46 protein-coding genes, 1 tRNA gene and 1 pseudogene (1 of these 48 cut by a window edge) are annotated in these 57,671 nt (G+C 70.5%); 27 read left to right on the top strand and 21 right to left on the bottom strand.

Features of this window, described 5'->3' with window-relative positions; genetic code table 11:
• The 3 genes in view from rsgA to BQ9890_RS01555 are tightly spaced (each overlapping or abutting the next) and all read right to left on the bottom strand, a layout consistent with a single transcriptional unit that may run on beyond the window.
• Positions 1-531, bottom strand: partial view of a ribosome small subunit-dependent GTPase A gene (rsgA, locus tag BQ9890_RS01565; RefSeq protein ID WP_075888814.1) — the 5' portion only. Its footprint begins 528 nt before the window's first position; only the first 531 of its 1,059 coding nucleotides appear in the window; its start codon is at positions 529-531; the stop codon falls past the left edge of the window.
• Complete coding sequence (gene aroA / locus BQ9890_RS01560) at positions 528-1,964, bottom strand: 3-phosphoshikimate 1-carboxyvinyltransferase (protein WP_075888812.1); 1,437 nt, start codon at positions 1,962-1,964, stop codon at positions 528-530. Before aroA ends, rsgA begins: the two co-directional genes overlap by 4 nt.
• Positions 1,961-2,467, bottom strand: a complete 507-nt coding sequence (locus BQ9890_RS01555; protein WP_075888810.1) for a DoxX family membrane protein — start codon at positions 2,465-2,467, stop codon at positions 1,961-1,963. The genes aroA and BQ9890_RS01555 overlap by 4 nt, the downstream gene beginning before the upstream one ends.
• 286 nt (positions 2,468-2,753) lie before the next feature.
• Between BQ9890_RS01555 and BQ9890_RS01550 the strand changes: the two genes are divergently transcribed.
• From BQ9890_RS01550 to BQ9890_RS16770, 3 genes are all read left to right on the top strand, one after another.
• A complete protein-coding gene (locus BQ9890_RS01550; RefSeq protein ID WP_075888808.1) occupies positions 2,754-3,338 on the top strand; it encodes a sigma-70 family RNA polymerase sigma factor in 585 nt (194 codons plus the stop codon).
• A complete protein-coding gene (locus tag BQ9890_RS01545) occupies positions 3,335-3,601 on the top strand; it encodes a mycothiol system anti-sigma-R factor (RefSeq protein ID WP_075888806.1) in 267 nt (88 codons plus the stop codon). Before BQ9890_RS01550 ends, BQ9890_RS01545 begins: the two co-directional genes overlap by 4 nt.
• A 111-nt stretch (positions 3,602-3,712) precedes the next feature.
• Positions 3,713-3,787: a 50S ribosomal protein bL37 gene (locus BQ9890_RS16770; protein WP_380976188.1), complete on the top strand. Its 75-nt coding sequence runs from the start codon at positions 3,713-3,715 to the stop codon at positions 3,785-3,787.
• Between the two features lie 85 nt (positions 3,788-3,872).
• On the opposite strand, the gene BQ9890_RS01540 is transcribed toward BQ9890_RS16770, so the two are convergent.
• From BQ9890_RS01540 to BQ9890_RS01530, 3 genes are all read right to left on the bottom strand, one after another.
• Positions 3,873-6,689, bottom strand: coding sequence for a cation-translocating P-type ATPase (locus BQ9890_RS01540; protein WP_075888804.1), 2,817 nt, complete (start codon positions 6,687-6,689; stop codon positions 3,873-3,875).
• Positions 6,690-6,791: 102 nt separating this feature from the next.
• Entirely contained in the window at positions 6,792-7,391 is a 600-nt protein-coding gene (locus tag BQ9890_RS01535) for a GDSL-type esterase/lipase family protein (protein ID WP_075888802.1), read from the bottom strand.
• 156 nt (positions 7,392-7,547) lie between these two features.
• On the bottom strand, positions 7,548-11,498 hold the full coding sequence (locus BQ9890_RS01530; RefSeq protein WP_268258637.1) for a multifunctional oxoglutarate decarboxylase/oxoglutarate dehydrogenase thiamine pyrophosphate-binding subunit/dihydrolipoyllysine-residue succinyltransferase subunit: 3,951 nt from the start codon (positions 11,496-11,498) through the stop codon (positions 7,548-7,550).
• Positions 11,499-11,788: 290 nt separating this feature from the next.
• Between BQ9890_RS01530 and BQ9890_RS01525 the strand changes: the two genes are divergently transcribed.
• The 4 genes from BQ9890_RS01525 (at position 11,789) to BQ9890_RS01510 (ending at position 16,084) form a co-directional block, all read left to right on the top strand.
• A complete protein-coding gene (locus tag BQ9890_RS01525; RefSeq protein WP_143226379.1) occupies positions 11,789-13,117 on the top strand; it encodes a hemolysin family protein in 1,329 nt (442 codons plus the stop codon).
• Positions 13,114-14,160, top strand: coding sequence for a hemolysin family protein (locus BQ9890_RS01520; RefSeq protein WP_075888800.1), 1,047 nt, complete (start codon positions 13,114-13,116; stop codon positions 14,158-14,160). The genes BQ9890_RS01525 and BQ9890_RS01520 overlap by 4 nt, the downstream gene beginning before the upstream one ends.
• A gap of 137 nt (positions 14,161-14,297) precedes the next feature.
• Complete coding sequence (locus BQ9890_RS01515; RefSeq protein ID WP_143226196.1) at positions 14,298-15,275, top strand: M23 family metallopeptidase; 978 nt, start codon at positions 14,298-14,300, stop codon at positions 15,273-15,275.
• Positions 15,272-16,084 carry a glycerophosphodiester phosphodiesterase family protein gene (locus BQ9890_RS01510; protein ID WP_075888798.1) on the top strand — a complete coding sequence of 271 codons (813 nt, stop codon included), beginning with the start codon at positions 15,272-15,274 and terminating at the stop codon, positions 16,082-16,084. The genes BQ9890_RS01515 and BQ9890_RS01510 overlap by 4 nt, the downstream gene beginning before the upstream one ends.
• Before the next feature lie 76 nt (positions 16,085-16,160).
• Here the strand turns inward: BQ9890_RS01510 and BQ9890_RS01505 are convergent, their stop codons facing one another.
• The 3 genes from BQ9890_RS01505 to BQ9890_RS01495 form a co-directional block, all read right to left on the bottom strand.
• Entirely contained in the window at positions 16,161-17,198 is a 1,038-nt protein-coding gene (locus tag BQ9890_RS01505) for a hemolysin family protein (protein ID WP_075888796.1), read from the bottom strand.
• Positions 17,195-18,592, bottom strand: a complete 1,398-nt coding sequence (locus BQ9890_RS01500) for a hemolysin family protein (protein WP_075888794.1) — start codon at positions 18,590-18,592, stop codon at positions 17,195-17,197. The genes BQ9890_RS01505 and BQ9890_RS01500 overlap by 4 nt, the downstream gene beginning before the upstream one ends.
• A gap of 282 nt (positions 18,593-18,874) precedes the next feature.
• Positions 18,875-18,947, bottom strand: a tRNA-Arg gene (locus BQ9890_RS01495).
• A 98-nt stretch (positions 18,948-19,045) separates the two neighbouring features.
• On the opposite strand from BQ9890_RS01495, the gene BQ9890_RS01490 reads away from it, so the two are divergent.
• The 9 genes from BQ9890_RS01490 (at position 19,046) to BQ9890_RS01450 (ending at position 28,921) form a co-directional block, all read left to right on the top strand.
• Entirely contained in the window at positions 19,046-19,510 is a 465-nt protein-coding gene (locus BQ9890_RS01490) for a ribose-5-phosphate isomerase (RefSeq protein WP_075888792.1), read from the top strand.
• 130 nt (positions 19,511-19,640) lie between these two features.
• Positions 19,641-21,320, top strand: a complete 1,680-nt coding sequence (argS, locus tag BQ9890_RS01485; protein ID WP_075892547.1) for an arginine--tRNA ligase — start codon at positions 19,641-19,643, stop codon at positions 21,318-21,320.
• 108 nt (positions 21,321-21,428) lie between these two features.
• Positions 21,429-22,871, top strand: coding sequence for a diaminopimelate decarboxylase (gene lysA, locus BQ9890_RS01480; RefSeq protein WP_075892545.1), 1,443 nt, complete (start codon positions 21,429-21,431; stop codon positions 22,869-22,871).
• Between the two features lie 190 nt (positions 22,872-23,061).
• A complete protein-coding gene (locus tag BQ9890_RS01475; RefSeq protein ID WP_195907603.1) occupies positions 23,062-23,829 on the top strand; it encodes an amino acid ABC transporter ATP-binding protein in 768 nt (255 codons plus the stop codon).
• A gap of 90 nt (positions 23,830-23,919) precedes the next feature.
• Positions 23,920-24,813, top strand: a complete 894-nt coding sequence (locus tag BQ9890_RS01470) for a glutamate ABC transporter substrate-binding protein (protein WP_075888788.1) — start codon at positions 23,920-23,922, stop codon at positions 24,811-24,813.
• A 111-nt stretch (positions 24,814-24,924) separates the two neighbouring features.
• Positions 24,925-25,587, top strand: coding sequence for an amino acid ABC transporter permease (locus BQ9890_RS01465; RefSeq protein WP_075888786.1), 663 nt, complete (start codon positions 24,925-24,927; stop codon positions 25,585-25,587).
• Entirely contained in the window at positions 25,584-26,639 is a 1,056-nt protein-coding gene (locus BQ9890_RS01460) for an amino acid ABC transporter permease (protein ID WP_075888784.1), read from the top strand. The genes BQ9890_RS01465 and BQ9890_RS01460 overlap by 4 nt, the downstream gene beginning before the upstream one ends.
• A gap of 100 nt (positions 26,640-26,739) precedes the next feature.
• Positions 26,740-27,648: an aldo/keto reductase gene (locus BQ9890_RS01455; protein WP_075888782.1), complete on the top strand. Its 909-nt coding sequence runs from the start codon at positions 26,740-26,742 to the stop codon at positions 27,646-27,648.
• 10 nt (positions 27,649-27,658) lie between these two features.
• Positions 27,659-28,921, top strand: a complete 1,263-nt coding sequence (locus BQ9890_RS01450) for a glycoside hydrolase family 3 N-terminal domain-containing protein (RefSeq protein WP_230297766.1) — start codon at positions 27,659-27,661, stop codon at positions 28,919-28,921.
• A 108-nt stretch (positions 28,922-29,029) separates the two neighbouring features.
• On the opposite strand, the gene gap is transcribed toward BQ9890_RS01450, so the two are convergent.
• Both gap and BQ9890_RS01440 read right to left on the bottom strand, forming a co-directional pair.
• Positions 29,030-30,034 carry a type I glyceraldehyde-3-phosphate dehydrogenase gene (gap, locus tag BQ9890_RS01445; protein WP_075888780.1) on the bottom strand — a complete coding sequence of 335 codons (1,005 nt, stop codon included), beginning with the start codon at positions 30,032-30,034 and terminating at the stop codon, positions 29,030-29,032.
• Positions 30,031-30,663, bottom strand: coding sequence for a TetR/AcrR family transcriptional regulator (locus tag BQ9890_RS01440; RefSeq protein ID WP_075888778.1), 633 nt, complete (start codon positions 30,661-30,663; stop codon positions 30,031-30,033). The genes gap and BQ9890_RS01440 overlap by 4 nt, the downstream gene beginning before the upstream one ends.
• 541 nt (positions 30,664-31,204) lie before the next feature.
• On the opposite strand from BQ9890_RS01440, the gene BQ9890_RS01430 reads away from it, so the two are divergent.
• The 3 genes from BQ9890_RS01430 to BQ9890_RS01420 all read left to right on the top strand — a co-directional run bounded on the left by BQ9890_RS01430 (position 31,205) and on the right by BQ9890_RS01420 (position 34,501).
• Positions 31,205-32,146, top strand: coding sequence for a carbohydrate ABC transporter permease (locus tag BQ9890_RS01430; protein WP_075888774.1), 942 nt, complete (start codon positions 31,205-31,207; stop codon positions 32,144-32,146).
• Complete coding sequence (locus tag BQ9890_RS01425; protein WP_230297765.1) at positions 32,143-33,108, top strand: carbohydrate ABC transporter permease; 966 nt, start codon at positions 32,143-32,145, stop codon at positions 33,106-33,108. Before BQ9890_RS01430 ends, BQ9890_RS01425 begins: the two co-directional genes overlap by 4 nt.
• 70 nt (positions 33,109-33,178) lie before the next feature.
• Entirely contained in the window at positions 33,179-34,501 is a 1,323-nt protein-coding gene (locus BQ9890_RS01420; RefSeq protein ID WP_195907602.1) for an ABC transporter substrate-binding protein, read from the top strand.
• 160 nt (positions 34,502-34,661) lie between these two features.
• On the opposite strand, the gene hrpB is transcribed toward BQ9890_RS01420, so the two are convergent.
• Together hrpB and BQ9890_RS01410 are read right to left on the bottom strand one after the other, a co-directional pair.
• Positions 34,662-37,301 (bottom strand): ATP-dependent helicase HrpB, encoded by a 2,640-nt coding sequence (hrpB, locus tag BQ9890_RS01415; protein ID WP_075888770.1) that lies wholly within the window; start codon positions 37,299-37,301, stop codon positions 34,662-34,664.
• 135 nt (positions 37,302-37,436) lie between these two features.
• A complete protein-coding gene (locus tag BQ9890_RS01410; RefSeq protein WP_075888768.1) occupies positions 37,437-39,143 on the bottom strand; it encodes an HNH endonuclease signature motif containing protein in 1,707 nt (568 codons plus the stop codon).
• 147 nt (positions 39,144-39,290) lie between these two features.
• On the opposite strand from BQ9890_RS01410, the gene BQ9890_RS01405 reads away from it, so the two are divergent.
• The 3 genes from BQ9890_RS01405 to BQ9890_RS01395 all read left to right on the top strand — a co-directional run bounded on the left by BQ9890_RS01405 (position 39,291) and on the right by BQ9890_RS01395 (position 41,393).
• On the top strand, positions 39,291-39,788 hold the full coding sequence (locus BQ9890_RS01405) for a GNAT family N-acetyltransferase (RefSeq protein WP_078062149.1): 498 nt from the start codon (positions 39,291-39,293) through the stop codon (positions 39,786-39,788).
• A 174-nt stretch (positions 39,789-39,962) separates the two neighbouring features.
• The gene (locus BQ9890_RS01400) at positions 39,963-40,139 is read left to right on the top strand and encodes a hypothetical protein (protein WP_195907601.1); all 177 of its coding nucleotides are present in this window, start codon (positions 39,963-39,965) and stop codon (positions 40,137-40,139) included.
• A gap of 87 nt (positions 40,140-40,226) precedes the next feature.
• Complete coding sequence (locus BQ9890_RS01395; RefSeq protein ID WP_143226195.1) at positions 40,227-41,393, top strand: hypothetical protein; 1,167 nt, start codon at positions 40,227-40,229, stop codon at positions 41,391-41,393.
• 205 nt (positions 41,394-41,598) lie between these two features.
• Here BQ9890_RS01395 and BQ9890_RS01390 read toward each other — a convergent pair whose 3' ends face one another.
• The 5 genes from BQ9890_RS01390 to BQ9890_RS01370 form a co-directional block, all read right to left on the bottom strand.
• The gene (locus BQ9890_RS01390) at positions 41,599-43,326 is read right to left on the bottom strand and encodes an ABC transporter ATP-binding protein (protein ID WP_078062147.1); all 1,728 of its coding nucleotides are present in this window, start codon (positions 43,324-43,326) and stop codon (positions 41,599-41,601) included.
• Positions 43,319-44,506 carry an ABC transporter permease gene (locus BQ9890_RS01385; RefSeq protein ID WP_230297764.1) on the bottom strand — a complete coding sequence of 396 codons (1,188 nt, stop codon included), beginning with the start codon at positions 44,504-44,506 and terminating at the stop codon, positions 43,319-43,321. Before BQ9890_RS01385 ends, BQ9890_RS01390 begins: the two co-directional genes overlap by 8 nt.
• Positions 44,506-45,660: an ABC transporter permease gene (locus tag BQ9890_RS01380; protein ID WP_230297763.1), complete on the bottom strand. Its 1,155-nt coding sequence runs from the start codon at positions 45,658-45,660 to the stop codon at positions 44,506-44,508. The genes BQ9890_RS01385 and BQ9890_RS01380 overlap by 1 nt, the downstream gene beginning before the upstream one ends.
• 80 nt (positions 45,661-45,740) lie before the next feature.
• On the bottom strand, positions 45,741-47,384 hold the full coding sequence (locus tag BQ9890_RS01375; protein ID WP_075888762.1) for an ABC transporter substrate-binding protein: 1,644 nt from the start codon (positions 47,382-47,384) through the stop codon (positions 45,741-45,743).
• 453 nt (positions 47,385-47,837) lie between these two features.
• Positions 47,838-48,746 carry an aldose-1-epimerase gene (locus BQ9890_RS01370; RefSeq protein ID WP_075888760.1) on the bottom strand — a complete coding sequence of 303 codons (909 nt, stop codon included), beginning with the start codon at positions 48,744-48,746 and terminating at the stop codon, positions 47,838-47,840.
• A 164-nt stretch (positions 48,747-48,910) separates the two neighbouring features.
• On the opposite strand from BQ9890_RS01370, the gene BQ9890_RS01365 reads away from it, so the two are divergent.
• The 4 genes from BQ9890_RS01365 to BQ9890_RS01350 all read left to right on the top strand — a co-directional run bounded on the left by BQ9890_RS01365 (position 48,911) and on the right by BQ9890_RS01350 (position 53,579).
• Positions 48,911-49,675, top strand: a complete 765-nt coding sequence (locus tag BQ9890_RS01365; RefSeq protein ID WP_075888758.1) for a gamma-glutamyl-gamma-aminobutyrate hydrolase family protein — start codon at positions 48,911-48,913, stop codon at positions 49,673-49,675.
• 136 nt (positions 49,676-49,811) lie between these two features.
• Entirely contained in the window at positions 49,812-51,170 is a 1,359-nt protein-coding gene (locus BQ9890_RS01360; protein ID WP_075888756.1) for a C1 family peptidase, read from the top strand.
• Positions 51,171-51,176: 6 nt separating this feature from the next.
• The gene (locus tag BQ9890_RS01355; RefSeq protein WP_078062145.1) at positions 51,177-51,806 is read left to right on the top strand and encodes a rhomboid family intramembrane serine protease; all 630 of its coding nucleotides are present in this window, start codon (positions 51,177-51,179) and stop codon (positions 51,804-51,806) included.
• Between the two features lie 150 nt (positions 51,807-51,956).
• Positions 51,957-53,579 carry an MFS transporter gene (locus tag BQ9890_RS01350; RefSeq protein ID WP_230297762.1) on the top strand — a complete coding sequence of 541 codons (1,623 nt, stop codon included), beginning with the start codon at positions 51,957-51,959 and terminating at the stop codon, positions 53,577-53,579.
• Positions 53,580-53,692: 113 nt separating this feature from the next.
• Here BQ9890_RS01350 and BQ9890_RS01345 read toward each other — a convergent pair whose 3' ends face one another.
• The gene (locus BQ9890_RS01345) at positions 53,693-55,465 is read right to left on the bottom strand and encodes a pyruvate dehydrogenase (RefSeq protein ID WP_075888754.1); all 1,773 of its coding nucleotides are present in this window, start codon (positions 55,463-55,465) and stop codon (positions 53,693-53,695) included.
• A gap of 246 nt (positions 55,466-55,711) precedes the next feature.
• On the opposite strand from BQ9890_RS01345, the gene BQ9890_RS01340 reads away from it, so the two are divergent.
• Positions 55,712-56,344 carry a peptide deformylase gene (locus tag BQ9890_RS01340; protein ID WP_075888752.1) on the top strand — a complete coding sequence of 211 codons (633 nt, stop codon included), beginning with the start codon at positions 55,712-55,714 and terminating at the stop codon, positions 56,342-56,344.
• Between the two features lie 223 nt (positions 56,345-56,567).
• On the opposite strand, the gene pflA is transcribed toward BQ9890_RS01340, so the two are convergent.
• Together pflA and BQ9890_RS01330 are read right to left on the bottom strand one after the other, a co-directional pair.
• Complete coding sequence (gene pflA, locus BQ9890_RS01335; RefSeq protein WP_075888750.1) at positions 56,568-57,443, bottom strand: pyruvate formate-lyase-activating protein; 876 nt, start codon at positions 57,441-57,443, stop codon at positions 56,568-56,570.
• Positions 57,444-57,588: 145 nt separating this feature from the next.
• Positions 57,589-57,671 (bottom strand): annotated as a pseudogene (locus tag BQ9890_RS01330) (autonomous glycyl radical cofactor GrcA2); the annotation flags it as partial.

Genomic DNA, 57,671 nt, shown 5'->3' with positions numbered 1-57,671 from the left:
GTCGAAGTCGCGGTACTGCGCGGTGAAGGGGGTGGGATCCGCCAGGTCGGCCTTGGTGAGGCACAGGACCGGCTCCAGGCCCGCCTCGTAGGCGGCCACCAGGCAGCGGTCCACCATGCCGGTGCGCGGGGGCGGGTCGGCCAGTGCGACGACGATGACCATGACCTCGGCGTTGGCGACGATCACCTTCTCCCCGCGTTCCCCCGGTGCGTCCTCCAGGGAGCGGCGCAGGACCGTGGTGCGTTCCTCGACGCGCACGATGCGGGCCAGGGTGTCGGGGCGGCCCGAGAGGTCCCCGGTGAGTCGCACCCGGTCGCCCATGACGACCGATCCGCGTCCGAGCTCCCGGGAGCGCACGGCCTGCAGGCGCACGTCGCCCCCGGTGACGACGCCGTAGCGCCCCCGGTCGATGGACACGACGCGGCCCAGGGGGCGTTCCGACCAGTCGGGACGGACCTTCGTCCGGGGACGGGACCCACGCCCGGGTCGGACCCTCACGCGCGGGTCGTCGGTGCCCGTGTCGCGGCTCACGGCCGCTTCCCCGTGCGGCCGGCGCCCCGAGTGCCTCCGGGGTCCCCGGTGCCGCCACGACCCCGGTCACCGCCGGAGAGCATCGAGGTCCACAGGCGGGGGGAGCCGGGCAGGGTCTTCGACGTCGTGGCCACGTCCTGCACCTCCACGCCCGGCACCGCCAGTCCGACGACGGCGGCGAAGGTGGCCATGCGGTGGTCGCCGTAGGTGCGCAGGCGCGCGGCGTGCAGCGGGACGGGGTGGATCTCGAGTCCGTCGGGCAGCTCGCGCACCTGACCGCCCAGTCGGGTGATCTCGGTGGCGAGGGCGGCCAGACGGTCCGTCTCGTGCCCGCGCAGGTGGGCGATGCCGGTGATCCTGCTCGGTGTGGTGGCCAGGACGGCGAGTGCAGCCACTGTGGGCGTGAGCTCGCCGACGTCGGAGAGGTCGGCGTCGATGCCGAGCAGTCCCTCGCGTCCGGGTCCGTCCACCCGCAGGCCGCCCTCGTCGAGGACCACGTCGGCACCCATGCGGGGGAGCAGGTGGCGCCAGGCGTCGCCCGCCTGGGTGGTGTGGGTCGGCCAGTGCGCCACCCGCACGGTCCCTCCGCACACGAGGGCGGCGGCGAGGAAGGGACCGGCATTGGACAGGTCGGGGTCGATGGTGACCTCCCCACCTCGGGGGCGCCCCGGGGAGACGGTCCAGGAGTGGGAGGCCCCGCCCTCGTCGAGGAGGGTGTCCACGCGCACGCCGCGGGCGCGCAGGGCCGCCACCGTCATGGCGACGTGGGGCAGGGAGACCACCCGGCCCCGGGCGCGCACCGTCACCGGACCATCCATGAGGGGCGCCGAGAGCAGGAGCGCGGAGACGAACTGGGAGGAGGCGGAGGCATCGACCTCGACCTCGCGGGGAGCTCCGGGCAGGGGCAGGGCACCCGCACCCGAGACCTGGAAGGGAAGGAAGCCGGGTTCACCCAGGGAGGTGACACGCGCCCCCCAGGTCTCCAGCGCCGCCAGCACCGGGCGGACGGGACGCACCTGGGCGGCCTCGTCCCCGATGAAGGTCGTGGTCCCCTCGGCCAGTGCCGCCAGGGGAGGGAGGAAACGCAGGACGGTGCCCGCCAGGCCGCAGTTGAGGGTCGCCCCGCCGCGGGGTCGTCCGAGCGGGGTGACGAGGAGGTCACCGGTGGGGGCCTCCCGGGAGAAGTCGGCTCCCAGGGCCTCCAGGGCCTCCGTCATCAGGCGGGTGTCGCGGGAGTCGAGGGCCCCGCGGACCCGGCCCGGTGTGTCAGCCGTCGCCGCCAGAAGCAGGGCGCGATTGGTCTCCGACTTGGACCCGGGGACCTGGACGTGGGCCGAGAGCGGACCGCGTGATGTGGGCGCCGGCCACCACTGGGTGTCGCCGGGGGCGGCGGATGCGCCGGGAAGGTCGGTGGGGGGAGGAACAGGGGTCATCCCTGGTACACCCGCTGGGCGTCCTCCCAGGCCTGGGCCTTGACCTGCTTGAGCTCGCTGCGCTGCTGGCAGTGGTTGCGCAGGCTCCAGGCGGCGGAGGGGCGGCCCTGGCGGTCCGTGCTGGCGATGACCAGCCCGCCGAAGAGGGCCAGGGAACGGGTGAGTCCGCGACGCAGGAGGCGTCGCTCGTCGGAGGTGGAGGCGGTCCAGACGGGGTTGTTGACCACGGCCAGGGGCACGGCCACCGTGGCCAGCACGGCCGCTGAGGTGCGCACCCCCTTGCCCAGGGCCAGGGAGACACCGGCCAGGGTGGTGACAGCACCCACGACGCGGGTGGCCAGGCGCAGCTGGGAGTCGTCGACCTCGACGCCGGCACGCTCCAGCAGGGGGGTCACGACGTGGGCGCGCTCGACATGGGGGTCCGGGTCACGCACGGCGGAGATCCCGTCGGCGATGAAGGGGGCAGCGAGCAGGGGCCGGGCAACCATCCGCAAGATGTTCATGCCCCCATTGTCCGACGTGTGGGGCCCCGGGGCGAGCCGATGGAACAATTCGGGACGCGTCGACGTTCCAGAGAGCATGGAACCCCACCCCAGGAATGCCGGGGGTGCCGCCCTCGACCCCGGTCCCGGGAGTTCAGGACCGCACCCCGCGACGTCGACCGGCCCCACCTCCGCCATCCGGGCGCATGCCGACAACGCGCACCCGTCCGCCAGACCGGTGCCCGCCGCGCCCACTCCCATCCTCCTGCGAGCCGCATGTGTCCTCGCGGCGCTAGCCTTGGGGGCAATGGACACTGCCGCAGCTGACCGCTCCGACCTCGACACGCGCTTCGAGGCCGAGGCGCTGCCCCTGCTCGACCAGCTCTACGGGGCGGCACTGGGCATGACGCGCAATCCCACCGATGCCGAGGACCTGGTCCAGGAGACCTTCGCCAAGGCCTATGCGAAGTTCGGCCAGTACAGGCCGGGCACCAACATCAAGGCCTGGCTCTACCGGATCCTCACCAACACCTACATCACGCAGTACCGCAAGGTGCAGCGTTCCCCCAAGCGGGCCGGCACCGACACCGTGGAGGACTGGCAGTTGGCCGACGCCGCCTCCCACGACTCCCGCGGGCTGCGTTCCGCCGAGGCGGAGGCACTGGACCGCATGCCCTCCTCCCAGGTGCGACAGGCCATGGAGGAACTCTCCGAGGAGTACCGCATGGCCGTGTACCTGGCGGATGTGGAGGGCTTCAGCTACAAGGAGATCGCCGAGATCCTGGACGTGCCCATCGGCACCGTCATGAGTCGCCTGCACCGGGGGCGTCGGATCCTGCGCGAGAAGCTCGCCGACTACGCGGCCGAGTACGGGATCGGGGGAGTGAAGTGAGCTGCTCGGAGGACCCCACCTGTCAGGAACTGCTCGACCACATCTACGAACTGGTGGACGCGGACGAGGACGCCATCGATGAGCGCTCGCGGGCGCTGCTGGCGGCGCATGCCGCGGTGTGCCCGTCCTGTCGTGACGCGGTGGATGCGGAGAGGCACGTGCGCGAGCTGCTGCGGCGTTGCTGTGGTGAGAGTGTGCACGCTCCTGCCGCACTCCGTGTGCGCGTGGTCTCGATGACGACCCGGGTGCGCCGCACGCAGTGACGTGCCCCGGACACGGGCGTGAGCTGCGTCGCGGGGCGCCCGTGAGGTTTGTCGCCCGGTGGACAGGTGTGGGAGACTGTCCGGGTTGAGTCCACGAGCGAAGGAGGGGTCATGTCGAAGAAGGGTCGTAAGCGTCGTGACCGTCGCAAGCACGGAGCGAACCACGGCAAGCGTCCAAACGCCTGACACGTGGGAGGGGACCGCAAGGTCCTGACAGCTTGTGGAGTGCCCGGCAGCCAGGCTGCCGGGCACTTCTGTCTCCCGTGCCGACTCAACGCCCAGCCCGGGCCCTCCCCGCCCACTTCCACAGCTCCACGAGGACAAACACCGCCACCGCCACCGCTGCCGGCAGGACCCACCCCAACCAGTTCACGGGTGCGGAGTGGAACAGCACATGCATGAAGGGCGCGTGGACGAAGAGCACCTGCAGGGCCAGCAGTGACACGACGCTGATCCACACGACGCGGTTGGTGCCCACGACCTCACGGCGCAGGGACGTCGTGTGGAGGAAACGGCAGTTGAACAGGTAGGCCAACTGGGCGAAGGCCAGCGTGTTGACGGCAACCGTCTGGGAGACGCGGATGTCCCCGGTCCCGTCGCGGGTGACGAGGAACGTGGCCAGCGTGGCCGCACCGATCAGCACCGACACGAAGGCGATCTGGCGCAGGGAGCGCGCTCCCAGCAGTGGGGCGCGTCCCGGCCTCGGCGGGCGGGCCATGAGGCCGGGCTCGGGGCCCTCGTAGGCGAGCGTCACCGACAGAGTGATCGCGGTGACCATGTTGATCCACAGCACCTGCACCGGGTCCAGGGGCAGGGCCCATCCGGCCAGGACGGCCACCAGCAGCACCAGGGCCTGGGCGCCGTTGGAGGGGAGCAGGAAGACGACGGCCTTGACGATGTTGTCGTAGATGCGTCGCCCCTCCTCCACGGCCAGCTCGATGGTGGAGAAGTTGTCGTCGGCCAGCACGATGTCGGCGGCGTCCTTGGTGGCCTCCGTGCCCTTGATCCCCATCGCGACCCCGACATCGGCGCGCGTGAGGGCGGGGGCGTCATTCACGCCGTCCCCGGTCATCGCCACCACCTGGCCGCGCGCCTGGAGTGCGCGCACGATCCGGATCTTGTGCTCGGGGCTGGTGCGGGCGTACACGTGGACGCCGGGGGCCTTCTTCTCCAGTCGGGACTGGGGCATGGCCTCGATCTCGGTCCCGGTGAGGACCGGCGCATCGGGGGAGTCGATGATCCCCATTTCCCGGGCGATCGCACGGGCGGTGCCCGCGTGGTCCCCGGTGATCATGGACACGGCGATCCCCGCGCGGTGGCACGTGGCGATCGCCTCGATCGCCTCGGGACGGGGCGGGTCGACGATGCCGGTCAGCCCCAGCAGCACCATCCCCTCCGCGACGGAGTCCTGGTCGAGGTCCTCGGACCCGCCGGGAGCGCGGGACAGGTGGGCCGCGGCCAGGACGCGCAGGCCCTGCGCACCGAGGTCATCGATGGCCTCCTCCCAGTGTGCGCGGTCCAGCGGCTCGGGCTGACCATCGGCTCCCAGCTGCTGCGAGCAGCGTTCCAGGACGCGGTCGGGCGCTCCCTTGACCAGCACCTCCGTGCCGCCCTCGTGGGCGCCTCCGCTCCCGGTGGGGGTGCGGACGAGGACGGCCATGTACTTGTGCTCGGAGTCGAAGGGCAGGACATCCAGACGTTCGTAGCCCTCCGTGTCGATGCCCGCCTTGAGCCCCAGGACGGTGAGCGCGCCCTCGGTGGGTTCGCCGACCAACTGCCATTCCCCGTCGGGCCCCGGGGCGCCGTCGCCGTCGCTGTCCTCATCGCCCTCGTTGTCGCCGTTGCCGTTGCGGGTGAGGGTCGCGTCGTTGCACACCGCCATGGTCTCCACGAGGGCGAACAGGTCGGGGTGGGAGTCCAGGTCCGCGGGCTCGCCACCGGCCAGCACCGCGCCCTCGGGGGTGTACCCCATGCCCGTGACCTCGTAGGAGGACCCGGCCGTGACCACCTCTCGGACGGACATCTCGTTCAGCGTCAGCGTCCCGGTCTTGTCGGAGCAGATGGTGCTCACCGCGCCGAGTGTCTCCACCGACGGCAGGCGACGGGTGATGGCGCGGCGTCGGGCCAGCTGCTGGACGCCCAGGGCCAGGGAGATGGTGATGATGGCGGGGAGACCCTCGGGCACGGCCGCCACGGCGAAACCGATGGCGGCCGAGATCAGCTCCGCGGGCGGGAACTCGTGGACCAGGCGGCCGATGACGAGCATGAACCCCGCCAGGGCGAGGATCGCCAGGGACAGGATCCGGCCGAAGCGGGTCAGCTGGCGGGTCAGCGGTGTGTCCAGGGCGTCATCGCCCGCCTCGGAGACCATGCCGCGGATACGACCGATCTCCGTGTGTGCGCCGGTCCCGGTCACCACACCGGTGGCCTGTCCACCCGAGACGATGGTGCCGGAGAAGGCCATGGAGGTGCGGTCCCCGACGCCGGCATCGGGCTCGGCGGGGGCAGCGTCCTTGGAGGAGGGCACGGACTCCCCGGTCAGGGCGGACTCCTCGATGCGCAACTGGGAGGAGGTGAGCAGACGCAGGTCGGCGGGCACGCGGTCCCCCGCGCCCAGGGCCACCACGTCACCGGGAACCAGTTCCACGGCGTCCACGTCGCTCCACTCGCCGTCGCGGCGGACCCGGGCACGCGCCGTCATCATGGAGCGGATGGCGTCCAGGGAGTCCAGGGCCTGGCCCTCCTGCACGAATCCGATGACCGCATTGACCAGCGCGACGGCGAAGACGACGCCTGCGTCGACCCATTCGCCCATGATGGCCTTGAGGACCGCGGCAGTCAGCAGGATGTAGATGAGGATGTCGTTGAAGTGCGAGAGGAAGCGCATCACGGGATTGGGCGCGGGAGGCGTGGGCAGCTCATTGGGGCCAGCTTCCTGCGCCCTCGCCGCTGCGGCGTCGGAGGAGAGCCCCTCCTCCGAGGTGTCGAGTTCCCGCAACACCTCATCCGTGGGACGTGACCACACCCCGCCGCCGTCGGAAGGGCTGTCGGGCCTGGAGTCGTGCTGCGCGGTGCTGGAACTCGTCATGGTCCCATGGTCGGTCGGTGGGGGGGAGGCACTGCAAGTGGTGCCCACGTCGGCGCGTGTCGCGCACCGGTCCGGCGTCGCGTGCCCTCCGACGCCCGGGCCTCACTCGCGCGGGCCGGTCCCCAACCACTCGTGCCAGCCCTGGTGCAGGACCAGCCACGCGATGAGGGCGTACCCGGCCTGTCCCGGCAGCGTGGCTCCGCCGACCGTGCGCGCGGTGGAGGCCGTCATGTCCTCCGTCCACTGCTCGTGCCCGACCAGGGGTGCCAGCACGTCGACGAAGGGGATGTGGCGACGCTCGCACACCTCCGCGCAGGCACGCGACAGGGAGCGGAGGTGGTTGCGGTCGGCCCCGGCCAGGGGTGGGGGACCCACCACCATCGTGGGGATCCGGAGGTTCGCCGCGCGGTCGACGATGTTGGCCATGTTGAGGCGGGTCCGTGGGGTGGAGATCCCGGCGGGCACGTCGGCCGCCCCCACGCCCACGACCAGGCGGTTGTCCCCACCCTGTGCCAGACGGGCCGTGACCTCCGACTCCCAGCGGCCCGCCAGGGCACCCGTGTCCTCCCCGGGGACGGCCAGCGGCATGACGACGGGGGGCTCGGGGAACTGCGTGCGCGCCACCGCCCGGCCGACCCAGCCCAGACCACGGGGGTCTCCCACACCGGCGACCATCTCGTCACCGACGATGCAGATCCGCATGTGGCGCTCCTCCCCAGGTCCGGTGGTCGCACGTGCCCGGGACGCTCCTGTCACGCCCGGCCCCACGACGGGGCGCCGTGGGGCGCGCAGGCCCGGGGCGGGCGCTGGTGCGCCCTCGTCCCCTTCCTGTTCCCACACCCACAGGGTAGTGGGACATCAGCGGGAGAATGCCTCCTCCAGCAGTGCGACGTGCTGTTGCTTGTGCAGCGAGGCCCGTCCTGCTGCGGGTGAGGCGCTCGCGGGACGGGAGACGACCCGCACCCCCACACCCAGTTCGGGGACCAGGTTGAGGGCCAGGAACGGCCAGGGCCCCTGGTTGCGGGGCTCGTCCTGGACCCAGACCACCTCGGCACCGGGGTAGGTGGCGAGCTGGGCGGCGACCTCCTCGGTGGGCAGGGGGTACAGCTGCTCCACGCGGACGAGGGCGGTCCTCCAGTCCTCCCGGGCGGAACGTTCCTTGAGCAGGTCGTAGTAGAGGCGGCCCGAGCACAGCACCAGACGGTCGACCGCCTCCGGATGGGCCAGGACCTGCGGCTCGTGGTCGGGGATGACGGGCTGGAACGCGCCGGTGGTGAAGTCCTCCACCGAGGAGGTCGCCGCGGAGAGCCGCAGCAACTGCTTGGGGGTGAACACGACCAGGGGACGGCGCGGGCGGTGGTAGGCCTGGGAGCGCAGCATGTGGAAGTGGTTGGCGGGGGTGGAGGGTTGGACCACCCACATGTTGTTCTCCGCGGCCAGGGACAGGTAGCGCTCGATACGCGCCGAGGAGTGGTCCGGCCCCTGACCCTCGTAGCCGTGGGGGAGGAGCAGGACCACGGAGGAGCGCTGACCCCACTTCTGCTCCGCTGAGCTCACGAACTCGTCCACCACCGTCTGGGCGCCGTTGGCGAAGTCGCCGAACTGGGCCTCCCAGAGGACCAGCGCATCGGGGCGCTCCACGGAGTAGCCGTACTCGAAGGCCATCACGGCGTACTCGGACAACGGGGAGTCGTAGATGTCGAACGTGGCCTGGTCCGCGGTGAGGAACCGCAGCGGCGTGAACTCCCGGCCGTCGTCGTGGTCGTGGAGGACGGCGTGGCGCTGGACGAAGGTGGCACGGCGCGCGTCCTGACCACTCATGCGCACCGGCGTGCCCTCCATGAGCAGGGTGCCCAGTGCCAGCAGCTCGCCGAAGCCCCAGTCGATGGGGGTGCGCCCGTGCGCCATCTTCCACCGGCGCTCGCACAGCTGGGCCATCTTGGGGTGGGGGGTGAAGCCCTTGGGGAACGCGCGGTAGGCGTCGCCGATGCGGTGGATGGAGGCCTCCGTGGTGGCGGACTCCCAGCCGATCATCATGCCCTGGCCGGGCAGCTGCGACTCCGGGACCTCCCAGTCCGGCGCCCCGGGCTCCGGGATCTCGGAGGGTGAGGGCTTCCACCCGTGCTCGCGGGTCTCGGCGAGGATCTTGCCCAGCTCGTCCTCGTACTCCTTGATGGAGGCCTGCGCCTGCTCATCCGTCAGCTGTCCGCGTCCGATGAGGTTGCGGGTGTAGACGGCGCGGGTGGAGGGGATGTGGCCGATGAGTCCGTACATGACCGGCTGGGTCATCGAGGGGTCGTCGCCCTCGTTGTGCCCGCGTCGGCGGTAGCAGACCATGTCGATGATGACGTCCTTGTGGAACTCCTCGCGGTAGTGTGCCGCCAGGGTCGCCACCCGGACCACTGACTCCGGGTCGTCGCCGTTGACGTGGAGGATCGGCACCTGCAGGCCCTTGGCGAGGTCGGTCGGGTAGCGCGTGGAGCGTCCGGAGGTCGGGCCGGTGGTGAAGCCGATCTGGTTGTTGACGATGACGTGGATCGTGCCGCCGGTGCGGAAGCCCGCCAGCTGGCTCATGTTCAGCGTCTCCTGGACCACGCCCTGGCCGATGAAGGCGGCGTCGCCGTGGATGAGGATGGGGACCACCGGCAGGTCCGGGTCGCCCAGTTCGTCCTGCTTGGCGCGCACGATGCCCTCCAGCACGCCGTCGGCGGCTTCGAGGTGGGAGGGGTTGGCCGCGAGGTAGACCTTGGTGGCCAGGCCGTCGTCGACGGAGTACACGCCCTCGGTGCCGAGGTGGTACTTGACGTCCCCCGAGCCCTGCACGGTGCGCGGGTCCTGGTTGCCCTCGAACTCGGAGAAGATCTGCCCGTAGGACTTCCCGGCGATGTTGGCCAGCACGTTGAGGCGTCCACGGTGGGCCATCGCGATGGCGACCTCGTGGGTGCCGCGCCTGGCGGCGTCGGCCAGGATCGTGTCGAGCAGGGGGATCAGTGACTCCCCGCCCTCCAGGGAGAAGCGCTTCTGGCCGACGTACTTCGTCTGGAGGAACTCCTCGAAGGCCTCGGCGTGGTTGAGGGTGGAGAGGATGTGGCGCTGTTCCTCCGGAGTGGGGGCCGAGTACTGCCGCTCGATGCGCTTCTGGACCCACTTGCGCTGGATCGGGTCCTGGATGTGCATGTACTCGATGCCCACGGACCGGGTGTAGGTGTCGCGGAGACGGGCCAGGATGTCGCGCAGCAGCATCTGGTCCTCCCCGCCCAGCCCCCCGGTGGGGAAGGCGCGGTCGAGGTCCCACACGGACAGGCCGTAGCTGGTGATGTCGAGGTCGGGGTGGCGGCGCACCCGGTAGGCCAGCGGATCGGTGTCGGCCGCCAGGTGCCCGCGTGAGCGGTAGGCGTGGATCAGCTCGGCGATGCGGGCGGGCTTGCCCTTCTCCCGCTCGATGTCGTACTCGTGGTCCGCCTCCCAGTGGTACGGGGGGTGGGGGACGTGCTGGGCGTCGAAGACCCGGTCGTAGAAACCGTCCTGCCCGGCCAGCTTGTGGGAGACCAGTCGCAGGAACTCACCCGAGGCCGCCCCCTGGATGACGCGGTGGTCGTAGGTGGAGGACATGTACATCGTCTTGCCGATGCCCAGCAGCGCCAGCTTGCGCGGCGAGACCCCCGCGTACTCCGCGGGGAAGTCGGTGGCCCCCACCCCGACGATCAGTCCCTGCCCGCTCATCAGGCGCGGGACGGAGGTCGTGGTGCCCAGGGTGCCGGGATTGGTCAGGGAGACCGTCGCCCCGGCGTAGTCCTCCGCGGTGAGGCTCCCGGAGCGTGCGCGGCGCACGATGTCCTCGTAGGCGGCCACGAACTCCATGAAGGTCAGGGTGTCGGCCTCATGGATGACGGGGACGATGAGGTTGCGTGTGCCGTCGGGGCGGGCGACGTCGATGGCCAGTCCGAAGCCGACGTGGGCCATGTGCTCCACGGCGGGCTTGGAGTCCTTGGGTGAGTAGCGCACGTTCATCGCGGGCATCTCGCACAGGGCCTCGACGACCGCGTAGCCGATGAGGTGGGTGAAGGACACCTTGCCGCCGACCGTGCGGGCCAGGTGCGCATTGAGCAGGACGCGGTTCTCGATGAGGAGCTTGGCCGGGATCTGTCGCGACGAGGTCGCCGTGGGGACCCCCAGGGAGGTCTCCATGTTCTTCGCGGTGGCGCGTGCGATCCCCTTGAGCACCTCCGTGGTGTCCTCGGTGGGGGCGTCGGCGTTGAGGGCGGCCGCCGCACGTGCGTGCTGGAGGCGGGTGTAGGGAGAGGTGGCCTCACTCATCTGCGAGGGCGGCGCCGGGGGCAGGTCGGAGCGGGTGACGGAGACGGTGTTGCGGGGCATCTCCTGGACGGCCTGCTTCTGTGCGAAGGCCTCCTCCGCGGCGACGGTCGCCCGGGCCAGGTCGGGGTCGGCGCCGCGGGGCGCGGTCCGCCGGGCCGGGGTGGGGGACGACGAGGGCGACGCAGGGGCGGGCGGGGCGGGGGGCGCGGGCGGTGCGGAGTGACGCAGCTGGGGTGGCACCCCCGGGTCCTCGGCGCCGGTGCCGGGTCCGTCGTCCCCGACGGGTGCGGGTGCGGGTGCACCGGTGTTCCCGCGCCCCTCGGGCGGGGTCGAGACCGGTTCGGGTGCCGGCAGTGCCGCCGCGAAGTAGTCCCGCCAGGACTGGTCGACCGAGGAGGGATCGCGCCGGTACTGGGCGAGCATCTCGTCGATGTACCACTGGTCCGCCGGCGTCCCGCCCTGTGTGGGTTGCCCGCTGGTCGATCGATCCACTGTCGTCGCTCCCGTTCGTCGCGCGTCTTGGCCCAAGGACGCCCACCAGCATATGACGAAAGTCCCCACGTTATCTTGACGTGGAGACAATTTTGCCGTCCCTGTCCCCGGGGTTGCCACACACTGGGGGAGACGCTGGGCCGGGGCGTGCCCGACCCGACCCGCGCGCGGGGTGTCGGGGCCGCAGGGGCTCCCACTAGGATGCTGAGCATCATGGACAGTGACAGTTGCGGCCGACCACTCCCGACCCACACGCCAGACGCCGACCCCAGCGCGGGTGAAGCTGCGTGATCATCGACATCCTCATGCTCCTGCTGGGCATCGTGCTCACGGCGGGGACCTTCATCTTCGTCTCCTCCGAGTTCTCACTGGTAGCCCTGGACCAGGCCTCGGTGGAGCGGCGTGCCGTCCAGGGGGACAGGCGTGCCGCCCAGGTCCTGCGTGCCACCAAGGAGCTCTCGACCCAGCTCTCCGGCGCCCAGGTGGGCATCACACTGACGACCATCCTGCTCGGCTACACCACGCAGACGACCATCGCGAAGCTGCTCACTGCTCTGCTGGGCAACGCCGGGGTGGCCCAGGCCCTGGCGACCACGATCGCCGTGATTGTCGCCGCGATCCTCATCAACGCCTTCTCCATGCTCTTCGGGGAGCTGGTGCCGAAGAACTTGGCCCTGGCACACCCGCTGAAGACGGCGGGCATGGTGGTCCCCTTCCAGATGATCTTCACGAAGATCTTCCGACCGCTCATCATGGTCCTCAACGGGGCCGCCAACTGGGTCCTGCACCGACTCGGCATCGAGCCCCAGGAGGAGATCTCCTCGGCGCGATCGGCCTCGGAACTGGCCGCCCTGGTGCGCCACAGCGCGGAGGAGGGAACGTTGGACACCTCCACGGCCAGCCTCTTCACGAAGTCCATCCGCATCGGGGAGCTCTCCGCGGTGGATGTCATGACCGATCGTGGGCTGGTGCGCTTCCTCGACCAGGACGCGATGGCCTCCGACGTCGTGGCGCTCGCGCGGGAGACCGGGCACTCCCGCTTCCCGGTCATCGGTGACGACAATGACGATGTGGTCGGTCTGGTGTCCCTGCGCCGGGCGGTGGCCGTGCCCTGGGAGCGTCGCACCGAGGTCTCGGTCATGTCCTCCTCGCTGCTCGCCCCCGCGCCTCGGGTCCCCGAGACCGTCGAGCTGGCGCCTCTGCTGGTCCAGCTGCGTGATGAGGGCCTCCAGATGGCCGTCGTGGTGGACGAGTACGGCGGCGTCGCTGGGATCGTCACCCTCGAGGACGTCGTGGAGGAGATCGTGGGGGAGGTCTCCGATGAACACGACCACCGCCGTCTCGGGATCCGTTCCCAGCCTGACGGTTCCTTCCTGGTCCCCGGGCGGCTGCGCCCCGACGAACTGGCCGAGCGCACGGGCGTCGTCGTCCCCGATGACGGTCCCTACGAGACCCTGGCGGGTCTGGTCATGACCGAGTTGGGCCGTGTGCCCCAGGTCGGGGATCGGGTGGAGGTCGCGGGCGCCCATCTGGAGGTCACGCAGATGCAGGGGCGCCGTGTCACCCAGGTGTCCGTCATCCCACCCCCGCCCCACCACGATGCGGAGGTGTCGCTGTGAATCCCGTCGTCGGTGTCCTCGTGACCGTGTTCCTCCTGGGGGTCAACGCCTTCTTCGTCACGGGGGAGTTCGCGACCACGTCCTCGCGCCGTTCCCAGATCGAACCACTCTACGAACAGGGCAAACGGGGCTCTGCCAAGGCGATGTACGCCCTGCAGCACGTCTCCCTGATGCTGGCGATCTGCCAGTTGGGAATCACCGTGGCCTCCACCTCGCTGGGCGTGGTGGCCGAACCCGCCATCGCGCACCTCGTCGAGGGCCCGCTGGTGTCCCTGGGGATGCCGGCGGCCTCCTCACACGTCGTGGGGTTCGTCGCGGCCCTCGTCATCGTGCTGTTCCTCCACGTGGTCTTCGGGGAGATGGTGCCCAAGAACATCGCGATCGCCAACCCCCACCGCGCCCTGCTGGTGCTCGCACCCCCGCTGGTCGCCTTCGGCCACGTCCTGCGTCCGGTCATCGAGGCCATGGACCACACCGCGAACTGGTTCCTCAAGGTCCGGGGGATCACGCCACGCGCCGAGATCTCCGCAGCCTTCACCGCGGAGGAGGTCGCCTCCATCGTCGAGCTCTCCCAGCAGGAGGGCAAGATCCACGACGACCTGGGCCTGCTCACCGGCACCCTGGAGTTCTCCGAGGAGAACGCGGGGAACGCGATGGTCCCCCTCGACGACCTCGTGGTCCTGCCCCACGACTGCACACCGGCGATGGTCGAGCGCGAGGTCGCCCAGACCGGGTTCTCCCGTTACCCCGTCGTCGGGGAGGACGGGGCGATCATCGGATACCTGCACCTCAAGGACGTGCTCTACGCGGAGGGACCCGAGAGGGACGACCCCGTCACCCCGTGGCGCATCCGCAGGATGGAGTCCGTCCGTGCCACCGACGAGGTCGAGGACGCACTGCGCCACATGCAGCGCACCGGCACGCACTGCGCCGAGGTGGTCGACGACCACGGGGACGTCCAGGGCGTGCTCTTCCTGGAGGACATCCTGGAGGAGCTGGTGGGGGAGGTACGGGACTCCCTGCAGCGGGAGCAGGGGGCCTGAGGACCGGAACTGTGTCCCGTCTCACTGTGACCTTCGCATTCCGGGACCGTGGACCCGTGTGCGGGCGCCCGTTCCCGTTATAGGTTTGTGATCGTTGTGGTCGGTCCCGTCCGACCCGTTGATCGTGGAGGTCGTCCGTGACGCGTGAAGTGGTGAGCCCGTTCCCGAGCCGCCGTGAACTCCACGGCACCGGTGGACTCCCCGCTCCGCACACCGGAGACACCCCCCGCACAACGACCACCCTGCCAGCGGCAGCCGCCTGTCCCTTCCCCTCCCGTCGCTCCCTCCACCACGCCCCCGACCCGTCCGCGTCGCCCTCGTCCACGGGCATGCCGGTGGAGGAGCGGACCGCGCCGGTGCGTGGGCGCGGCAACGTCGGGCGTGCCTCCATGCTCGTCGCACTGGGTGCGATGACCGTCGCGGTCCCCCTCTCCGGGTTCGTGGGTCCCGACTCCTCCGTGGACCTCCCCGCCCGCAGTCTCGGCGCCCCCACGGGAGGCACCTCCTGGGCCGAGGGCGGTGACCCCGGGATCGCCGAGGCCGACTCGGTGGGACAGACGGTGGCAGCTGCCTCCCGCAGCCGTGTGCGCGCCCCCCTGGAGGTGCCGAAGTGCGCTGCGGCGGACAATGCCTCCGACGGCACCCGCCAGGTCGTGGTGGCCTCCGATGACCTCGTCTACCCCCTGACCGCGGGTTCCTACCAGCTGACCTCCGGGTTCGGCATGCGCATCTCCCCGATCTCGGGTCAGGCCCTGCTGCACGCCGGTGTCGACATGTCCGCCGCCCTGGGCACCCCGATCCATTCGGTGGCTGATGGAACGGTGGTCGAGATCAGCTCCGACTACAGGTCCGGGACCTACGTGCGCATCGAGCACAAGGCTGCCGACGGCAGCGTGTTCTACTCGGCCTATGCCCACCAGTACATGCAGGACATCCTGGTGAAGGTGGGTGACCGCGTCAGCGTGGGCCAGCAGATCGGTGCGGTGGGGTCCAACGGCTGGTCCACGGGTTCGCACCTGCACTTCGAGATCCACGACTCCACCGACACCCCGATCGAGCCGACGTCCTGGATGGCGGGTCACGGAGCGGTGTTCATCGGGGACGACTGCTCGTGATCCCCGTCGGTTCCCGCCGCCGGCCACTGCTCCTCGCCCACCGAGGTGGCGGGGAGGAGGCTCCGGAGAACTCCGTGGAGGCCTTCGCCCACGCGCGTTCCCTGGGTGTGCGCGACATCGAGACGGATGCCCACGTCACCGCCGACGGGAAGGTCGTCCTCATCCACGACGACGTCGTCGACCGCCTCTTCGACGCGACGGGACCGGTCGCCCTGCTCCCGTGGCGCGACCTCGCGCAGCTGCGCAGCCCGCAGGGAGGGCGCATCCCCCTGCTCTCCGACGTGCTCGAGGAGTTCCCGGACCTCGCCTTCAACATCGACGCCAAGACCGACGCCGTCGTCGGCCCGCTGCTCGACGTGCTGGAGGAGCACGCAGCCTTCGACCGGGTGCTCCTCGCCTCCTTCTCGGAGCGCCGGCTCAACCGCATCCGACGCAGTGGGCACGGGGGCGTCACGACCTCCCTGGGTGCCACCGCTGTCGCCCGGCTGCTGGCTGCCGCCGGGACCGGGACGAACCCGACCAGCTGGCACGTGCCCGGTCCCCGTCAGGGGGTGCGCGCCGTCCAGGTGCCGACCTCGTACGGTCCCGTGCCCGTGGTCACGCAGCGCCTCGTCGCCACCGCGCACGCCGCCGGGATCGCCGTGCACGTGTGGACGATCAACGACGAGGACGAGATGGTGCGTCTCCTCGACCTCGGTGTCGACGGGATCGTCACCGACCGCCCCACGCTGCTGCGCGACGTCCTCAGGCGGCGCGGCCAGTGGGAGGACACACCGGAACCGGGTCGCCAGGCACCGTCCGGGTCCTGACCCGGAGGACGGCCCGTGACCCCGGACACCGGGAGGTGGACCCGTCCCGTGCGGACCGTCGGGGCCACGACCTCCGTCAGTCCTCGTGGGAGTCGTCGAGCACCGTGCCGATGAGTTCCTCGAGGACGTCCTCCAGGGCGACCACGCCCAGCGGCGCGGCAGGATCCCCCACCAGTGCGAGGTGGGCCTTCGCGCGCTGCATGACCCGCAGCGCGGCGCGCAGCGAGTCCTCGGCAGCGACCTGCGGCAGCGGGCGGATCCCGTGGGCACGCAGGCGCTTCCCCCGGCTCCCGGGGTCCTCGACGGGCAGATCCTTGATGTGGAGGTAGCCACAGGGGGCTCCGGTCGTGTCCCTGACGGGAAGGCGGGAGAAGCCGTGTCGTGCGGCGACGGCGGCCGCTTCCGCGACCGTGAGGGAGTCGTCCAGGGTGGCGACCCGGTCCATGGGGATGAGCACCGAACCCACATCGCGCTCCGTGAAGGTCAGCGCACCCAGGACGAGGCGTTCGTCCTCGGGGTCGATGAGACCACTGCGGCGTGACTCCGCCACCAGCTCGGCCACCTCGTCCCCGGTGAAGGCGGAGGCGACCTCGTCGCGTGGCGTCACGCGGATCAGTCGCAGCACGAGGTTCGCCAGGCCGTTGAGGACCCACAGGAGGGGCAGGAGCAGCCCGACGAGGGCGACGAGGACGGGGGAGCACGACAGTGCCAGGCGTTCGGGACCGGCGATGGCGACGTTCTTGGGCACCATCTCACCCAGCACGACGTGCAGGTATGTCACCAGGGAGAGGGCGATGACCAGGGCGATGGGGTGCAACCAGGAGTCGGGGACACCCACGGCGTGCAGGGGGACCTCGATGGTGGCGGCGACCGTCGGCTCCGCGACGGCACCCAGGGCCAGGGAGCACACGGTGATCCCCAACTGGGCGCCGGCCATCATCAGTGAGACGTGCTCCATGGCGAAGAGGGTGATGCGCGCCCGTCGCGACCCCGCACGTGCCAGCGGTTCGACCCGTGTGCGTCGTGCGGAGATCAACGCGAACTCGGCGCCCACGAAGAAGGCGTTCGCCGCGAGCAGGACCACGGTGAGCAGGACGGATGCGGCGGGGCTCATGGCCCGGACCCCGCGGAGCCGTCGGCACGGGCTCCGCCGTCGCCGTCCGTGCCGTCGCCGGGGAGGTCCTCGACGAGGACGCTCGTCACCCGGTGGCCGCTCACGGAGAGGACCTCCACGTGCAGGTCGTGCGCCCCGGGAGGGCTGGTGACCAGGACCACCTCGTCGCCCTCCTCCGCGAGGCGCCCCAGCCGGGCCGAGACCAGACCGCCCAGCGTCCCGGCGTCGGGGGAGTCGGGCAGGGTGACACCGATGAGGTCGGGCAGCTCGTCGAGCCGGGTGAGGCCGGGCAGGACGGTGCCGCCGGGAGGGGGTGGCGGACCGGGTGGGCGCTCGGCCGGATCGTGCTCGTCGTAGAGCTCGCCGACGAGTTCCTCCACGACGTCCTCCAGGGTGACCAGACCTGCCAGGGCCCCGAACTCGTCGATGAGGAGGGCCATCTGGAGGCCACCGTGCCGCAGGCGCTCCAGGAGGTCGTCGATGTGGACGGAATCCGGGACCAGGGTGGCGGGAGCCGAGAGCGCGTCCACCGTGGTGTCGCCCCAGAGCTCGACGGGGAGGGAGAGGGAGGAGCGGATGTGGGCGATGCCCACGGGCATCTGGCGCAGGATCCCGCCCTCCTCGGAGACGCTGACGACGGGGAAACGGGAGTGTCCCGTGCGCCGGGAACGACGGACCATGTCGGAGACCGTCGAGGTGGGGGAGAGGGTGACCATCGAGGACGCCGGGACCATGACGTCGCGGGCACGTCGGTCCCCGAAGGTCAGCGTCCTCCCCACCAGGTCCGCGGTGTCGGCGGCAAGGGTGCCGCGCAGTGCCGAATGGCGCACCAGGGAGGTGAGCTCCTCCGCGGACCGTGCCGAGGCGAGTTCCTCCTGGGGCGTGATGCCGACGATGCGCAGGAGGGCATTGGCCGTGCCGTTCGAGAGGCGGATCGGCCAGGCCACGGCCCGCGTGAAGCCACGCTGGAAGCCCTGCACGGCCCGGGCGGTGGCCAGGGGGCGCGAGATGGCCAGGTTCTTCGGCACCAGCTCTCCGAAGACCATGGTGATGACGGTCGCGGTGAGCAGTGCGATCGTCACGGAGACGGTGGTGATCCCCGCATCGGGCACACCCAGGTCGGCGAGGGCGGGGCGGATGAGTCTGGCCAGCGAGGGTTCGGCCAGGAAGCCGAGGGCCAGGTTCGTCACGGTGATGCCCACCTGGGCCCCGGAGAGCTGGGTCGAGAGGTGACGCAGCGCCTCCAGCACTCCGCGCGCACGACGGTCACCGTCGTCCGCCGCGGATTCGACCGAGGCACGATTGACCGTGATCAGGGAGAACTCGGCGGCAACGAATGCGCCGCCGGCGGCCACGACGACCATGGAGAGCAGGAGCAGGAGGACCTCGGTCATCCGGTCACCCGCCCGGGTGTGTCACAGGGGTGGGGGGCTGGCCCCCGGGGACTGTCTCCCGAGCCGCTGTCGCCCATCATCTCCGTCCGTCAGGTGCGCTCCGGCGGTTCCGCCGGGCGGGGGTGGTGCCGGTGCGCGTGTCGCACCGGTGCGGACACGGTAGCAACTGGGGAGGCGTCGCGCACGGGAGGGATCCGCGCACCGGGGACGGGGACAACCCGGTCCCGACGGGAGGAGAGGTGTCGCGACACCGGATGGACGGTGTCGCGACACATCGCACGGTGCCCCGAACAGGATTCGAACCTGCGGCCTTTCGCTCCGGAGGCGAACGCTCTATCCGCTGAGCTATCGGGGCCGACGTCGCAACATGTTACCAGCCCCGCGGCAATGCCCCTGCACTGCCGTGCGTGAGATGATGGGTGGTGCTCCGCACCCCACCGAGGAAGGTCACACGTGCGCGTCCACATCGCCTCCGACCACGCCGGCTTCGAGCTCAAGTCCCTGCTGGTCCCCCACCTGGTCTCCGCCGGCTTCGAGGTCGTCGACCACGGTCCCGAGACCTTCGACCCCCTCGACAACTACCCGCCCATGTGCCTGGACTGCGCGGAGGCCGTGGCAGGGGACCCGGGGTCGCTGGGCATCGTCATCGGTGGGTCGGGCAACGGCGAGCAGATCGCCGCGAACAAGGTGCAGGGGATCCGCGCCGCGCTGGCGTGGAGCGAGGAGACCGCCGTCCTGGCCCGGCAGCACAACGACGCCGATGTCGTGTCCATCGGTGCGCGCATGCACACACCCGAGGAGGCCACACTCATCGTCGACGCCTTCCTCTCCACCCCCTTCAGTGCGGACCAGCGTCACCGTCACCGCATCGACCAGCTGACCACGTACGAGCAGAGCGGACTCATCGACCGCAACTGAGCCCGCGCCCGCCACGGCGGCTCCCGGGCAGGAGCTGCGCCGCCGGGCGGTGGGAGGTGTCCCGGGGCCGGACGCGACCGCTCCGTGTCCCCGCTGGCCCGGGCCGTACCGCGCCGACTACCCTCGTCCCGTGACCCCTGAAGAACTCGCAGCCCTCATCCGCACCACGTTGCTCGAGGCATCCGCCTCGGGCACGCTCGCCCTGGATGCCGCCGACGTCCCCGACCCCGTGCGGGTGGAGCGCCCCAAGAACCGTGACCACGGGGACTGGGCGACCAATGTCGCCCTCCAGCTGGCCCGTCGGGCAGGAGTTGCGCCCCGCGAGTTCGCCGAGGTCCTGGCCACCACGCTGCGCGACGCGGAGGGGATCGAGGAGGTCGCGGTCGCGGGCCCCGGCTTCATCAACATCACCCTCGGTGCGGCCTCCGCCGGGCAGCTGGCGGCGACGATCGTCGAGGCGGGGGAGTCCTTCGGCACGAACACGTCCCTCTCGGGCACACACATCAACCTGGAGTACGTCTCCGCCAACCCCACCGGACCCGTCCACCTGGGGGGAGCCCGCTGGGCGGCCGTCGGCGACTCCCTGGCCAGGCTGATGCAGGCCTCCGGCGGCCAGGTCACGCGCGAGTACTACTTCAACGACCACGGCTCCCAGATCGACCGCTTCGCCCGCTCCCTGTACGCCCGCGCCATGGGCCACGAGGCCCCCGAGGACGGCTACGGCGGCCAGTACATCGCCGAGATCGCCGACCAGGTCCGCCACGACGCCCTGGCCGCCGGTGAACCCGATCCGGTCACCCTGCCCGAGGAGGACGCGGTCGAGGCGTTCCGCGCCCGAGGTGTGGACCTGATGTTCGACGAGATCAAGCAACGCCTGCACAGCTTCCGCTCCGACTTCGACGTGTTCTTCCACGAGGACTCCCTGCACTCCTCCGGCGCCGTCGCCCGGGCCATCGAGGTCCTGCGCGAGCGCGGCGAGGTCTTCGACGAGGACGGCGCCGTGTGGCTGCGCACCACCGACTACGGCGACGACAAGGACCGTGTCCTCATCAAGTCCGACGGCCAGGCCGCCTACTTCGCCGGCGACGTCGCCTACTACCTCGACAAGCGCCGCCGCGGCGCCGATGTCGCGATCTACCTCCTGGGTGCGGACCACCACGGCTACATCGGGCGCATGATGGCGATGTGTGAGGCCTTCGGGGACACCCCCGGTGTCAACATGCAGATCCTCATCGGTCAGATGGTGAACCTGGTCAGGGACGGCCAGCCCGTGCGCATGTCCAAGCGGGCCGGCACCATCGTCACCCTCGACGACCTGGTCGACGCCGTGGGAGTGGACGCCGCGCGCTACGCGCTGGTGCGCGTGTCCATGGACTCCAACCTCGACATCGACCTGGACCTGCTGACCTCGCACTCCAACGAGAACCCCGTCTACTACGTCCAGTACGCCCACGCCCGCACCCGCAACGTGGCGCGCAACGCCGCCGAACACGGGGTGGACCGGGAAGCGGGATTCGACCCCGCAGCCCTGGACCACCCGGCCGACGGCGACCTGCTGGGTGTCCTCGCCCAGTTCCCCGCCCAGGTCGCCCAGGCGGCCGAGCTGCGCGAACCCCACCGCGTGGCGCGCTACCTGGAGCAGCTGGCGGCCGCCTACCACGCCTGGTACGGCCAGTGCCGCGTCACCCCGCGTGGTGAGGAACCCGTCACCCCCGGTCACGTCGCGCGCCTGTGGCTCAACGATGCCGTCACGCAGGTCCTGCGCAACGGCCTGGGCCTGTTGGGCGTCGAGGCACCCGAGAGGATGTGACCGGTGGACGCCCGCCCCACTCCCCACGGCACCCCCACTTCCGCCAGTCCTGCGCAGGCGGGGAGCATTCCGACCCCTCCGGCCGAACACGCAGGGGGGACCGCACCCATTGACGGGGGCGGCGCCGCCCCCGTCGGGGACGGGGAGGCGCCCGCCGGCAGCCTCGTGTGCCCCGAGCCCACCGAGCGTCCCGACCTGTGGCCGTGGACGACGCGTCGGCGCGGGGACGGGGCGCTCGAGGTCGGGGGAGTGACACTGGTCGACGTGGCCCGTGACTTCGCGACCCCCCTCTACGTCCTGGACCGGGCCGACCTGCGTGGACGGGCCCGCGTGTGGACGAGTGCCATGGCGGAGGAGTTCTGGGACGGCTACGGCATGTCCGGTGGCGATGCGTTCTACGCCGCCAAGGCCTTCCTGTGTGCGGACGTCGTGGACGTGGTGACCGCGGAAGGCATGGGGATCGACACCGCCTCCCTGGGGGAGCTCGCCATCACACTGCGTGCGGGGGCGGATCCCACCCGAGTGGGACTGCACGGCAACAACAAGCTCGACGCCGAGATCGAACTGGCCCTGGGCGCGGGCGAGGGCAGGGGCATCGAGCGGATCTTCATCGACTCCCTCCACGAGGTGGCCCAGGTGGAACGGGTCGCGGCGGGGCTCGGGGTCACGGCCCGGGTCATGGTCCGTCTCAAGACGGGCATCCACGCCGGGGGCAACGAGTACATCGCGACCTCGCACGAGGACCAGAAGTTCGGGGTCTCCGTGGCCGACGGCTCCGCGATGGAGGTGGTGCGCGCGATCACCGCGAGTCCGCACCTGGAGCTGCTCGGCTTCCACAACCACATCGGCAGCCAGATCGAGGGGACAGAGGCGTTCGTGGCCGCGGCCCGCATCGTCATGGACTTCCGTGCCCGGGTCTCACGGGAGCTCGGGGTGTCGACCCGCGAGGTGGACCTGGGGGGTGGCGTGGGGATCGCCTACACCGGGGCCGATCCCGTGCCGACCTCTCCCGCGGAGGTGGCCCGCAGCGTCGCCGCGACCGTGCGCAAGGCCGCCGAGGAGACCGGCACCTCCGTGCCACACGTCTCGGTGGAACCCGGACGCAGTGTGGCGGGACCCACCACGGTGACCGTGTACCGGGTGGGGGCGGTCAAGGACGTGACTCTGCAGGGCGGGGCCGTGCGCCGCTACGTCGCCGTCGACGGTGGCATGTCCGACAACATCCGCCCGGCACTCTACGGCGCCGCGTACACCGCCACCCTGGCGAACCGCGCCCCCCACGGTCCTTGGCAGCGCTCGCGGGTGGTGGGCAAGCACTGCGAGTCGGGCGACATCGTCGTCCACGACGTGGACCTCCCCGACGACGTGACGGCCGGGGACCTGCTGGTGGTGCCCGCGACGGGTGCCTACGGGTGGTCGATGGCCTCCAACTACAACGTGCTCACCAAGCCGGGGGTGCTGGCGGTCGAGGACGGGAGTGCCCGCTGGATCCTGCGACCCCAGACCCTGGCCGACCTCATGGCACTGGACCCCGGCCTGGACGCGGACTGAGCGAACCGGGTGTGCGGGCCCGGCGTGGCCCGCTCCCGGTCCGTGCGGACCGGGGCCGCCCTCGTCCCTGGTCATGGCGCGCCCAAGTCAACCTGTGCTCACTCTCCTCACATCCTCTGCGTGAGGGATGCCGCAGTCCACGGACTGGACCACGTGCACTCCGGGTGAACCTGAAGGTAAAGTCATGGCCATGTCAGAGGAAAAAGTCCAAGGTGCCCCCTCCGGGCCGCTCGTCGTCGTGGAGCACGTCTACAAGCACTTCGGTGACTTCGAGGCCCTCCACGACATCAACCTGACGGTCGACAAGGGCGAGGTCGTGCTCCTGGTCGGACCTTCCGGCTCAGGCAAGTCCACCCTCTGCCGGACCATCAACCGTCTGGAGACGGTGACCTCGGGCGAGATCTACATCGACGGGGTCCCCCTGCCGAAGGAGGGCAAGAAGCTCGCGGCCCTGCGTGCGGACGTCGGGATGGTCTTCCAGTCCTTCAACCTCTTCTCCCACAAGACGATCCTCGAGAACGTCACCCTGGCCCCGGTGAAGGTCAAGAAGGTCCTTAAGGCCGAGGCCACCGAACGGGCACGCCAGCTCCTGGACCGCGTCGGAGTCGGTGCCCAGGCGGAGAAGTACCCCGCCCAGCTCTCCGGCGGCCAGCAGCAGCGTGTCGCCATCGCCCGGGCGTTGGCCATGCAGCCCAAGGTCATGCTCTTCGACGAGCCCACCTCCGCCCTGGACCCCGAGATGATCAACGAGGTCCTCGACGTCATGGTGCAGCTCGCGAAGGACGGCATGACGATGATCGTCGTCACCCACGAGATGGGCTTCGCCCGCAAGGCCGCAGACCGGGTGGCCTTCATGTCCGACGGCCAGATCATCGAGCAGGCCCCGCCCGAGAAGTTCTTCTCCCATCCGGAGACGGACCGCGCGAAGGACTTCCTCTCCAAGATCCTCTCCCACTGAACCGTCGGGGTGCCCACGCACCCCGGACCCAGCAAGACAGAACACCCAACGTCACCGGACACGGGTCCGGTGCCGACGAAAGGACCTCCCATGCGCACGAAGGGTTTACTCGCTCTGGCGGCAGCCGCCGCCACAGCGCTCTCCCTGGCCGCCTGCTCCTCCGGCTCGAGCGAGTCCGGCTCGGCAGGGACCAGTGGTTCCCTGGAGTTCCCGGTCGCCACCAGCGTGGATCTGACCGACTCCCCGACCTTCGACGCCATGCAGTCCAATGGCAAGGTCCGCGTCGGCGTGAAGGAGGACCAGCCCGGTCTGGGGTACCTGGACGCCGTCACGGGTGAGCGCTCCGGTTTCGACATCGAAATCGCCACCTGGATCGCCGCCGAGCTCGGGTTCTCACCCGACCAGATCGAGTTCCAGAAGATCCCCTCCGCCAACCGCGAGCAGGCCATCATCAACGGGGACATCGACTACTACGTCGGCACCTACTCCATCACCGACAAGCGCAAGGAACAGGTCGGCTTCGCCGGTCCGTACTTCATCACCGGGCAGGGCCTGCTGGTCACGGCGGACAACACCGACATCACCTCCGACCAGGACCTGGCCGGCAAGACGGTCTGCTCGGCGACGGGTTCCACCCCGATCCAGAACATCAAGGACAACTACCCCGACACCAAGACCACGGAGTTCGACAACTACTCCCAGTGCGTCGAAGCCCTCAAGGACGGCACCGTGGACGCGGTGACCACCGACCAGGCCATCCTCATCGGCTACGCCGCACAGGAGCCCGACGCCCTCAAGGTCGTCGGCGAGCCCTTCAGTGTGGAGAAGTACGGGGTCGGCCTCCCCAAGGACGATGCGGCCCTGCGCCACTTCATCAACAACGTCTTCACGGACGGTGGGGACACCTGGACCAAGATCTACGACGAGACCCTCGGTGCCTCCGGCACGAAGGTCGAGCAGCCGGCCGTCGACGACTACGAGTGACCGGACTTGGGGGCGGGGCCCCGGCCCCGCCCCCACCTCACACCCACACCGCGGAACGACCGTGACCCTGCCAGAAAGGGACCGCGGAGCCGACCATCGGAAGGAGGCGCTGTGAACGTCCTGTTCAACAACGCCGACCTGTTCATCACCGGATTCAGGAACACCCTGATCCTCTTCGCCGGGGGCGGCGTGATCGCTCTGGTCCTCGGATCCATCACAGGGGCCATGAGGGTGTCGCCCGTTCCTGTCATGCGGGCAGTGGGGACGCTCTACGTCAACCTCGTCCGCAACACTCCGCTGACACTCCTCTTCTTCTTCTTCGCCTTCGGGTACCCGAAGCTCTTCCCGACGGGGACCTGGGGATCCGGGCTCTCCTTCATGCAGTTGGCCATCATCGCGCTGGGTCTCTACACGGCCACCTACATCGCAGAGGTCATCCGCTCGGGTATCAACACGATCCCCGCGGGCCAGATGGAGGCGGGACGTGCCCTCGGCTTCACCTTCACCCAGTCCATGGAGCTCATCGTCCTGCCGCAGGCGGGGCGGGCGGTCGTCCCCCCGATGATGAGCGTCCTCATCGCACTGCTGAAGAACACCACGGTTGCCGCTGGCTTCTCGGTCTTCGAGGCCGGGGCGATCCGTGCCTACCTCTCCGAGCGGTCCGAGCCACTCATGGCCGGCCTGCTGTGGGTGGCAGCGATCTTCGTGGTCCTGGTCCTCCTGCTCGCGACATTCCAGCGCTTCCTCGAGAACCGACTGAAGGTGGTCCGATGAGCTCCCAGCACATCTACGACGTCCCCGGTCCGGTGGCGCGGCGACGCTACGCCCTCATGGCCGTGGCCACGGTCATCGTGGTGGGCGCGATCCTCGCGTTCATCATCTACCGCTTCTCCGTGACCGGGCAGTTCTCGGCCCGGAAGTGGTCGGCTTTCACCTACCCGCAGGTGTGGAGCCAGATCGGCCTGCGCACCCTCAACACCCTCAAGGCTTTCGGGCTCTCCGCCGTCCTCGCCCTGGTCGTGGGACTGCTCCTCGCGGTGGGGAGGCTCTCCGACCACCAGTGGGTCAAGGTCCCCGTCGTCTGGTTCCTGGAGATCTTCCGTGCGATCCCCGTCCTGATCCTCATGATGCTCATGTACTACGGGATGCCCACCCTGGGACTGAAGTTCACGACCTTCACATCAGTGGTCACCGCGTTGACCCTGTACAACGGCACGATCCTGGCCGAGGCGATCCGTTCCGGAATCCTGGCCCTCCCGCGGGGCCAGTGGGAGGCGGCCGCGGCCCTGGGCCTGCGCAAGACCTCGGTCATGACCATGATCCTGTTGCCCCAGGCGATCCGCGCAATGCTCCCGGTGATCATCGCGCAGCTGGTCGTGATCCTCAAGGACACGGCGCTCGGCTTCATCATCACCTACCCCGAGCTCCTCGACTACGCCAAGTTCATCGGCACCCAGGCCCAGTTCGACTCACCGCTGATCCCGGCCGCCATGGTGGTCGGTGCCATCTACGTCGGCATGTGCCTCACCGTTGCCGGTCTGGCGAAGATCGCCGAGGAGTCCATCTCCGGCACCAAGGGGCCGGACGGCAAGAAGCACGGGTGGCGCAACACCAACCTGCAGATCGCCCGCACCCGTGTGCGCCGCCAACGCCGCGACGGCACGATCAGCCAGCCCGGGGTGACCATGGCCCCGGCGCCGGCTGCGCGGTCGGCACTGGCACGGACCGGGACACCGGGTTCGCAGCCTGCTGCGCCCGCGACGGGCCCGTACGTGCCCCCCACCCGGCACGGCACCTCCGGGGGTCCGGCAACTGCCCCCGCCTGAGGCCGCAGCCCGGGCCCGCCCCGCCCTCGTCCCCTGCCCCCATCCCCTGGACGCACTCCGTGCCCCGGCGGTTGGGGGTGGGGCGTCGTAGGGTTCTGGTATGCAGGAACACACCACCTCCCGGGTCCCGCAGGTCCCCGACGCTCCCCAGGTCCGGCTCGGCGACGGGGTCTCCGTCCCCCAGGTCGGGTTCGGGACGTTCCAGATCCCACCCGCCGACACCCAGCGTGCGGTGGAGGAGGCCCTGGAGATCGGGTACCGGCACATCGACACGGCCGCCGCGTACTGCAACGAGGCAGGTGTGGGCGCCGCCATCCGCGCGAGTGGCCTGCCCGAGCAGGACGTGTTCGTCACGACGAAGCTCCGCAATGCGGACCAGGGGGCCGAGCGCGCGCGGGAGGCCTTCGAGACCTCGAGACGGGCACTGGGACGCGAGGTGATCGATCTCTACCTCATCCACTGGCCACTCCCCTCGGAGGACCTCTACGTCGACACCTGGCGGGTGCTGGCGGACCTGGCCGACCAGGGCGCGGTGCGCGCCATCGGTGTGTCCAACTTCCTCCCCGAGCACCTGGAGCGCCTGGTCGTCGAGACCGGGGTGACCCCGGCCGTCGACCAGGTGGAGGTCCACCCCGCGTTCTCCCAGCCCGAGGTCCGACGTGCCTGCCTGCGCCGCGGCGTCGCGGTCGAGGCCTACTCGCCGTTGGGACAGGGTGCGGACCTGCGCGACCCGGTCGTGGTCGGCATCGCCCGTCGTCTGGGCGTCACCGCCGCCCAGGTCGTGCTCCGCTGGCACGTCCAGTCCGGACGGATCGTCATCCCGAAGTCCGTCCATCCCGAGCGCATGCGCGAGAACCTCGCCGTCTCCGGGTTCGACCTGTCGCCGGAGGACATCGCCGCCATCGACGCACTGGACGACCCGGAGGGACGCATCGGCGGGGACCCGGCGACCTTCGCCTTCCCCCAGACACCGGAGGACGCGGCGGCGCGCGGAGAGGGACTGGACTGAGGCGGCCGTGGTGCGCGCACTGACGGTACCGGACAGGGGGCCGGCGGCGGTCTCCGTCGCGTTGGGAGTCGTCGCTGTCCTCTGCGTCGCCTGCACCCCCTCGACGGCCACCGTGAGCGGGCAGGGGGCGTCGCCCTCGTCGACCTCCTCGCAGTCGGGCTCCAGGGACACGACCCGGCCCGCCTCCGGCGCGGGCGCAGGGATCTCCGCCACCCCGGACCCGGGGACCCCCCAGGGCGGTGACCCGCTGCGCGGATGGTCCCTGGAGCAACAGGTCGGGCAGCTGTTCATGGTCGGTGTGGACGTGCACCGGCAGCAGGACGCGAGCTGGGCCGCCGTACGCGACCGGCACGTGGGCAATGTGTTCCTCGCGGGCCGCAGCGAGGCCGCGCCCGACCGGGTGCTCGCCCTGGTGCGTTCCTTCACGGACCTGGTCGGCCAGGACACGACGCACTCCACGGCCATGCTCGTGGCGACCGACCAGGAGGGGGGAGCGGTGCAGGTGCTGCAGGGACCGGGGTTCTCCCGCATGCACTCGGCCCTGGACCAGTCCGCGATGTCGGAGGCAGATCTGGAGTCGTCGGCCACCGGGTGGGGGAGGCAGCTCGCGTCAGTCGGCGTCAACCTCAACCTGGCTCCCGTGATGGACCTGGTCGACGGCGACCCCGCGGAGAACCCGCCGATCGGGAAGTGGGGACGGGAGTACGGCTCCAGTGCGGACCAGGTGGTCGCACACGCCAACGCCTTCTCCCGCGGGATGCGCAGTGCCGGTGTCGCGGTGGCAGTCAAGCACTTCCCCGGACTGGGACGCGTCACGGGCAACACGGACACCACCGCCGGGGTCACGGACACGCTGACCTCCCGGGACGACGCCTCGGTGGGCGTCTTCGCCCGCGGCATCGAGGACGGAGCCGAGATGGTCATGATGTCGACTGCCGTCTACGAGCGCATCGACCCGGACGCGCCGGCCGCCTTCTCGTCCGTGGTGGTCGATGACGTGCTGCGCGGGGACCTGGGATTCGACGGCGTGGTCATCACGGACGACGTCTCCGCAGCCGCCCAGGTCCAGGCGTGGACGCCGGGGGAGCGAGCGGTGAAGGCCATCGGTGCCGGCTGTGACATCGTGCTGGTCTCCGCCTCGCCCGAGCAGGCTGCGGAGATGGTGGATGCCGTTGTGGCGCGGGCCCGTCAGGACCCGGCGTTCGCCGAGAAGGTCCGTGCGGCCGCGACCCGCGTCCTGTCGCTCAAGTCATCCCTGCCGACCGCACCCTGAACGGGACGTCCCCGCGAGTGGCAACGGCCCCCACCCCCGGGGTGGGGACAGGGGCCGCCGTGCCGGCGCCGAGCGGGTGTCGGGTGCCGTTCCTCCGTGGTGGCCTGCTCAGAGCCTGCTCCCGATGAGCTCGGAGAGCTCCACCAGCCGGTTGGAGAACCCCCATTCGTTGTCGTACCAGCCCAGGACCTTCACGTGGTTGCCGATGACCTCGGTCAGGGGCGCGTCGAAGATCACCGAGCGCGGGTTGCCGACGATGTCGGAGGAGACGATCGGGGCCTCGGAGTGGGCGAGGTAGCGGGACAGCTCCGGGGAGTCGGCCGCCGCGCGGAACGCCTGGTTGACCTCCTCGACGGTGGTCGGTCGGGAGAGGACTGCCGTCAGGTCGGTGATCGAGCCCACGGGCACCGGCACCCGCAGGGCGAAGCCGGTGAGCTTCCCGTCCAGCTCGGGGATGATCCTCCCGATGGTGCGGGCAGCGCCCGAGGAGGTCGGGATCGTCGACAGGGCTGCGGCACGGGCCCGCCGCAGGTCCTTGTGGGGGGCGTCGTGGAGCTTCTGGTCACTCGTGTAGGCGTGGACCGTGGTCATGAGTCCGCTCTCGATGCCGAAGGCGTCGTTGAGGACCTTGGCCATGGGCGCCAGGCAGTTCGTGGTGCAGGAGCCGTTGGAGAAGACATCGGTGGCCGCCACGTCGAGGGTGTCGGTGTTGACGCCCAGCACGAGGGCGGGGACATCCCCCGTGGCGGGCGCGGAGACGATCACCTTGCGTGCCCCGCCCCGGAGGTGGGCGCGCGCGGAGACGGCGTCGGTGAAGTGGCCGGTCGACTCGATGACGACGTCCGCCCCGACCTCGCTCCAGGGGATCTCGGCGGGGTCACGCTGCGAGAACACCGTGATCCCGTGGCCCCGGACCGTGAGGTGGTCGCCGTCGGCGGAGACGCCGTCGAGGTGGCCGGAGATGGAGTCCCACTCCAGCAGGTCGGCGAGGGTGGCGACGTCGGTGAGGTCGTTGACCGCCACGACCTCGACGTCTGCGTCATTGGCGAGGGCGGCGCGCAGGAAGGTGCGTCCGATGCGTCCGAAACCGTTGATCCCGATCCGTGTGGTCATGGTTGCTCCTCATGTGGGTGGTGGGTGGGGGCGTCGGGTGGTCCCGACCGTGGGGGCCGCGCCGCCGACTCCAGGAGCGCGACCATGCCGCGCACGGCGGAGTCCATGGGTTCCTGTGACCCGCGTGCACGGGAGAGGACGTAGCCGCCCTGGATGACGGCCGACAGGGTGTCCGCGAGTTGGTGGGCGTCGAGGTCATCGGGTAGCTCGCCGCGTCGGATGGCAGCCGTGATGAGTCGTGTCCACCGCTCGGCCATGGTGTCGAAGGCGTCGGAGACGATGCCGAGCATCTCGGCGTCCTCGACCACCTTCGGGTCCTGCGTCATGCGCCCGACCCGGCAGCCGCGTGTGCCCGGGCGTGGGCGCAGGAGGCGCTTCTCGATGTCGACGAGGGCGGGGCCGTCGCCCTCCGGCTCGGGGTTGTCGGCCAGTGCTGCTGCCACATTGGCCCGCATGGCCTCCGCGGCGAGCTCGTGCTTGCCGGAGAAGTGGTGGTAGAGCGAGCCCTGACCGACTCCGGCGGCGGACATGACGTCGCGGGGGCTGGTCGCGGCGTACCCCCTCTCCCAGAGGAGATCAGCCATTGCCTCGATGAGGCGGTGGCGGGAGTCCTGCTGTCCTTCGGTCATGTGGACACTGTACCTACTGGTATGTACAGGCGCAAGGAGGCCCGTGTCCTGTGAGGAGTCCAGCTCCCCGGTGTGCTCCGTGTCCTGCGCGGTGTCCGGCTCTCCGGTGTGCTCCGTGTCCTGCGCAGGGTCGGGGCCCTGCGAGGAGCTGGGCTCCCGTGAGGAGGGCGAGCAGTGTGGCACGGGCTCCCCGGCGCGCTGACGGAAGTACCCGCACACGGGTCGGTGTCGCTATCCTCAGGGTGTGGGACCTTGCTGTGGTGCGACCGGTCCCACACCAGATGCGCCGGGTCGGCACGGATGACGCCCGGTACCAGGACCACGGACCCCACCGGAAGCAGGTGGGAGCCGGTGTCCACGAGGAGAGGGGACCGGAGCTGAGCGAGCACGCCGATCTGGGCGAGGACGCGGACGATCGGTCCCGTCCCCGGACCCCTGGGCAGGACCGGGCCTTCCGGGGCAGGTGCACCGGGCGGACAGGACCGGGTCCTCGTCCCGCCGGACGCCGGGCGCACACGGTCGTGACACCGGAGCACCTGCGATGAGCCGACAGTCCACGACCGGCACGGCGCAGGCCGAGGTCGAGGCCGGGCGCAGGCGCGAGCGGCGCATCGTCCGTTCCCGCAACTACTTCCACTTCATCCTCTTCGCGGGACCGAACATCGCCCTGATCCTGATGTTCATCTACTACCCGCTCGTCATGAACCTGCGCTACTCCGTGCTGGACTGGCGCCTCGGCTCCACGACGGCGCGCACCGTGGGGTTGGCGAACTACAAGGAGTTCTTCACCTCGCCCCACGGTCTCGAGGTCTGGCGTGTGACCATCGTCTTCACGGTCGCCACCGTCGCGGGGGCCATGCTGCTGGGTCTCCTGATGGCCCTGGTGCTCAACCAGCGCCTGCCCGGTCGGACCCTGGCCAGGACCGCGATCTTCTCGCCCTACGTCCTCTCGGGCGTCGGCATCGGAATGGTCTGGAACTTCATCTTCGATCCCCGCCTGGGTGTCCTCCGGTACGTGTTCCAGTACTTCGGGCGCACCTCGCCGGAGTGGTTCAACGACCCGGGCCTGTCGCTGCTGATGGTGATCATCGTCTACATCTGGAAGAACCTCGGCTACGCGGCCGTCATCTTCATCGCGGGCCTCCAGTCGATCCCGACGGACCTCCTGGAGGCTGCCGAGATCGACGGTGCGGGATCGGTGCGCAAGTTCTTCAGCGTGGTCCTGCCCCTGTTGAGTCCCACAGTGTTCTTCCTGACCATCACCATGGTCCTCAACTCGATGCAGGCCTTCGACATCCTCCGTGTCATGACCCCCTCGGGCAACGGCACCAACACGATCATCTTCGAGATCTACCTGCAGTCCTTCGGGGCGTACCAGCGGGCCGGCTACGCGGCGGCCGTCTCGGTGATCCTGTTCATCACCCTCTTCGCCGTCACGGCCGTCCAGATGCGCTACGTGGAGAGGAAGGTGCACTACCAGTGAGCACCACCACCAACGCCGTCGTCGGGGCCGGTTCCGGCCCGGATGACGGTCCGGGCGCGGGCACGGCACCCGAGGTCCTCCGACCGAGGAAGGTGGCCCGAGACCCCTCCGACTGGAGCCGGGCATTCTCACGCCGGAACCTCGCAGCCACCCTCTTCGCCGGCTACGTCCCGATGATCCTGGCACTCGTGATCATCGCACTGCCACTGCTGTGGATGGTGATCTCCTCCTTCAAGCCGGCCTCGGAGATCGTCACCGTGAACCCCACGTTCCTGCCGACGGATCCGACCACCGCGAACTATGCGAAGGTCGCCGAACGGGTGCCGCTGGCGAGCGCCTTCCGCAACTCCCTCATCGTCACGGTGGTGGGGGCGACCATCAAGGTCTTCCTCGCCATCACCACTGCCTACGCCCTGGTGTTCATCAGGATCCCGGGACGCAACCTGATCTTCCTGGGGATCCTCGTGGCGCTCATGGTCCCGCCGGAGGCCGCGATGCTGCCGAACTACATCACGATCTCCACACTGGGCGGGCGCAACACCCTGTGGGGGATCATCCTGCCGACCCTGGGCACTGCCTTCGGCACTTTCCTCCTGCGTCAGCAGTTCCTCACCCTTCCCCCGAGCCTCCTGGAGGCGGCGGAACTGGACGGTGCGGGGCACTGGCGGCGCCTGTGGCAGATCGTCGTGCCGGTCACGATCCCCACCATCGCGACGGTCTCCCTGGTCACGGTCGTCAGCGAGTGGAACTCATTCCTGTGGCCGCTGATCATCACCGACAGGCCGGAGAGCATGACCCTGCCCGTCGCACTCAACCTCCTGCAGTCCCTGGAGTCCAACACCGGCAACTACGGCGTCCTCATGGCAGGTGCGGTCCTGGTCATCGCCCCCGTCCTCGTCGTCTTCGCGGCCCTGCAGCGCTACATCGTCGCCGGGCTCACACAGGGCGCCGTCAAGCAATGACCTCCCCAGAAGAGTTGTCCACCCACACCGAAAGGTTCACGACATGAGAGCACGAAGGACAGCACGACCGATGGCCGCAGTGGCGGCCGCAGGAGTTGCGGCCCTGGCGCTGGGAGCCTGTGGTGGCCCCACCGTCGACGGGGGCGGTGCGGCCTCCGGGGAATCCGGTTCCACCGAGGCCGTGGACTGGGACTCGGTCGAACCCGCGAAGGAGATCACCTTCTGGACGAACCACCCCGGAGGTTCCCTCGACGTGGAGAAGGAGCTGGTCGCCAAGTTCGAGCAGGAGAGTGGTATCAAGGTCGATCTCGTGACCGCCGGGGCCAACTACGCGGAGGTCTCCCAGCGATTCCAGACGGCCCAGACCAGTGGTGACCAGGGGGATCTCGTCGTCCTCTCCGACGCCAACTGGTTCAACGCCTACCTCGCCGGTTCCATCACCCCCGTCGACGAGCTCCTCGGTGCCGTCGACGTCGATCCGGGCTCCTACGTCGATGCCCTCTACGAGGACTACCTCTACGACGGCAGCCACTTCGCACTGCCCTATGCGCGATCGACCCCGTTGTTCTACTTCAACAAGGAGCACTACAAGGACGCCGGGCTCCCCGAGGAGGCGCCGACGACCTGGGACCAGGTCAAGGAGTACTCCCTCAAGCTCAAGGAGGCCGGGCACGCCACGGCCTTCGGTTTCCCGCCCGAGGCCGAGTACCCGGCCTGGACCATGGCCAACCTGGTGTGGTCCTACGGTGGGGCATGGAGCAACGAGTGGGACTTCTCCGCGGCCCACAGCGAGGACACCATCAAGGCGCTGACCTTCGCCCAGGACGCGGTGAAGGACGGCTGGGCCGCAGTGGTCTCCACCGCACCCCAGACGGACTTCGCGGCCGGCGGTGCGAGCCAGGTCATCGCCTCCACCGGTGCCCTCAGCGACACGCTGGACACGGCGAGCTTCGATGTCGGGGTCGGGTTCCTCCCCACGGGTCCCTCTGGTGAGGACAATGTCGTTCCGACGGGCGGTGCGGGCATCGCGATCGCGTCGAAGTCCTCGCCGGAACGACAGAAGGCCGCAGCCATGCTGGCCACCTTCCTCACGAATGCCACTTCGACGGCGACCTTCTCCGGCGCCACCGGCTACCTGCCGGTCCAGAAGGACGTCGACATGTCCTCCGTCTACTCCGAGCAGCCCGAGTTCGAGGTCGCGGTCGACCAGCTGGAACGTGCACGGGTCCAGGACTTCGGCCGAGTGCTGCTGCCCGGTGGCGACCTCGCCCTGTCGGGCGGTCTGACGAGGATCCTCACCCAGAATGCCGACCCCGCCTCCACCATGGAGGGTGTCGCCGACGAGATGCAGACCCTCTACGACCGGGACCTCAAGAGCGTGCTGGAGAAGTAGTCGTCCCGACGGGATCCGCAGGGTTCTCCCCGGAGTCCGTCATGGTCTGTTCCTGACCCCGCCTCCGCACCACCACGGTGCGGTGGCGGTGTCAGGTGTCCGTGGTGGCGGTGAGGCGTTGCCCTCGTGGGCGTCGTCCTCGCCGCTGCGCACCTGCTGCTCAGCGCCGCGTGCGCGGCTTCGCCCGGGAGGTCGGTTCCGCGCCCAGGGGATCCGCCGGCCAGGGGTGGCGGGGGTAGCGCCCGCGCAGCTGGGCGCGCACCTGCGCGTACGGCCCCGCCCAGAAGGATGCAAGGTCGGAGGTCACCGCGACCGGCCGGCCTGCCGGGTCCAGCAGGTGCAGCACCACCGGCACGCGCCCGCCGGCCACGCGCGGGGTGTCCACCCACCCGAACGCCTCCTGCACGCGCAGCGAGAGCACCGGGCGACCGCTGGACCAGTCCAGGGTGCGGGTTCCTCCGGTGGGCACCTGCATGCGCTCCGGTGCGAGCTCGTCCAGGCGGGCGGCCTCGGGCCAGGGCAGGAGCGTACGCAGCCCTCCCAGGGTGTCGACACCGCGCAGGGCACCTCCCCGGGACAGGCGGAGGAGGTCCGCGCCCAACCAGGTGTCGAGGTGCTCGGTCAGGGCCTCGTCGGAGACATCGGGCCAGGGCGCCCCGAGGGCCTCGTGCAGGACTGCCAGGCGCTCGCGGAGCGACCGCGCCGCATCGCTCCAGGGCAGCAGGTCGAGACCTTCCCGGCGCAGCGCATCGGCGAGGACCTGCGTCCCGGCGGCTCTGGGCACACGAGGGAGCTCACGTTCCTTCAGCTCGATCGCCCCGAGCAGCGTGACGGTGCGGGCCCGTATCCTTCCTCCCCGCAGCTCCGCCCGTGTCTCCTCGTGGACGAGGGCGGCCCCGGCGTGCTCGGCGTCCTCGGCAGCGATGGGGACCGCCGCGCGGATGACCCCGTCGGCCCGCCCCGCGCCGCGTTGGACCTGGGCCAGCGCGAGCCATTCCTGGCCGGTCAGGGGACTCCCCGGGGGCAGGGCGGCGCCGAGGCCGTCGGCCAGGAGGTAGCGGTCCGTGCCCGGGCGGCGTCTCGCGATCCAGCCCGGTTGGGCGAGGGCGACGACCAGGGCCAGGGCGTCCTCGTCGCCGAGGTGGCAGTCGATGGGGTCGTCGTCCGCGCGTCCGTCGTCCCTCCCGCGGGCGCCAGTGCCCGGGAGACCGTGGAGGAGCCGGGTCAGGCGTCCGGCCTGGTCGTGCACCCGGTGGCGCAGGGTGGCGTCCCCGTCCCCCCGCTTGAGAGCACGCGAGAGGGAGGCGAGGTCCGCACCCGGCACCCGGGCGTCCTCCCCCAGGAGAGCCACGAAACGCCCCGCGCGCTTCGCCCCGATCCGTGGAGCCGCATCGACGAGTGCGCGGGCGAGGGGCGGGTCCAGTGGGAGGGCCGCGAGTTCGCGTCCCAACGGAGTCGCGCGGCCGCCCTCGTCGATGGCGCCGAGGCCGTGCAGGCGCTCCGCGGCGGCGGAGAGTGCACCCGCGGGGGGAACCCCGAGGAGCGGCAGGCCGGACATGCCCGGGTTGCCCCACACCGCGCACTGGAGGAGTGCGTCGGTGAGATCGGCCGTGGCGATCTCGGGCAGTGACTGTGCCGGGCGCCGCGCCCAGTCGGCCTCGAAGGTGCAGCGGACGGCCGTGCCGGGTCCCAGGCGAGCGGCGCGCCCGGCACGCTGCTCGCAGCGGGCACGGGATGCCTGGACGGTGACCAGCATGGGGACACCGCGGGCGACATCCGTGCGGGGTTCACGCGACAGGCAGGCATCCACCACGACCCGCACACCGGGCACCGTCAGCGACGACTCGGCCACTGCCGTGGAGAGCACGACCCGGCGGCGGGGGCCGGGTCCGGAGAGGACCCGGTCCTGTTCGGCGGCGCTCAGTGAGCCGTGGAGGGTGAGGACCTCGGCCGTGGTGGCGGAGAGGGAGCGGCGGACCTGGTCGACCTCCCGGGCGCCCGGGAGGAAGACCAGGACGTCGCCGGTGGTGGAGTCCAGCGTGCGCTCGATGGTGCGTGCGACGTGCCCGAGGAACTCCCGGCGCACGATGACGCCGCCCGTGGCGGGGGAGACGCCCAGGGGTTCGGCGCCGCGCGGGGGAGTGGCCCAGCGCATCTCGAGGGGGTGGAGGCGGGCGGGGACGTCGACGAGTGCGGGGGTGGTGCCGATGGCGGTGCCGATGAGGGTGCTGGTGCGCGCGGCCTCCAGGGTCGCCGAGGTGACCGCCAGCACGAGGTCCTCCCGAAGGGCCGTGCGCACGTCGAGCAGCAGGGCGAGGGCGAGGTCGGTGTCGACCTGGCGTTCGTGGAACTCGTCGAGGACGACGGCACCGACGCCCGGGAGGTCGGGGTCGCGTTGGAGGCGGCGCAGGAGGACACCGGGGGTGACCATCTCGATGCGGGTGGCAGGGGAGGTGCGGGAGTCCCCGCGCACGGAGTAGCCGACGGTGGCGCCGACCGGTTCGTGGAGCAGCGCGGCGATGCGCCGGGCTGCGGCGCGCACGGCGACGCGGCGTGGCTGGGTGACCAGGACGCGGGTGGTGGGCAGCGCGACCGCGAGGGCCGGGGGGAGCAGGGTCGTCTTGACGGTGCCCGGGGGCGCGGTGAGGACGAGGGCGGCTCCGGGGCCGGCTGCGGACGTGATGCGGTCGAGCACCGCGACCACGGGCAGGTCCGGCGGGTGCCGGAGGAGGCGTACGAGGGCGTCACCGGTCGGACTGCCGACACAGTGGTCCGGTTCCTGGTCGACGCGGCGGGGCATGGGACCAGTATCCCAGCCGGGGTGGCGCACCCGAAGCGGCAGCGGGGTGCCGCAGGGTGTTCTGCCTGCATTGCCCGGTCCGTCCCCTGCGGTTGCCCAGTCGGCCACCTGTGGTTGTCCGGTCCTTCGATGCGGTCACCCGGGCGCGGGTGGACCCGTGTCCCGACCACGGAGGAGGACTCGTTCCGCGACCGTCGCGCCTGCGTTGGTCGCACGCCGGGTCGGCCCACGTGCTCTCGTCCCGTCCCTGCTGCGCGTGCCCGTCCGGAGCACATGTCTGTGCACGTCCGCCGCCGGTCGGGCTGGTCTCCACCGCACGAACGGATCAATCCATGCCGGGGGGCGCACCCACGGCAGTCCTTCCCTCATCTCGATCCTCCATCCGGACCTGTCGAGGCTGCGGTGGTGGAACCAACAGAGGAGGACGCCGTTGGACGTGTCGGTCGGCCCGCCGTCGGCGTGCTCGTGGACATGGTGGACCTCGCACCAGGTCGAGGGCACGTGACAGCCGGGGATCACGCACTCCCCATCCCGCAGTGCGATCGCACGCCGCTGGTGAGAGGTGAAGATGCGCTGCGGGCTGGTGAGCCCGAGGATGGCGCCACCTCCACCCAGGAGAACCTTCTGCACGGCTCCCGAACAGCCCGTGTGGCGTGCGACATGGGAGCCGACCGCCGAGCGGGTGGGATCGTCGGCTCCCTGGAGGAAGGCGACACCGGAGGGATCCGAGAGTTGGTCGACGCTGGCAGTGACGACCAGCGTCGGTGCCGACCCACCCAGGCGCGGCGCGTCTTCGTGCGACGCGGCGATGGTGAGGACACCGGCGAGGGCATCGTGACGACGCTGGGCGGGAGTGCGGTGGTCCCGGGGTGCTTCCTCGTCCAGGACGTGTCCGTGCGCGGTCGTGGCGCCGGATGGGTTCGTCCCACCGGGGGAGATCGCGTCGCTGGTAGAGGTCGCGACCTGACCCTGCACGGGGGAGGGGCCGCCGCTGGCAGGACCGGTGTCCGCGTCCACCCGGGGATTGAGGTAGGCATCGACGAGGCGCTGGAGTTGCGCTGCGACCTCGGGCAGGAGCTCCGCCCTGAGGGGGACCGTTCCACCGCGCTCGCGTCCCAGTGTCAGCCCGCGCCTCCCCAGCCCTGACTTCTCGTCGGGCAGGGCGCCGTCGGGGTCCAGGGCCAGGCCCCAGGCGTTCGCCATCACCGCGATGTCGTCAGCGGGCAGAGCAGGAGGCCGGGAGTCCCCGTCGGGTGGGTCCTGTGCCGTGTCGTGCGGTACGGCGGCGTCCTGGCCAGTGACGTCCTGACCCGTCGCGCAGGAGACCAGGGCGACCTCGGCCGCCGCAACGTCGGCGCGAGTGGCGCCGTGGTCCAGGGCGGGCCCCAGTGCCTGGACGATGACCTCGGCCGCATCCATCGACAGGACGCCTGTCTCCACGCCGCGGCGCAGCAGCGGGAATCGTGCGGGGAGGAGTTCCCCCGACAGGGACGTGGCGACCCGGAAGGGGGCGGCTGCGCGGATCCGCTTCCGTGCCGTGGCCCCCGAGACACGGGTGACGCGCTCCACGAGCTCACCGGGGGTGCGGCACCCCCGACGGGCCGAGAGCTTTTCCTCGCCGAGGGAGGGCCGTGACCTCTCCGCGACCTCGCCCGCACCCAGGACACGCAGGCCGTCGACGAGCCGACCCACTGCCTCGGCGTCGGCCAGCAGGGTCAGCAGATCGTCGTCGTCGAGCACCTCGGGCACGACGCCGTCGCGCGCCGCCTCCTGGAGGCGGCGCAATGCGGTGAGCAGCTCCTCCTGGGCTGCGCCCGCTCCGGGTGCCGTCGTTGCGTCCATGACTCATCGTGACAGGGACCATGTGCATCTGGGATCGGGCCCACCAGCGGGGGTCACGCCTGTGGACAGGATGACGGGCACCCGGAGTGATTCCGCGTCACGGGACCCGGCCTCCCCTGACGGTCCGCGGCACGTACGCTGAGGTCCATGAGTGAGGCACCGGCGCGTCTCCACCTTCATCGCTCGACCGACGTCCGGGACCTGCCCGGCGCCAGCAGGGAGATCGCTGGGTTCACACCGCTTCCTCCACCGGAGGAGTTGGCCCCTCTCATGTTGGCGGCGTACCGAGGGACGCCCGATGACGAGGGCGAGAACCTGCAGGACACCATCGACATCCTGCGCGCCACGATGCGCGGACGGTACGGGGAGTGGATGCCGGAGGCATCGTTCCTGGCCATCGACGAGAACGCCCTCCCGACGGGCGCCATTCTGACCGCGCAGGAGGATGACGGCACCCCATTCGTCGCCTTCGTGTTCGTTGACCCTGACCACTGCGGCCGAGGCACGGCCTCAGGGCTCATCGCCCGGACATGCCGGGCCCTCTCCGCTTCCGGACACCAGTCGATCCGCCTGTGGGTGGGCGCTTCCAACCAGCGGGCGGTGCGTCTGTACCGTCATCTCGGGTTCGTCGACGTCATCGATTGATCGACCCGGGCCATGTGACACGCATGGACGGAACGAGCGCAGGGGCACACAGCCGGTCAGGCGGACCGTGCCCCCTACGTCCGCATCCGCACGGCGGACGGTGTGTGGCTCGCCGCCCGCGCGGACACACTCTCGGGTGCAGGTGCAGGTGCAGGTGCAGGTGCAGGTGCGGGAGTGCGGGTTGGGGTCGTCGTCACCCCCGGCGGGGCGCGGCCCCCGGAGCTCCTCGACCCCGCCGCCTTGGTGTACTTCGACCACTACGTGCCCCGTCTGGGGCGGGAGGTCGGCCCGCACGGGTGGTACTCGGGGACCGGTCCCGCAGCGGTCTCCCCCGAGGAAGAGGGGCGGTGAGGGGAGCGCGGGAGCGCAGCGGTGCGCCCTCGTGGACGGTTGACGAGGGCGCCGCCGCCCTCGTGGCCGGGGCGGTAGGGTCAGGACATGACGATGACGCCTGAGGAGCTGCTCGCCGGCCCGCGTGGGCGGCGGCTGTGCCTGGAGTGGGCGCGCAGGTGCGAGGAACTCTCCCGGGGCGTCGAGGACGAACACCCGCTGATCACGGCCTTGGTGGCGACCGACCGAGCGGCTGATCCGGGGACCGCCGCGATGCTCGTCGCAGTCGAGCGCCGGTGGTGGCTCCCGGGTCCCCTTGCGAGGGTGCAAGCACGCAGGGCGGCACACCGGGCGGCGGACACGTGTCCGCCCTCGTCGACGGAGTTGGCCGAGGTCCTGGAGCGCGTCTCCCTGCAGGAACCGGACTCGGTGCAGACGCTGCGTGCTCTCGCAGACACAACGGCCTTCGCCACGTACTGGCAGCCCCCGGATGGGCAGGACCTGTCCGCCGCGCTCCCCGAGCTGCGCGGACCACTGCTGCGCGTGGCCGAGACGATCCTCTCCTCCCCGGCCGCCGCGTGGTGGGACTCCGGCATCGACCGGGACGCGCAGTGGGCCCAGACCTTCGTCGAGATCGGGGAGCGGCCCCTGTTCCCGGAGAGGGACGTCCGCGAGGTCCTGGACGAGTGGCGGGCGGGTGTCGAGCCGAGTGAGCAATGGTTCCGGACGTGGTACGACGAGCATCCGGGAGAGGACATCGGCGGGTCCTGGTGGTCCATCGCGGGCTTCGAGCTGACGAGCACGACGCGCGCGGTCCCGGGGGGCTCTCCGTTCGGGCTCTGGTGCGTCGAGGACTCGATGGATCCGGACCCCGTGCTCACACAGCCCGTCGCGATCCCCGCGGGCGCCCGGGTCCTGGAGATCCACGGCGAGGCCGACTGGGTCGACCTGTGCCGGAGCCACCCCCTGGACGTCACGTGGTCCAGGCGCTGCTGCTGGAGTCAGTTCACCGACTGGGTCGGGCACTGGGTGATCCCTGACTGGCGTGCGGTGGGACTGGAGTGGGACGCGGTCCACCTGACGGTGTCCGCCTGGCTGTCGTCGGCGGGGAGGGCGCTCGACCTGGGAGAAGACCGCGCGAGCGTCATCGCGGGCTGGGACCCGGACCGGACCTTCTGGCTGTGTGACGTCGGGCCCGAGGATGAGGTCGTGGAGTGGCGGCGGGAGCAGTCCGGGCACTCCGGTGGTGCGGAGGCCTGGCACAGGGGGACGTGAGCGGGGGACCGGCGCGCGGGGGTCGGGCGATGGTGGTGCCGTCGGGGGGTGGACGGGATCCATGACCTCAGGGACCGACCCGGGTCACGGTGGCCGCCCTCGTCGATGACGAGGGCGGACTTCGACCCCCGAACTGAGCGGACTTCGACCCCCGAACTGAGCGGACTTCGGCGGTTGTGGGGTGGAGGTGCGTCGACCGCCTCGCTCAGGCCAGGCCGGAGACCTTGAGGAACTCCTCGCGCCGGGCCGCCTGCTCGACCGGGTCGGGCACCGGCAGGGAGGCGATGAGGCGCTGCGTGTAGGGGTCGTGCGGTTCGGTGAGCACCTGCCGGGTGATCCCCTTCTCCACGATCCGCCCCTTGTAGAGCACCGCCACCTCGTGGGCCACCAGGTCCACGACGGCCAGGTCGTGGGTGATGAACAGGCAGGCGAAGTGCAGCTCCTCCTGGAGCTCGCGGAAGAGGCGCAGCACACGCGCCTGCACCGAGACGTCCAGGGCGGAGGTCGGTTCGTCGGCGATGAGCAGCTTCGGGTCCAGGGCCAGGGCCCGGGCGAGGGAGGCGCGCTGACGCTGGCCGCCGGAGAGCTCGTGGGGGTAGCGGTCCCCGAAGGAGGCCTTGAGCTGGACGGCCTCCAGCAACTCGTCCACCCGTGCCCGCGCCTCCAGGGAGTTCGCGAACACCTTGTGCACGACCAACGGCTCCGCGATGCACTGGGCGATCGTCAGGTGCGGGTTGAAGCTGGTCCCCGGGTCCTGGAAGACGAAGCCGATGTCGCGGCGCAGGGGGCGGAACTGTCGCTCCTTGAAGTCGCGCATCTCGTGGCCCATGACCCGCAGGGACCCCGAGTGGATGCGTTGGAGACCCGCGATGGCCCGCCCGGTGGTGGTCTTGCCGGAACCGGACTCGCCCACCAGCCCCAGCACCTCCCCGGGCCGGATCTCGAAGTCGATGCCGTCCACCGCCCGGAACGCGGGCTTGCCCATCCGCCCCGGGAACTCGATGGACATCTCGCGCGCCAAGACCAGTGGTTCACCCGATGCCTCGGGCGGCAGCTGACGGGGCGCCTCCTGGCCGATCCGGGGAACGGCGGCCAGCAGGGTCTGTGTCCAGGGTTCGCGCGGGTGGGCGAAGAGCTCACGCACCGGGGCCTGCTCGATGATGCGGCCGTGGTGCATGACCGCGACCTCGTCCGCCAGGTCCGCCACGACCCCCATGTTGTGGGTGATCAGCAGCACGGTGGCGCCGAACTCGTCGCGGCAGCGGCGCAGCAGGTCCAGGATCTCCGCCTGGACGGTGACGTCCAGGGCCGTGGTCGGCTCGTCGGCGATGATCAGCCCGGGGTTCAGCGCCAACGCCATGGCGATGACGATGCGCTGCTTCTGCCCGCCCGAGAACTGGTGCGGGTAGTAGTCCACACGTTCACGGGCGTCGGGGATGCCCACCAGTTCCAGGTACTCGATGGCACGTGCCTTGGCGGCCCGGCGGGAGTACTTGCCGTGGGCGCGCAGTCCCTCCGCGATCTGCCAGCCGATCGTGTGGACGGGGTTGAGCACGGAGGACGGCTCCTGGAAGACCATCGCCGCGTCCGCCCCGCGGATCTCCCGCAGCTGGTGGGCGGACATGGTGACCACGTCACGCATGGTGCCGTCCGCGCGGTGCTGCAGCAGGATGGCGCCCTCCGCGGTGGCGGTCTCGGGCAGCAGGCCCAGGATCGACTTCGACGTCACCGTCTTGCCGGAACCCGACTCACCGACGATCGCCAGGATGGACCCCCGGGCGATGTCCAGGGTGACGTCGGAGACGGCCTCGACACTGCCGGCGTCCACCGCGAAGTGCACGTCGAGGTCGCGGATGGAGACCACGGGTGCGCCCGATGTCGTCTCCCCGCCCCGGGACTGCTCGGAGGGGCGTGACTCCTTGTTCTCACTCATCGTCCTGGTCCTTCCGCAGGTCCGCTGTCCCGGCCTCGTCGATCCCCTGGACCGACAGGGGGTCGCCCTCGTCGGGGATCCAGTCCTCCGCGATCGGCACGCCCGGCGCGACGGGCACCCCGGACTCGTCGAGGTCGGTCCCGGTCGCGACCGCGCCGCGCACGTCGGAGCGCACTGCCCGGCGCCGGGTCCGCAGGCGCGGGTCGGAGAGGTCGTTGAGGGACTCGCCCACCAGCGTCAGGCCGAGGACCACGAGCACGATGGCCAGGCCCGGCCACACCGAGGTCCACCAGATGCCCGCCGCGACGTCCGAGATGGACTTGTTGAGGTCGAAGCCCCATTCGGCGGCCTCGGTCGGTTCGATGCCGAAGCCCAGGAAGCCGAGGCCAGCCAGGGTGAGGATCGACTCCGAGGCGTTGAGGGTGAGGATCAGGGGCAGGGTGCGCGTCGAGTTCTTCAGCACGTGGCGCACCATGATGCGGGTGTTCGAGGCCCCGATGACGCGGGCCGACTCCACGAAGGCCTCGGCCTTGACGCGCAGCACCTCGGCGCGCACGACACGGAAGTACTCCGGGATGAAGACGACGGTGATCGAGAACGCCGCGGCCAGGATGCCGCTCCACAGGCCCGACTGCCCGCCGCTGATGACGATCGACATGACGATGGCCAGCAGCAGGGAGGGGAAGGCGTAGATCGCGTCGGTGACGACGACCAGGACTCGGTCCATCCAGCCGCCGAAGTAGCCCGAGACCAGACCCAGTGTGACGCCGACGAAGAGGGAGAGGACGATGCCGGCGAGCACCATGTACAGCGCCGTGCGCGACCCCCAGATGACGCGCGAGAGGACGTCGTAGCCGGACACCGTGGTACCCAGCAGGTGGGCTGCGGATGGCGGCTGCTGCGCGCCGAAGTGTCCGCCGGCGTCGCTGAGCTGGGCGTAGCCGTAGGGCGCGAGCAGCGGCGCGAACGCAGCGGTGAGCACGAAGACGGCAAGGATGACCAGGCCCGTGACGAGCATGCCGCGTTGCAGCCCCACGGACTGGGCGACCTGGTCGTGGAAGGGTACCCGGTTCCACAGGTTGCGCCGGAAGGGGCGCTGCGTGGGGGCCGTGGGGGCCGTGGGGGAGGGGGTGGACGAGGGCGACGCGTTGTCCGCGCGGCCGGTCTGTGCGGGCGTCATCAGTACCTCACTCGCGGGTCGATCAGGGCGGCGATGATGTCGACGAGGAAGTTGGTGATCGCGACGACGACGGCGAGGAGGGCCACGATCCCCTGGACGGCGACGAAGTCGCGTGCCGTCAGGTACTTCGCGAGTTGGAATCCGAGGCCCTTCCACTCGAAGGTCGTCTCCGTGAGCACCGCGCCCGACAGCAGCATCGCGATCTGCATGCCGACGACGGTGATGATGGGGATGAGGGCCGGTTTGTAGGCGTGCTTGCGGACCAGGCGGTACTCCGAGACCCCGCGGGAGCGGGCCGCGTCGACGTAGTCGGCGTGGAGGGTGGAGATCATGTTCGTGCGCACCAGGCGCAGGAAGACACCGGCGGTCATCAGTCCGAGCGTCAGCCCGGGGAGCACCGCGTGGGCGAGGACGTCCCCCAGGGCAGCCGTGTCGCCGGACTTGATCGCGTCGATGAGGTAGATGCCGGTGCCCCCGTCCATGGTGGAGAGGCGGAGCTCGGTGCGCGTGGCCGCGCGTCCGCTGACCGGGAGGATCTTCCACCAGACGCCGAAGAGCAGCTTGAGCAGGAGGCCGGAGAAGAACACCGGGGTGGCGTAGCACAGGATCGCGAAGACACGCAGGACGGCGTCGCCCCAATGGTCGCGCACGTAGGCGGCGACCATGCCCAGCGGGATGCCGACGACGAAGGCCACGAGGAGGGCGTACAGGCTCAGTTCCAGGGTGGCCGTGCCGTAGGTGGTGATGATCTCGGTGACCGGGCGGTTGTCGGAGAGGGAGGTCCCGAAGTCCCCGCGCAGGAGGTCCGCGAGGTAGTCGCCGTACTGGACGATGACGGGACGGTCGTAGCCGGCGGCGTGGATGCGTTCCGCGAGCTGGTCGGCGGGGAGACGCCCGCCCAGGGAGGCGGTGATGGGGTCACCGATGGTGTGCATGAGGAAGAACACCAGGGTGATGAGGATGAAGACGGTGGGGATGATCAGCAGGAAGCGGGTGACGATGTAGCGCCACAGTGCTCCGGACCCTTTCCTGGCGCGGGTGGCCGTCGAGGACGCTTTCGCGGTGGGAGTGCCGCCCCCCGGCGACGGGGAGTTCGGATCGGCCACGACGTCGGTGGCCATCGCTGGTTGTGCTGGTCTGTCAGGGCTGGACATGTCCCGGGGTCCTCACATGGTGTCGACGAGGGAGAGGCGGGAGGTGGGGGCGGACCGGTCCGCCCCCACCTCCCGGGAACTCACTTCGAGATCGTCGCGTAGTAGAACTTGAAGGAGGCGTCCAGGTTGACGCCCTGGACGTCCTTCCCGGTCACGGCGACCTGGGACCCCTGCAGGAAGGGCACGGTGGAGAGGTCCTTGGCGACCTCGTCCTGGATCTGGCCGATGAGGTCGGCGCGCTTGTCCGCATCGCCCTCCACCAGCTGGGCCTTGATCAGCTCGTCGACGTCCGTGTTCGAGTAGTGGTTCTTGAGGAACCCACCGTCGAGGAAGAACGGGGTCAGGTAGTTGTCCGCGTCCGAGTAGTCCGGGAACCAGCCGAGCTGGTAGGCGGGGTAGACGTCGGCGGTGCGGTCCTTGGCGTACTGGACCCACTCGGTGGACTGCAGGTTGACGGTGAACAGGCCCGAGTCCTCCAGCTGGGACTTGATCAGCGCGTACTCGTCACCGGAGGAGGGACCGTAGTGCTCGGGCGTGTACTGGAGATTCAGCTCGACAGGCGTCGTGACCCCTGCGTCCTCCAGGGTGCTCTTCGCCTTGTCGGCGTCGGGTCCGCCGTTGCCGTCACCGTAGAGGCCCTTGAGGGACTCGTTGGCGCCGGTCAGGCCTTCGGGGACGTAGGAGTAGAGGGGAGTGTAGGTGCCCTTGAAGACCTGGTCGGCCAGCTGGTCGCGGTCGATGAGGTCGGCCACCGCCTGGCGCACGGCCAGGGCCTTGGCCTCGTCGGCGTCCGCAGTGGTCGCGCCGTAGGGCTGGGTGTCGAAGTTGAAGACGATGTAGCGGATCTCGCCACCGGGGCCGGTGAGGACCTTGACCGCGTCATTGGTCTTGAGGTCGGAGACGTCGGTCGCGCTGAGCGAGCGGTACGCGACGTCGATGTCACCCTCCTGGACGGCGAGCTTCAGGTTGGAGGAGTCCGCGTAGTAGGACACGGTCACCGAGTCGTTGGACGCGGGCTCCCGGTCCCCGCCATAGCTGGGGTTGGGCTCATAGGCGATGGTCTGGTTGTCCTGGTAGGCCGTGATCACGTACTGGCCACCGAAGGCGTTCGCGGAGACGATGTCCGCAGCCGGGGTCAGGGCGTCGGGGGAGAAGACCTCCTCGTCGACGATCGGGCCGGCGGGGGAGGACAGGACCTGCGGGAAGGTCTGGTCGTTCTCGCTCTTGAGGTGGAAGACGACGGTCGTGTCGTCGGGCGCCTCCACCGAGTCGAGGTTCGCCAGCAGCGAGGAGGGGCCGTTGTCATCGGCGATCTTGAGCTGACGGTCGAAGGTGAACTTGACGTCCGAGGAGGTGAGGTCGTGGCCGTTGGCCCACTTGAGTCCCGGCTTGAGCTTGACGGTGTACTCGGTGGGGGCGGTGAACTCCGCGCTCTCGGCGATGTCCGGGGCCACGTCGGAGGAACCCTGGGGGGCATCGAGCAGGAAGGGGAAGACCTGGATCTGGACGGCGAAGGAGCCGTTGTCGTAGGAGCCGGCGGGATCGAGGCTGGTCACGGAGTCGGTGGTGCCGATGACGATGTCACCACCGCCACCAGCGGCCGATCCGGACTCTCCGGAGGCTCCGGACTCGGTGGACGAGCCGGACGAGCACCCTGCGAGGAGTGCGAGGGCGGACAGGCCGGCGATCGCGCCGACCGCCGCACGGGACTTGGGGATGGACATGCACACGCTCCTTGATGGGACGGGACTTCGTGTGCGGTGGGCTGGCCCACACGCATGTGGGTCATGATCGCTTCAAGAGTCGGCAAGACTGTGATTTGGTCACCATACGAGATGGTGTGCTGCGTCACCCGCACCCCTCCTCCAGCGCCGAAGTCCGCTCACTTCTGGGGTCGAAGTCCGCTCAGTTCGGGCCACGAAGTCCGCTCAGTTCGGAGCGAGAGGTCCGCTCACCTGCATCGTTCACCTGCACGGTTCGACGAGGGCGGCCGATTGCGCCCGGGACGACGGTGCGGAATCCGAGGCGAGAAGTGAGCGGACTTCGAGCCCTCAACGGAGCGGACTTCGAGCCCAGAACAGAGCGGACTTCGAGCCGAGAACAGAGCGGACTTCGAGCCCAGAACAGAGCGGACTTCGAGCCGAGAACAGAGCGGACTTCGGCGGGGTGGGGTGGGGTCAGCGGGGGGAGGGGCTGGGTGAACCGGTCACCGTGTAGGTCAGGGTGTGGGACTGCCCCGGCTCCAGCTCGACGAGTCCCATGCCGGAGTTGAAGGCGTCGGGCGCGCAGGTCATGGGCTCCACCGCCACGCCGCGACGGCCCACGAGCTCCCCGGAGTAGACCTGCACCCAGGGCGCGTCCGAGGTGATCCCCACGGCCGCACCGGTCGAGGGGTCCCGCAGCGTGACCGTCCACCCACCCTCGGGCAGGCCGGTGAATGCGTGGTCCACCGAGCGGTCCCCGAGCACCACCGGTGTGCGCAGGTCCAGACCCAGGCTGGCGACGTCGCGCAGCGCCACCGGGGCCAGGACCTCGTCCACCTCAAGCACCTGCCCGGCGGGCACCGTGAGTTCGCACCCGTCCACCACTGCCCGGTCGAGGGTGAGGAAGGGGTGGGAGGAGGACCCGTAGGGTGCGGTCGACGTGCCCACATTCGTGGCCGTGATGTCGACACGCAGTCCGGTGGCGGCATCCAGTGAGTACGAGACACGTGCCCGCAGGGGCCAGGGATAGCCGTAGCGCGGGGCGACGAAGGCCTCCAGCACCACGTGGTCCGCGCCCGTCCCCACGACCTCCCACTCCGCCCATCCCATGAGTCCGTGCAGGGCCGCGCCCGTCGCGTGCTCGTTGACGGGGACCTCCAGGTGTTCCCCCTGCCACGTGTAGCGGCCCTCGGTGATCCTGTTCGGCCAGGGGAGCAGCACCTTCCCCTTCCACGCCGGCGGGACCTCGTCCACGGAGTGGGGGAGGACCAGGTCGTGTCCCCCCAGGGTCAGGCCGGCCAGTCCCGCGCCGACGGTGACCACGCGGGCGCGGTAGTCACCCGCCGTGATCGCCACCTCTGATCCGGACATGTGGTCCGCCATCCCGGTCCCCTCCCATGTGCAGTGCGACACCGTCGCCGCCCCGGCCATCGTAGTGATCTTCGCTGCAGTGAACCGCTCCGACGGGGGACTTTGCCGAAGCCATACGTGCCCATGTGATGGACCATACTGGCATCTCGTCGCCCGGGCGTGGCAAGGTCGGAGGCATGAGAGCCCGTCGACCCACGTTGCTGATCTCGAACATCGTGCCCCGGCACGAGGCGGACCCCCTCTACGAGGCCTTCTCCGCCATGCTGTGGGACTCGCTGACCCGTGCCTCCACGCCGCACTGGAACGTCATGCGCGAGTGGGCACAGCTCGATGGTCCCGAGGGAGCCGTCTCCCGTGCGCGCCACGCCGACGCCATCCTCATCATGGGAGGCGACGACGTCGACCCCCGCTGGTACGGCGGCACCCCCGACTACCCCCACGAGGGTGCCCACTGGCCTCGCGCGGATGCCGGTCAGATGGCCCTGGTGCGCCTCGCGGTGGAGGAGAACATCCCCCTGCTGGGCATCTGCCGGGGCATGCAGGTCATCAATGTCGCCATGGGGGGCACCCTGGTCCAGGACATGAACCAGCCGGGGCACCGCAGCGCGACGCTCATGCAGGACCACCACTTCGCGCGTCACGGTGTCGACATCGACCCGTCCTCGCACCTGGCCGCGGCCCTGGGCGAACTGGTCGACCTGGAGGTCCACTCCGCCCACCACCAGTGCGTGGAACAGGTGGGGGACGGCCTGGAGGTCGTCGCCCACGCGCCCGATGGTGTCATCGAGGCCGTCGAGCACCGTTCCGCACCCGTGATCGGTGTCCAGTGGCACCCGGAGGACCCGGAGGCCGACCACCGCGCGCTCGACGCGCTGCTCACCCACCTCGACGAGGCGCGTGCCCTGCAGGCGGCCCCCCGCCTGGCACACAGCGCCGCCTGAGTCCCCACACCACCCCAGCCCCGGGCCCGTCCGCCACAGGAGCGGATGCGGGAGTCGCCCTCGTACCCGCGCGGCGTAGCATCGGTGCGGACGCCCACCACGGAGGCGTCCCACCGACCACAGGAGGACACCGCCCATGACAGCGACCAGCGATCCGGGACACACCCCAGCAGCGATCACGGAGGCGGTGGTCGACCACCTGCGCACCACCGATCCATGGGACCGGGCGCTGCGTCTGGCCATGAACGCCGTGACCACTTCCGGTGTCGACGCCTCCGCGCTGTCCCGCGAACGCGTCGTGGGCACCCCCACGGTCATGTCGGAGCGCCTCGACGACTGGAAGGTGACCGCCCAGAAGAAGTCCGGCCGCTGCTGGCTCTTCTCCTCCCTCAACCTGCTGCGTGCCAGTGCCCGGGCCGACCTGGGGGTCAAGGACTTCGAGTTCTCCCAGAACCATGCGATGTTCTGGGACAAGTTCGAGCGCGCCAACTTCTTCCTCCAGGACGTCGTCGCGACCGCCGGGGAACCCCTGGACTCCCGCCTCGTGCAGTTCATGCTGGCCGAGGTGCTCGGGGACGGCGGGCAGTGGGACATGGCCGTGTCCGTCTACCTCAAGCACGGGGTCGTGCCGAAGGAGGCCATGCCGGAGACCGAGCCCTCCTCCAACACGCACCGCATGAACACCCAGCTCCAGGTCCTCCTGCGCCGCAGCGCCCTGGAGGTGCGTGACCTGGTGAACGGGGGAGCCACGCAGGAGGACGTCCGCGTCGCCACCGACCAGGTCCTGGCCGAGGTCTGGCGCATCCTGGTCATCTGCCTGGGCGAGCCGCCCGCCACCTTCGACTGGGAGTGGCGCGACGACGAGGGCGTCTTCCACCGCGAGGGCACGCTGACCCCACTGGAGTTCCTGGACCGCCACGTCGACCTCGACCTCACGCAGTACGTGTGCCTGGTCGACGATCCCCGACCCGCCCACCCCAAGGGGCGTGCGCTCACCGTCGAACACCTGGGCAATGTCGTGGGCGGGCAGCCCATCCGCTACGTCAACGCCCCCATGGACACCATCAAGCGACTGGCTGCCGACGCCCTGACCTCGGGGGAGCCCGTCTGGTTCGGGGCGGATGTCTCGAAGCAGGCCGACCGCACCACCGGGCTGCTCGTCGGGGAGCTGCACGACTACTCCGGCTTGTTCGGTGTCGACCTGGCGACCACCAAGGAACAGCGCGTCATCTCCGGTGAGTCCGCGATGAACCACGCCATGCTCTTCACCGGTGTCGACCTGGTGGACGGGACCCCGCGGCGGTGGCGTGTGGAGAACTCCTGGGGGGAGGAGCCCGGGGACAAGGGCTTCTTCACCATGGACGACGCCTGGTTCAGCGAGTACGTCTTCGAGGTGGTCGTGCGCGTGGACGCCCTGCCCGAGGACCTGCGCCCGGCCCTCACCGAGGAACCCCTGGCACTGCCGGCCTGGGACCCCATGGGGACACTGGCCTGAGGTGGGATGAGCGAGTACCAGGATTTTCCGGCCGCGGGGGGACCCGTGGGCGCGCCTCGACGCGACGAACCGCGCGGACCAGCCCCCGTGCTGACGCTCCTGGCGCTCATGTGGGCGGTGTTCGCCTGCGAGGTGTTCCTGCCCGGGGACTGGGTGTCCCACGGTCTGGTCGCCCGTGACCCGCACGCGTGGTACGGCGTGGTGACGGCACCGCTGCTGCACGCCAGCCTCTCCCACATCGTCGGCAACTCCGTGCCGATGCTGGTGCTGGGGATCCTGGTGTGCGTGCACGGGCACCGTGCCTTCTGGCAGGTCATTGCCTGGTCCGCGGTACTCGGTGCCGCTGTGGCCTGGCTGCTCACCCCGGCCGGCACCGTGATCGTCGGCGCCTCGGGTCTGGTCTTCGGACTCTTCGCGTACCTGGTGGTCCGCGCCTTCGTCCCCGGCACCGGGAGCTGGACCAGGCGCCTGGCCGACGTGGCGGTCGCCGCGGTGGTGGTCTCCGTCTACGGGGGCGTGATGGTGGCCGGGATCGTCAATGCCGGGCCGTCGGTCTCGTGGCAGATGCACCTGGGGGGTGCCCTGGGTGGGTCACTGGCCGCGCTGACCGGGGCGGGGAACGAGCGCGCGCGCTGATCCCTTGCTCACACGGGGACACGCGGTGGGCCTCCCGGGCCCGTGGTTCCGCGGGTTCCGGGGCGCCGTGCGCCGGGCCGGCCGGGCACGGCCCCCCGATCGGGGCGCTCCCACAGGCGCGCAGCCCCTCTTGTCTGCGATCCTGAGCGGGTGACCTCTCCCGATCCCCAGCCCGGTGCCACCGACCCCCGGGCGACACCTGCGTCAGACTCCCCCTCCAGCGCCGCGTCCGCCTCCGGCGTGCCCGCGTCCGCTTCCCGCCCGGTGCCCGGGGCGCGCGGCGACGCTGCCACTGCTCCCGCCGCCTCGCCGTGGTCCGCCTTCATCGTCGTCCTAGCCGCCGGCTTCATGACCCTGCTGGACGTCTCGATCGTCAACGTCGCACTGCCCTCCATCGAGTCCGGCCTGGGGGCGGGGCCCTCCCAGATCCAGTGGATCGTGGCGGGCTACTCCCTGGCCTTCGGGCTCTCACTGGTGCCGGCGGGTCGCATCGGCGACCTCGTGGGCAGGCGGACCATGTTCCTCGTGGGGCTCACGGGGTTCGTCCTGGCCTCCGCGGCCTGCGGTCTCGCCACGGACGCCGGCGCTCTGGCCCTCACCCGCATCGTCCAGGGGCTCTTCGCCGGCATCCTCAACCCACAGGTCATCGCGCTCATCCAGGAACTGTTCCGCGGCCCCGCCCGGGCGCGCGCCTTCGGCTTCTTCGGCATGACCGTCGGGGTCTCGACGGCCGTCGGTCCGGCGCTGGGTGGTCTGCTCGTCTCGGCTCTCGGGCCCGAGTACGGCTGGCGCTCCGTCTTCCTCATCAACGTGCCCATCGGGATGGTGGTCATCCCCCTGGCTTGGCGGCGTCTGCGCGGCGTGGACGAGGCGTCGCGTGCGGCGCGTGCCGAGCGCGCCGCGGCCCGTCCCGACTCCGCGCCGTCGCACGGACTGGGTCTCGACGGGGTGGGTCTTCTCCTGATCGCCGCGATCGTGCTGGCCCTCATGTGGCCCTTCATCAGCGCGTCCGAGAACGAACGCGGGCTGGCGGGAGCTCCGTGGTGGACGGTCGGGGTCGCCGCACTGCTGTTGGTGCTGCTGACCGTCTGGGAACGCCAGCAGGACAGTCGTGGTGAGTCCGCAGTCCTTCCCGGCGCCCTGGTGCGCAACCCGGGCTTCGTGCTCGGAGCGGGCCTCGGGTCGGCCTATTTCGCGGGCTTCACCGGGATCTTCATCGTCACGACCCTCTACTTCCAGCAGGGTGCCGGGATGCCCGCCTGGGAGGCGGGACTCGCGCAGATCCCCTTCGCCCTCGCATCAGCCGTCACCTCGGCGCGGTCGGGCCGCCTGGTCAACCGCATGGGGCGCAGGTTGGTCGTGCTCGGCCTCGCCACCATGCTGGTGGCCATCGGGGCGATCATCGCGGTCGTCGAGCTCCTGTCCACCCAGCACTGGGCGGTCTGGCTGGTCTCCGGCCTCCTCGCCCTGGCCGGTGCCGGTTCGGGGCTGGTCATCTCACCGAACCAGGCGCTCACCCTGGCCGACGTGCCCCGTGACCTGTCGGGCACGGCCTCCGGACTCCTCCAGACCCTCCAGCGTCTCGGCGCGACGGTGGGTCTGGCACTGATGACCTCGGTCTTCTTCACGGTGATCGGCGCGGCTCCGGTCGGTGACCTCGCCGTGCACTCGCGCGCGATGGGTGTGTCCATGGCGGTCACCGTGGTCCTGCTGCTGGTCTCCCTGACGGTCGCGCTGGTCGACGCACGCCGTCGCACCCCCTCGGCAGCCTGAGGGCGCCGCCCTCGTCGGTGCCGACACGGAGACAGAGGTTCCCCCCGCCCGGCCTCGCGGCGCGGACGGGGGGAACGGTGCGGAGCACCCCGGTCAGGTCTGACCGGGAGTGGTCAGGGCAGCGGGATGTTGCGCAGGTTGGAGCGCGCCATGGAGACGACCTCGCCGAGGCCTCCGCCCAGGACCTCCTTACTCATGGCCCGGGCGAAGCCGGTGACCTGGTCGGCGGTGATCGACGGGGGCAGGGACAGGGCGCGCGGATCGGTCATGCACTCGATGAGTCCCGGGCCGGGGCGGTTGAGCTCGCGGCGCAGCACGTCCTCCACGTCGCCCGGTTCCTCGATGCGGACCGAGGGGATGCCCAGCGCGTTGCCGAGGGCGGAGTAGTCGACGTCCTCGGACTCGGTGCCGAAGGAGGGGAGGCCGTTGACCAGCATCTCCAGCTTCACCATGCCCAGGGAGGCGTTGTTGAACACGACGACCTTGACGTTGAGGTTGTAGTTCTTCACGGTGATGAGCTCGCCCAGGAGCATCGAGAGGCCGCCGTCCCCCGACATCGTGATGACGGGACGGTCCGGCTCTGCCGCGGCGAGGCCGATGGCCTGGGGCAGGGCGTTGGCCATGGATCCGTGGAGGAAGGAACCGACGATGCGGCGCTTGCCGTTCATGCGCAGGTAGCGTGCGGCCCAGACATTGCCCATGCCGGTGTCGACGGTGAAGGCGGCGTCCTCGGGGGCTACCGCGGAGAGGATGTCCGCGACAAACTCCGGGTGCAGGGGCTTCATGCTCGCCGCCGACTTGCCCTTGTAGGCGCCGACGACGTTCTTCATGGAGCGCTCGAACTTCTTCACCATCTGGTCGAGGAAGGTGCGGGAGCGCCCCTCGTCGATCAGGGGGAGGAGGGCCTTGGCGGTCTCCTTGACGTCACCGACCACGGCGACGTCCAGGCGCGTGCGGCGCCCGAGGATCTCGGGGCGGATGTCGACCTGGGCGGTGCGCACACCCTCGGGGAGGAACTGGTCGTAGGGGAAGTCGGTGCCCAGGAGGACCAGCAGGTCGGAGTCGTACATCGCCTGGTGGGCGGAGCCGTAGCCGAGCAGCCCGGACATGCCGATGTCGAAGGGGTTGTCCCACTGGATCCACTCCTTGCCGCGCAGGGAGTGCCCGACGGGGGCCGCGATGCGGTCCGCCAGGGCGATGACCTCGTCATGGGCGCCCTTGGTGCCCGCACCGGCGAAGATCGTCACCTTCTTGGCGGAGTTGATGGCGTCGGCCAACTCGTGGAGGGACTTCTGGGAGGGCAGGACGACCGGGGCCTCGGGGCGGACGATCTCGATGGGGTAGGTCGTCTCGAGGGTGGAGGCGGAGGTGTCGCCGGGCAGGGAGATCACCGAGACGCCGGGGCCACCCCAGGCGTGCTGGACGGCGGAGGCGAAGACCCGAGGGAACTGCGCCGGGTTCGTGACCATCTCGTTGTAGACCGAGCACTCGTTGAAGATGCGGTCGGGATGCGTCTCCTGGAAGTAGTGCGTGCCGATCTGCACCGAGGGGATGTGGGAGGCGATGGCCAGCACGGGGACGCGGTTGCGGTTGGCGTCGTAGAGACCATTGATGAGGTGGAGGTTCCCCGGGCCGCAGGACCCTGCGCACACGGCGAGCTCGCCGGTGGCCTCCGCCTCGGCGCCGGCGGCGAAGGCCGCGGACTCCTCGTGGCGGACGTGGATCCACTGGATGCCCTTGCCGTCCTTGTTGGAACGGCGCACCGCGTCGACGATCGGGTTCAGGGAGTCGCCGACGATGCCGTAGATGCGCCTCACTCCGAGGGCGAGGAGCTGGTTGACGAGGTGGTCGGCGACCGTGTCGCCACTGACCTGCACGGGGGCCATGATGGTCCTTTCCTGGACGGGAGCTTCCGGGGCCCGCCCCGTGCGCCGTCCGCCGCAGCGGTCCGGAACACGGCGCCGTAGCCCTGACACCATGGTAAGCGCCGGGGGTGGGGCGGGCCCAAGGTCCCGTGGCGTCTGATGCGGCACAGGAGGGTGACGCGGGGGACAGATCCGCGGTGTGGTCGCGCAGCCCGACGCAGGTGGCCGCGCGCGCCCGGGCGGACGCCGCGGTGGCAGCATGGGGCCATGGCAATCCTTCCCATCCGCATCACCGGGGACCCCGTCCTGCACCGTCGTGCCAGCGAGGTCACGGAGTTCGACTCCTCGCTGGACGCCCTCGTCCACGACATGCGCGACACCATGGCCGCCGCCCCCGGGGTCGGCCTGGCCGGGCCACAGGTGGGGGAGGGACTGCGGGTCTTCGTGTGGGGGTACCGGGGTGGGTCCGCGTTCGATGCCCGCTACGACGCAGGGTCCGGGGCGGTGGACCTGCACGAGGACGGGGTCGGCAGGTCCGGCGTCGTGGTGAACCCCCAACTGCTGGTCACCCCGGTGCCCGTGCGGGCGCCCGATCCGGAGTGCGAGTCGGAAGGGTGCCTGTCGGTGCCCGGCCACCAGTTCCCCCTCGTGCGCGCGGGGCACGCGGTGCTCACCGGGGTGGACGTCCACGGTGGTCCGGTGCGGGTGGAGGCCTGGGGGTGGCTGGCGCGCATCTTCCAGCACGAGTTCGACCACCTCGACGGGACGCTCTACGTCGACCGACTGGCACAGCCCTGGGCGGAGCAGGCCCAGGAGGTCGTGGCCGAGGCGGGGTGGGGCGTGCCGGGGAACAGCTGGCTGCCCGCCGCAGGGGAGCACGCCCCGACCGACCGGGGGTGACGAGGGCGGCCCGACGTGTAGTGCCGATCCTGCAGGGGGGTGGCGGCCGTGACCCCGGAGCCTTCCGGGACGACGGAGCAGGGGACGGCCTCCCGGGCTGCCCACCGGGGCGGACCCCATGGGTACGACAGGGCGGACTTCGAGGCCCCAACTGAGCGGACTTCGAGGTGGGAAGTGAGCGGACTTCGACCCGAGAAGTGAGCGGACTTCGCCGGGGGAGGGGTCAGTGGACGGTGAGTCCGAAGGAGCGGAAGCGCTCGCGGACCTCGTCGACCTGCTCCATCGAGGGCGGCTGCGTGTCCGCCAACTGGTAGTCCATGTGCAGGGAGGCCCACTTGTCGCGCCCCATCTGGTGGAAGGGGAGGACCTCCAGTCGCGACATCGAGCCCCAGCGCTGGGCGATGCGGGCCACCGCGTCGATGTTGCCGGGTGCGTCGGTGAGACCCGGCACCAGGACGAAGCGCACCCAGATCTCGATGCCGCGGGCGTCGAGCCTGTCGCCGAAGTCGACGGTGGGCTGCAGGTCCCGGCCCGTGACCTTCCGGTACGTCCCGGGGATGCCGGACTTGACGTCGAGGAGGACCAGGTCGGTGTCCTCCAGCATCTGGTCGGTGGCGGCGGCCCCCAGGAACCCGGAGGTGTCGAGTGCGGTGTGGACGCCCATCTCCTTCGCGCCGCGCAGGAGGCGACCGGCGAAGGCGGGCTGCATGAGGACCTCACCGCCGGAGAGGGTGATGCCACCACCCGTGTTGCGGAAGATCCTGCGGTAGCGCCTGATGCGCCGCAGCAGCTCGTCGACCTCGACGGGCTCCCCGTTGCGCATCGCCATGGTGTCGGGGTTGTGGCAGTAGAGGCACCGCAGGGGACACCCCGCCAGGAAGACCGTCATCCGGGTGCCCGGGCCGTCCACGGCAGTGACCAGTTCCCAGGAGTGGACGGAACCCAGCGTGCCCTCACGCATGCGCGCGAGTCGGTCCGAGCGTTCCAGGTCCGTGAGCTCCGCCAGGCCGGCGGTCCCCGCACCGGACACACGGGCGGCCGGGGCCAGGAAGTCCTGGTCACCGAGCATCTCGGGTGAGCCGAGTGGGACGACGGGCATCGGGGGACCTTTCGGAGGTGTGGGGGCAGAAGGCCGGTGGGGCAGCGGGGGGTGGGGCCGGGCAGGTGGGGAAGGCGACGGCCGGTCGGGAACCCGCGGACGGGGCCCGACCGGCCGCTCACCGGAGAGACCGGGGGCTCTGCCCTCAGGCGCTGTGGTGGAACGTGCGGGAGAGGACGTCCAGCTGCTGCTCACGCGTCAGCTTGACGAAGTTCACCGCGTAGCCGG

The organism is Actinomyces provencensis (assembly GCF_900155435.1).
Taxonomy (GTDB): Bacteria; Actinomycetota; Actinomycetes; order Actinomycetales; family Actinomycetaceae; genus Pauljensenia; species Pauljensenia provencensis.
The sequence above is the reverse complement of the archived record's forward strand: the minus strand, read 5'-3'. Positions and strand labels throughout refer to the sequence as shown.

Coding starts and splice junctions, on each gene's coding strand:
- BQ9890_RS01540 (WP_075888804.1), bottom strand. CDS start 6,689: ATGACGAGTTCCAGCACCGCGCAGCACGACTCCAGGCCCGACAGCCCT.
- BQ9890_RS01500 (WP_075888794.1), bottom strand. CDS start 18,592: ATGACCGAGGTCCTCCTGCTCCTGCTCTCCATGGTCGTCGTGGCCGCC.
- BQ9890_RS01390 (WP_078062147.1), bottom strand. CDS start 43,326: ATGAGTGAGAACAAGGAGTCACGCCCCTCCGAGCAGTCCCGGGGCGGG.
- BQ9890_RS01410 (WP_075888768.1), bottom strand. CDS start 39,143: ATGGACGCAACGACGGCACCCGGAGCGGGCGCAGCCCAGGAGGAGCTG.
- BQ9890_RS01555 (WP_075888810.1), bottom strand. CDS start 2,467: ATGAACATCTTGCGGATGGTTGCCCGGCCCCTGCTCGCTGCCCCCTTC.
- BQ9890_RS01355 (WP_078062145.1), top strand. CDS start 51,177: ATGAGCGAGTACCAGGATTTTCCGGCCGCGGGGGGACCCGTGGGCGCG.
- BQ9890_RS01535 (WP_075888802.1), bottom strand. CDS start 7,391: ATGCGGATCTGCATCGTCGGTGACGAGATGGTCGCCGGTGTGGGAGAC.
- BQ9890_RS01380 (WP_230297763.1), bottom strand. CDS start 45,660: ATGTCCAGCCCTGACAGACCAGCACAACCAGCGATGGCCACCGACGTC.
- hrpB (WP_075888770.1), bottom strand. CDS start 37,301: ATGCCCCGCCGCGTCGACCAGGAACCGGACCACTGTGTCGGCAGTCCG.
- BQ9890_RS01370 (WP_075888760.1), bottom strand. CDS start 48,746: ATGGCGGACCACATGTCCGGATCAGAGGTGGCGATCACGGCGGGTGAC.
- BQ9890_RS01375 (WP_075888762.1), bottom strand. CDS start 47,384: ATGTCCATCCCCAAGTCCCGTGCGGCGGTCGGCGCGATCGCCGGCCTG.
- BQ9890_RS01385 (WP_230297764.1), bottom strand. CDS start 44,506: ATGACGCCCGCACAGACCGGCCGCGCGGACAACGCGTCGCCCTCGTCC.
- BQ9890_RS01340 (WP_075888752.1), top strand. CDS start 55,712: ATGGCAATCCTTCCCATCCGCATCACCGGGGACCCCGTCCTGCACCGT.
- BQ9890_RS01460 (WP_075888784.1), top strand. CDS start 25,584: ATGAGCTCCCAGCACATCTACGACGTCCCCGGTCCGGTGGCGCGGCGA.
- BQ9890_RS01395 (WP_143226195.1), top strand. CDS start 40,227: ATGACGATGACGCCTGAGGAGCTGCTCGCCGGCCCGCGTGGGCGGCGG.
- BQ9890_RS01455 (WP_075888782.1), top strand. CDS start 26,740: ATGCAGGAACACACCACCTCCCGGGTCCCGCAGGTCCCCGACGCTCCC.
- BQ9890_RS01505 (WP_075888796.1), bottom strand. CDS start 17,198: ATGAGCCCCGCCGCATCCGTCCTGCTCACCGTGGTCCTGCTCGCGGCG.
- gap (WP_075888780.1), bottom strand. CDS start 30,034: ATGACCACACGGATCGGGATCAACGGTTTCGGACGCATCGGACGCACC.
- BQ9890_RS01405 (WP_078062149.1), top strand. CDS start 39,291: ATGAGTGAGGCACCGGCGCGTCTCCACCTTCATCGCTCGACCGACGTC.
- BQ9890_RS01440 (WP_075888778.1), bottom strand. CDS start 30,663: ATGACCGAAGGACAGCAGGACTCCCGCCACCGCCTCATCGAGGCAATG.
- BQ9890_RS01475 (WP_195907603.1), top strand. CDS start 23,062: ATGTCAGAGGAAAAAGTCCAAGGTGCCCCCTCCGGGCCGCTCGTCGTC.
- BQ9890_RS01430 (WP_075888774.1), top strand. CDS start 31,205: ATGAGCCGACAGTCCACGACCGGCACGGCGCAGGCCGAGGTCGAGGCC.
- BQ9890_RS01470 (WP_075888788.1), top strand. CDS start 23,920: ATGCGCACGAAGGGTTTACTCGCTCTGGCGGCAGCCGCCGCCACAGCG.
- BQ9890_RS01420 (WP_195907602.1), top strand. CDS start 33,179: ATGGCCGCAGTGGCGGCCGCAGGAGTTGCGGCCCTGGCGCTGGGAGCC.
- BQ9890_RS01365 (WP_075888758.1), top strand. CDS start 48,911: ATGAGAGCCCGTCGACCCACGTTGCTGATCTCGAACATCGTGCCCCGG.
- pflA (WP_075888750.1), bottom strand. CDS start 57,443: ATGCCCGTCGTCCCACTCGGCTCACCCGAGATGCTCGGTGACCAGGAC.
- BQ9890_RS01360 (WP_075888756.1), top strand. CDS start 49,812: ATGACAGCGACCAGCGATCCGGGACACACCCCAGCAGCGATCACGGAG.
- aroA (WP_075888812.1), bottom strand. CDS start 1,964: ATGACCCCTGTTCCTCCCCCCACCGACCTTCCCGGCGCATCCGCCGCC.
- BQ9890_RS01345 (WP_075888754.1), bottom strand. CDS start 55,465: ATGGCCCCCGTGCAGGTCAGTGGCGACACGGTCGCCGACCACCTCGTC.
- BQ9890_RS01550 (WP_075888808.1), top strand. CDS start 2,754: ATGGACACTGCCGCAGCTGACCGCTCCGACCTCGACACGCGCTTCGAG.